The sequence below is a fragment of the Vibrio limimangrovi genome, from assembly GCF_054064025.1.
In genome coordinates this window covers 1-57671 of the sequence record NZ_JBSUGF010000005.1, presented here as the reverse complement: position 1 = coordinate 57671, position 57671 = coordinate 1, and the positions used below count along the sequence as shown (strand labels likewise).

Sequence of the window (57671 nt, the reverse complement as noted above, 5' to 3'; positions counted from 1 at the left end):
TGACCTTCGATTGTTTCGTAGCAAAGGCTTGCAAGTCGCTGAAGCGGTATTAACTGGAGAGTCAATGACAATAGAAAAAAACACTCTCCCTGTCGGTTCCGACAGCGAATTAGCTGACCGTTATTGTATGGCCTATTCGGGAACCATGATTACTCATGGACAGGGATCAGGTGTTGTCGTCGCAACGGGAGTACACACCGAACTAGGAAAAATCAGCTCTCTGGTTTCTCGTGTAAAACCCGCCACCACTCCACTACTTAAACAGATTGCGCAGTTCAGTAGATGGCTAACCACTGGCATATTAATCGTCGCATTCACGACCTTTGCTTACGGCTTATTGATCCAAGGCTACCCCATTACCGAGATGTTTCTTGCTGCGGTCAGCTTAGCCGTCGCTGCCATTCCGGAAGGATTACCCGCAATTATGACCATCACGCTAGCCATTGGCGTGGAGAGAATGGCAAAGCGAAATGCCATCATTCGCCGTCTACCTGCAGTTGAAACTCTGGGGGCCGTCACGGTTATTTGTACCGATAAGACCGGCACCCTAACCCGAAATGAAATGACAGTGCAAAAAATCATTACCTCTCATACTCAGTTTGAGATCGGTGGTACGGGGTTCGATCCTCATGGTGAGGTGACCGTTGATCAAAAATCCATTTATCCAGAGCAGCATCCATTCCTTATCCAGGCAATTCGGGCGGCCGTGTTGTGCAATGATGCTACCATCAGTTTGCGTAATGAAAAATGGCAGATACAAGGTGACCCGATGGAAGGTGCTCTGCTTATCGCCGGTATGAAAACAGGCATTGACGCTGAAACGGAAACAAAAAGCTTTCCCCGAACCGACCTTATCCCATTTGAGTCCGAACACCGCTTTATGGCAACGCTACATCACAATCATGAGGGTGAAGCATTCATATTCATCAAAGGCGCACCAGAACAGGTTCTCGACATCTGCAACCGACAACATGTCGATAAAAATGCCGATAACACAGCCACTGAAATTAACCGAACGTATTGGCACGAACAAATAGAAATGATGGCTAAACAAGGGATGCGGGTTTTAGCCATTGCTTATCGACCAACCAATTATACTCAACTCGAACTCAGCTTTGATGACGTCAGTGACAACCTCATTATGCTGGGACTGTTTGGCCTGATCGATCCACCAAGACAAGAAGCTATCGATGCGATAGATGTATGTAAGAACGCTGGCATACGCGTAAAAATGATGACTGGCGACCATGCATTGACAGCACAAGCCATTGCCGGACAGATTGGCCTGTTCAATCCTCACGAAACGCTTACTGGCCAACAAATTGATGCACTGACGGATGTGGAGCTATTTGCTGTCGCTAAAGAAGTGGATGTCTATGCCCGTGTTAGCCCCGAACATAAAATGCGTCTGGTAAACACACTCCAAAAGCATCAACAAATCGTTGCGATGACCGGAGATGGCGTCAATGACGCACCCGCACTCAAACGTTCAGACATTGGTACTGCGATGGGAATTACTGGCACCGACTCTGCCAAAGAAGCGGCAGAAATGGTCCTCACCGACGATAATTTTGCGTCTATTACCGCTGCGGTTGAAGAAGGCCGAGCCGTCTACGATAACCTGAAAAAAGCGATTCTTTTTATTCTCCCGACTAACGGCGGTGAAGCGCTGGTCATTCTGGCAGCCGTAGTCTGGGGGTTTAAAGACCTGCCCCTCACGCCTATTCAAATCCTTTGGGTCAATATGATCACCGCTGTTACACTCGCGTTAGCTTTAGCATTCGAGCCTAAAGAACCTAACCTAATGCAACGCAAGCCGCGTAATCCGAATACGCCTCTTTTGACTACTCACCTAATTTGGCGCGTGATCTTTGTGTCTCTCATATTAATGTTTGGCACTTTAGGTATGTTTGTTTGGGAGATGGGGCAGCAAGAAAATATCGCCAAAGCCCGTACCATCGCGGTAAACACATTGGTGATGTTTGAAATATTTTATTTGTTTAATACCCGATTTATCCTCGAATCTGTTTTTTGCCGTCAAGGATTAATTGGCAACCTCTATGTGTTAATTGCTATCGCGGTACTCTTTGTCTTTCAAGTCTGCTTCACTTATCTGCCTTTCATGCAGGTATTATTTGGAACAACAGGACTGACATTTGATGTATGGCTACGGATTATCGTGGTCGCATCTTCCGTGCTCTTTTTAGTTGAGCTGGAAAAGTATTACTTAAACAAATCAAGACCAAGAAAAGCCTCAATGTCTAAGTAATCACGAACGTAAATTCCCCGGTCAATTGCCCGTCAACTTCTATTGGCTCAAATTGTAGGTAGTCGCGTGATTTCCCGCCCCACCACTCATTACCCGTCTGGCCTTTTAAGTAGAGCTGTGTGGTTAACAGTTCTCGCTCACCACGCCACAATTTGACATGGATATGGGGAGGACGAGAGCTATACGGCACTGGATACAAAGTCCGGAATAGATAGCGCCCGTCAATTCCCGTAACAGCGGCGCCAAAGCCAGCAAAATTAGGGTCAAACCTGTCATTGCTTGATTGATTCGGATGATCATAGATTCCCTGCCCATCACACTGCCAGATCTCCACTTTGACACCAGAAACAGGGTTCCCTTGCGTATCGACAACTCTACCATGCAGTATAATTGGCTCACCTACCAGCCCCTCCGTGTGCAAAATTAAGTTGTCACGAAGTGGTATATCCACGACCGGATAAAACGGTCCTTCCGTTTGTGCAGGCGTTGGATTTTTCGGATTAGCTGCTTTTAACGAAGGTGCAAACAGCAACATCCACAAAGCTAAAAAGTGTCGTCTTTCCATGATGTCACCCAATTTATTGACTGCTTTAATTGTGGTGAACACTGAGAGATTTTCCACTTTATCGCGGTTGTATTGGTATCAGTTCGGTATTCATACACAACAACTGGACGATTAGTCAGCATTTGATATTGCCGTTTTAGTTTTAAATGTCACCGTTTCAATTTAGGATTAGACATAGTAGACAGAATCTAAGCATTTGTTGGCAAACGCTCTCCATGAATTCGCGTTTAACAAATAAGCTGAAGTTACGAGAGTAGAAACATCAAGAAAAATAAGGAAATACAATGAAATTTGCAGTGTTAGGTGCAGGAGGCATCGGTTGTTATTTTGCAGCTCGACTTATTGATGCCGGTCATGAATGCGTATTAGTCGCAAGGGGTGAGCACTTAAATTCATTACAAAAAGATGGCCTGAAGCTTGATCACCCTGATTTTAACTTTAATGCCCCAGTTGAAGCGACCGACATTGCTGGTTTATGCCGGGAATATGATTGTAATAGTTTTGATTTACTCATCCTTGGCGCAAAGAGCGGAGCAACCGAATCAATACTTGACGAAATGAAGTCTTGGCTAGCGCAAGGAAATGTCCCTGTTCTGTCCATTCAGAATGGTGTAACCAATGAGGAGTTCATTGAGCAATGCGTTGGCCGGGAGCGGACAATCGGTGGTCTGGGCATTTACATCAGCGGTCATATTGTGAATCCGGGACATATTAAAGTACAAGGCGCAGGACAAATTGACTTTGGAGCTTGGCCCAATACGAAAAGCAATCCGACCATGGCTGAACTTTGTAACACATTAGAGGCGGTTTTCACCGATGCAGGCATACATACTCGTCTTTATGATGATGTCCGCTATGCGCTATGGCGTAAACTTGTTTTGAATAATGGTGTTAATCCCCTGACGGCATTGACTGACCAAAAAACCGGGATGATAACCAAAGATCCGATTTTAAGCCGAACCGTCCATACGATGATGAAAGAAACAGCAAGAGCCGCAAATGCCGCTGGTGTAAATCTATCAGACGTTGATGTGGAAGAGATGTTCGAATTGATCAGCAACTTTGGTGATATCAAAACTTCCATGCAGGTGGATATGGAACGAGGCCGTAGCTTGGAAGTAAACGAAATCTGCGGTCCGGTGATAGAGTATTGTCGAAAAATAAATCAACCAGCAGAAACGACTGAATTGATTTGCAGATTACTGGTAAACGCTAACGAACTAAGAAGCGAGCTTTAGACCTATACGCCAATAAAAATTTGTATCCTTTGTTGCAATTGAGCTTTCCGAGCTGATTAGCATCATCGAAATGAAATAGTGGATATAAGAAGCCGGGATTCTGTAAGGGGTTATGATGGGCTGAACTGAGACAGAAGCTGAACTAAACTCAAAGAGTTGAAAATATACTTGCCGATAGTTCATCAACCAAACTGGAATATTTGTGGTTCACATTCGTACATTTAGTGCCGTACTCAATTTACCTTTTACCACGGAGAACGATATGAAACGTAAAATGTTACTTGTCTTGGTGCCCCTATTAGCCACAGCCAACAGCCTGCTAGCTTCTGAAATCCCGGTACAAACCACAGATGGTAGACTGGTCGGTGATAATGGAATGGCACTTTATACTTTCGATAAAGATGCCACCAACAGTGGAAAAAGTATGTGTAACGGTTCCTGCGCAATGAACTGGCCACCGCTCTCAGCTTCTTCTGAAGCCGCAGCTAGCGGGGATTTCAGTATCATCAGTCGTGATGACGGAAGTAAACAATGGGCGTATAAGGGTAAACCTCTTTATTATTGGGTCAAGGATCAAAAGCCCGGTGACAAAACTGGTGATGGTTTAAGCGGTGTTTGGCATCTAGCCTATCCATAGAATATTGAGTGGTAGACAATAATGACTAAGGTTATTGTTTAACTAAATCCATGAGGATGGTGATGAAGATAAGTGCCTGCCTTACTGGCAATATCTTGCGTATTGTTGTTCAGCATCACTCCTCATCCGCAACCCTGCAAGATACGCTGTCACCTTTAAATCTTAACTGTCCGTATCTTATTGGTAACTCTATTGGTTAACGGGGCTTAGTGATTTCTGCACCTCCTTCGCACTACGCACATATCTGAATAATTACTTGTATAGCAGACCAATACATAAGCTCGTACCCAAAAACAAACGAGTCAGCTAAGGGCTAGCTGACGCAATGATACGCTTGTTCAAATTAGAAGTGTTAGCGTACAAATGTAAACACCGCCACACAGCACGATTATTTATTACTTATTAACGTCCGCGAGTTGAGATAAGGATATTTTTACGGAAAAACGTCTCAAAAGTAACATTTTGTAAAGCACTATGGAGCGTTTAAACTTCAAGCTTAATGTAACAACCTGTTTTATTAGATCTTCACAACGGTGATTTAAAACTGGTACGACCAAATTCACAATGAAAAAAAGTACTTCATTTTATATGGTAGTTGGCCAAAAATAAGTCTTCATTAAATAGGTTGTTTTATCTATATTTACATAAATTTCATATGGATATTTATCAAAAGTGAAATAACCATACTAAGCCGTTCATACTCCACATAATAAGGAAATAAGGATGTTAAAACCGTTACGGTTCACTATAGTCGCTTCCACTTTGCTGTTTTCAACTCTTTCGGTTGCCAGTGAGCCAATTTTTGCACAGGCGTCTAAAGGAAGTTTCAACGATGCTGCTATTACCAAACTTTTTGAGCAACAGCCATCGCTAAGTGCGCCAGTGACGTTTGCGGGTACGCCAAGTAATACCTTCAGACAATCTATCGATAACAGTGCCCTTGCCTTCAGTGCGGTCGAGAACAGCACGATTGACGGCCGTCTAGTGCAGGCCACGGTGGAAGCTTTTCAGCAGTACCGACTGGTCGATGCCAAAGCCTTTATCACGACGCCAATAGAAATGTGTGTATTAATGAACCGCCAGGATGTTGCCAATAATACCGCCATCACCATGATAGCTTCCCATCCTGCTGCCCTGAAACAAATCAACGGCTGGAAGGCTGGTTTCCAGCCAAAAGAGATGGAGATCCCTGAGGGAACAGCGGCGGCGGCAAGACTCGTTGCCGATCGTGAACTACCGATTGGAACGGCAGCTATCGGTGCTTGTGTACTTGATACCGTTTATACCGAGCTGGAAGTCGTTGAGAAAGGTGTTCAGGATAACAAGAACAATAAGACCTCATTTCTGCTGATGAAGGTTGAGCCGCGTGAAGAAAAAATCAGCGAAACACAGGCTCGCGAAGAGCTTACGGCAGCGATTGAGATAGGCAAAAAATTGGCGAAAGTTAGCCAATAAAACGAGATAGCCACCACTTGGGGGACGATTCACAGTGGTGGCTTCAAAAACATTTGCGGTTATCCCGAGCCCAAAATATAACGCCATCGATATTAGCCACCTAAAATAAAACGTGACTTATCAACTCACACCGTTCGTAAAAGTACTTATCAATCCATGAAGTTTATTGTTCCTCAGCGACAAATTCCCGTCAGTCAACGCAATACTCATACGTGCTATATTTCCGCCCTTCAGCAACCATTTGTAACTCACTGTAAAACAGATTACTAGAAGAATAATCAACATCACAAATCATCCATCTTTAGCATTCCTCTGCGAAGTAGCTCTTTTAGAGCACTCTTAGCATTGGAATGAGTCTGATAGGCAATCACGCTAATCATTACTACCAATATTGCAGAAGCTCTTGAAGCAATTTATTTAAACTCATATTCGTAGTCTAATCCTTTTTAGTGAATGATCGACCTAAAATAGCTATAACCAAAATCAAAAACAGAATGTAAAAACTATAGTTTTGAAATGAGTTAAAAAACAACCAAGCGACAAGAGCAATTATCAAGCCTGAAAGTATCAGTAATATTCCGTTTTTCAATATCATAACCCTTCGTTCGCAAGCGCTTTACTCCAATAACTGGCATGCTTTTTAACCTTTTGCGCTAATATTTCTCGGTTTGCGGCATAAAATTGATGGCTGTTGGGATACGTTAACCCATGCTTTTTTTGAAAGGTGAAAAAGTCACTTTGATTTAGCCCGCACGTCAAACTCTTTGTGCTTGCTACTGCTATACTACCCACAACTGCACCCACATAAAAAGACGCAAGTAAAGCTCCTGCAACTTTTAGTTTTTCTAACCCTGTGGTTGCCTTTATCAATTCGGCAACGGTTGCCTCTCGACCTAACGTCTTCAATACTTCTATCATTATCCCGGCGTTACTTATTGCCGCCGTTGCCGAGTCAAACAGTGTCGTTGGAACCGGAAGCCCCAGAGCTTTCATATTGGCATTAAAATTTTTGAAAAACTCATCAGAGCTAATATCGCACGTTGTCATACACAATCTCCCATACATTCAGAACGTTTGAGAGAATTATAAAAACGTTCGTATATAAAGTTTTGACAGGTTCTCATTCGCTCGAAGGAGTTCACCATGTGCAATTGGTAAATTACATCAGTTTGCAAATTTCGGCCCTCGACATAGATAAACAACCATTTTTTCAAACATAATAACGACGTAAAGATTTAACCATGAGAAGTGTGTGGATTTTTCATGCCAAAATCTGTGGCAATCTAATCGAATTGAGCAAAACACATACAATGGAGTTGTTATGTCTTTTTCTTCAGAGCAAATACTACCCATTACGGCTAATCAGGATAGGTCAAGAGGATGCTTGATAGGATTAGCGGTCGGTGATGCACTGGGTACTACATTAGAATTTCAACCACCAGGAACCTTTAAACCACTGACTGATATTGTTGGTGGAGGACACTTCTGTTTAAAAAAAGGCTACTGGACGGATGATACCTCTATGGCGTTGTGTTTGGGCCATAGTCTGGTTGAATGCGCAGGTTTTGATGCTCGAGACCAAATGAACAAGTACTGTGATTGGATGAATAACGGTTATATGAGCAGTATTGGCGTTTGTTTTGATGTTGGTGTTGGGGTGTCATCGGCATTACGTCGTTTTCAAAAGACAGGTGACCCGTACGCGGGGTCAAAAGCAAGGTGGAGCTCAGGAAATGGTTCTATTATGCGCCTTGCTCCTGTTCCCATTTTTTATCAGCGATCACCCTCTGATGCGATGGAATTTGCAGCAGAAAGCTCCCGCACGACACACGGTTCTGAATTGTGTCTTGATGCCTGCCGTTTGCTGTCTTCCATATTAGTTCATCTTATCAATGGTGGAGAAAAGCACGGTTGTTTTGAGCTTCAGTACCAACCACAAACAGAAGAAGTTCAGCATATAAAATCGGGCGCTTTCGCCAATAAGACGTATTCCAAGCTAACAGGAAGTGGGTATGTCATTGAGAGTTTAGAGTCAGCCTTGTGGTGTTTTATTAATACCGAGTCGTTTGAATCGTGTGTTCTGGCTGCCGCTAACCTTGGCAATGATGCTGATACAACAGCAGCGATCGCCGGGCAGTTAGCCGGTGCGTACTACGGACATAGTGGGATACGCTCTGACTGGTTGGATGTACTTTACATGCATGATGATATTTTTGAATTGGGAGATGAACTTTTCACACTTTCCCAGCAAATTCATAAGGGGAAAACGACGGAGGAACGTGAATGACGGAGTTGGCTATGTTGCAAACTACTCACTATTTATGTTCTCTGGAAGAAAATGAAGTACTCCAGCAAATATGCTTGCCTCTTAATCATTGCAATGTTCCTTCCTGGCTCCTCGCGAGCATCGCCTATCAGGTCAATCCGATTCCTTTGGAAATAGACGGTATTCATATTTGGTATCCCAAATTGTTTAATAACCTTAAAAACATGGATAGTTATGAAACTCGGGCGGAACATTTTAAGAACTTCATGACTCAGCTTTTTCATTTGTCGAAACATGATTACAACGCGCAAGAGAACGCGGATCCACCACCCAGACCAAAGGTGAATTATCGGCGTTTGTTATTGGGGTGGTTGTTTGATTCTGATAATGAGCAAGGAGCGGCATGGCGTAGCTGGGTTGAGTCACGTTTTGGTTTATTAACCTGTTTCCATCGAGAGTCGCTACATGGCCCTGATACCCCTGAATACCTTAGATTCAGGCAGGCTTGTACCCGAGCGACATACAATACTAACGAACTGTATGCACAGTTAGATTTGCTTTATTGCTTTTGTCAGCATGAGTTACGTTTACGATATAAGGGCAGTGAACATGTGACCTTATATCGCGGCTGTACTGAGTTACCCGAACACACTATTGATGGGCAGGCAGTAAAACTGTTCAATAATTTGAGTTCGTTTACAGCTGATGCAGAGAGTGCCCTCCGCTTCGGTTCAAAAGTTTATGCCGTTGAGGTTCCTCTTGCCAAAATCGCGTGTTTTGAATCGCTACTACCCCATAGTTTACAGGGAGAGCAAGAGTTCATGGTTTTGGGGGGGCTATACAAAGTTAAGCGATTAAAACTGTAACGCAAGCACATGAAATGCGAGTCACTGTCGTGAGTAATGCTAAATGACCGAAATGACAAAGAGAAGTAGATAACTTTGTTGTTCGAGAAGGATTGGCTGCAGACGCAGCCACAGGAACGTTGTTGTCTATTGATAGGTAGTTGGCTCAAATGTGTTAGGCTGAAATCGGGCGCTTCCAGACTATTCAACATCCTTTATTGCACTACATTGACTCTAAATTTGAGAGCCTAATCGATTGGTTATGAACAAATAAACGATCAAACAATCCTATATGCTACAAAGCTCAACTTGAAGAACAAAATATAGGAAAAATGTTAATGAAAGTTAGAATTACTATCAGTGGGTTAGGTGCTGGTATACCCAAACTGCCAATCGGTGTAAATTTAATATCTGGCTGCTACATAGAGACAAAACCTAACGATGGCAAAGCTCCCGCGCGTCTGTATGGTATTGTTGACTACTTATCTGTAGGTGGTGAGTCAAGCACTTTACTGTTTGGACACGCACAAACAGAATGGATGACTGTAGAAAATGAATCGGCTCAGAAGCTTTTACAGTATGAAAATTTTATTGGCAGCCAAGTTGATGTGGAAATAAAAGGGACTTCCTTTGGTTCTAGTAAAGGCGATGTGACCTTAAAGATCATCGATAAAATTGGAAACGCCAAATCTGCAATAGATAAGTTTAATATAAAAATCGATGCTTATCAGCTATCTTCAACAAAGATAAGAGGTCAGATCAGAGCAACTAAAACAGAGAGCTCTAAATAGAGACTTTATGATGGTGCAATATTTAAATATAATAAAAAACAAAATGTTAAAACTCACGAATAAGCTGCTGCTATTTACAACTATATTCATTTTCGGGGGTTATTGCTTTTTAATATTATCTCGAGAGCACTTTGAGACGATCAGCCACGAGTTATTTGGCGAAACTACCTACATTATGAATTCGATATTCTTAGATATTGCACTCAGCAAGCCGCTTATATTACTACCAATAATGGCATCTATTGTCGTCATAAGTAACCATAGAAAAAACCAGACCTTGTACAAACAACTACACTACAACCTAGTAAGTACTCTACTTTCAACACTTATAGTAGGTGTAATACTGTACTTTATATATGTTCGGTAGACTATTGCGGCATAAAGAGTAGCGTGGATTCCCTTCCCCAAGATAAATGCATCTAAGATGCATAGTAGCGCAGCGACTTACCAATTAAGCCATTTCAATACAAAAGCATTTTCTTTGCGAATGTACATACGGCGCAGTTCATCACCAAGAATAATCAGTAACGCAAAAGGAACACTTAGTAGTATGTGCCAGGCTTGCAGCGGAGCGGTACCGAAAAACGTATTACAAATAGGGACATAACTGATCAGACCAAGTAGAAGCAACTCGATAGAGATACCAAATATGACTAACCGATTGCTTAGAATTCCCATACTAAACAGACTTTGTCGACGTGTGCGGCAGATTAGAACATTAGCGATCTGGCAAATAATGATAGATGCGAAAAATGCTGTGACGGCAGTTTGATACAAGGGGTCATTGACTGGCAATGTTGAACCCCATTGCCATCCGCCTTCAAACAGCACCATGAAGAAGCAGAAAAAACCAGCGCTGGCTTCAATAATACCAACGACGCCATAGCTTCTGAAAAGCAGGTTCATGGTGAACAACCTTTCCTCTCGGGGACGTGGCGGCTGCTGCATAACATCGGATTCAGGTTTTTCTGAACCCAAACCAAGCGCAGGTAAAATATCGGTCCCCAAGTCGATTGCGAGAATCATCACCACGGTCAGCGGCAATGGTATATCTAATAAGACATAGGCGATAAATGGCAAGATTTCCGGTACGTTACTCGTCAGGATATAAGCAATGAATTTTTTAATATTTTCAAATATCGCACGCCCTTCTTCGACGGCGGCAACGATCGTGGCAAAGTTGTCATCCATTAAGACCATATTACTGGCCTCTTTGGCGACATCGGTTCCCATTACGCCCATAGCGACGCCCATATCTGCATTTTTAAGTGCGGGAGCATCATTAACTCCGTCACCAGTAACAGAGACGACTTCTCCCAGCGATTGTAAGGTACGGACAATTCGTAATTTTTGATCGGGATTGGTTCGTGTAAATATGATCTCCGGCTCTGTTAGTCGGGCTTGTAACTCCGAGTCAGACATACGCGTGAGTTCATCACCCCCAATGACCGTACCCTCCCCCTTGACCAATCCAACCTGGCGAGCAATCGTCTCTGCTGTAATGGCATAATCTCCCGTGATCATAATGACCTTAATCCCCGCCCGACGACAACGACGAAGTGCATCGGGAACCTCAGGCCGAGGGGGATCTTGCATACCGATCAACCCAATCAGAGAAAATCCGTTTTCACTATCCAGTGATGGCTTATTGAGAGGACGAAAAGCTATCGCTAAAACTCGTTGCCCTCGTTTAGCTAAACGCTGAAAATCATCAAAGAAATGCTGCCGGGCTGCGTCGTTCATTTCTTGTTGCTCACCATCGAGCAGATAAGAATCGCATTTGTGTAATACCACTTCCGGAGCGCCTTTTAACCACGCGACGTAACTGCCGTTATCAATGGCATCACTACTATTAATAGTGATCATCCGCCGGGTCATAGAATCAAATGGGAACTCATGAAATCTCTGTTTTGTATTATCGACATCGCTCAACCCATTCGCGTAAACCAATAAAGCCCCCTCAGTCGGATCACCAGTAAAACTTTCCTGACGCAAATAAGCGTTGTTGCAAAGCACCATGGCATCCAGTAGCTTATCCACCCCCTGTTGTTGCATGATAGAACGGTCCCACACCACAAATTCCCTTTGGTTCAGAATCACTGTTCTGACACTGATGAGATTCTGCGTTAGCGTGCCTGTCTTATCGGTGCAAATGACCGTTGTGCTGCCCAGAGTTTCGATACTTTCCAGATTTTTGACTAAGGCTTTTCTCTTCGCCATTCGTCTATTTGCCATCGTTAAAGCAAGCGTTACGGTTGGCAACAAACCTTCTGGTACATTCGCGACAATAATACCAATGGCAAAAATAAGGCTGTCGATTTGTCCTTTACCGATAGCAACACTAATGGCAAAAAAGAGCACGCCTAATACAATGGCAATAAATCCAATTATGCGGGTAAAGCGTCGTAGCTCCTTGCGTATAGGCGTTTCAACTTCGTCGGTTTCTTTGGTAAGTTTTACCACATGGCCAAACTGAGTATTCATCCCCGTACTGTAAACAATGGCCTTACCATCACCGCTTTGAACCAGTGTTCCGGAAAACACCATATTGCGGCTTTCAAGTAGGTTCGGACTGGTTGATTCGAGATGACGTAATTGTGGTTCACTTTCTCCGGTCAAACTGCTGAGATCGATTTTTAACTGGGCGTGCTCGAGCAGTCGTCCATCAGCACAGATGCGATCGCCTTCAGATAACAGCATGACATCGCCCGGCACGACGGTATCTGCTCGTATGCTTGTTGCCTGACCATCACGTAACACCGTCACCATTTGTGGTAACAGCTTACCGAAGCTTTCCATGATCCGCTCCGTCTGATGCTCTTGAATATAAGTAAAAATAACGTTGAGCAGCACGACCGCAAATAGCGCATAGGCAATGTACAAGTTACCCTGACCGGGCTCAAGACGTTCAGCAACCAGGGCCAACAGGCCACCCATTATTAACAACACAGCAAAGTAATTAAGAAATAAGCGCAAGAACTTAATAAGCTCGGACGTTTTTTCCTTAGCTTGTAAATTATTGGCACCGTAGATTTCAAGGCGTTTTATCGCTTCAGAGGAAGGTAGTCCTTCTTCACTTGAAGAAAGATCATCTAACAATACATTGATATCAACCTGATGAGCATCCTGTAAATGGAGCTTCTCGGTTTGGCTAGAATTGGTATCCACGGACAGTTTCTCCATATAGGGAAAACAACCGAAAGTAGGAGCCTGAGTAAAGCCCCTTCCCTAAATAACTTGGCTGTAGCTCAAGTGAATAAGAAAAGGAGCTATTATTTAGATACCTCAGTTATTTTTTAGGTAACCAAGCAGTACGGTCAATATCCAAATCCGGGAACTCATCTGGGTTAAATTCCGGATGTTCCGCACCGGCAGCAAGCTTTGTCCTGTAATCTTTCAACAAGCGCATCGCTGTTGGGAACAACATAATTAATGCCAGCAAGTTGACAATGGCAAGAATCCCCATCATTGGATCGGAGAAGAAGAATACCGAAGTCGCTCCCGGTGCAACTGCGCCGATAAATACGATAGCAATCACAGCGATGCGTAAAATGTGCAATGACATCTTACTCTGAGACATAAACGTGAGTGCGTTCTCGCCCAAATAGTAGTTGTAGATAACAGAGCTGAACGAGAACAACAAAATGGCACCAGTTAAATAGTACTGTGACCATTGACCAAGGTGGGAAACCAAAGATTGTTGCGTCAGAACAACACCGTCCACCCCCTCTGCCCCAGGAACATATACGTCACCGAGTAAAATGACAAAAGCCGTACAGCTACATACAACGATGGTATCGATAAACACAGAAAGGGACTGTGTAATACCCTGACTGATTGGGTGCGAGACATCCGCTGTTGCTGCAACGTTTGGCGCAGAACCCAAGCCTGCCTCGTTGGAGAACAGACCACGACGGAGACCATTCGCTAACGCAGCCCCCATACCACCACTGACTACTTCCTCAATACCAAAAGCGCTTTTAACAATAGTTGCTATAACGCCAGGAATCTCAGTGATGTTCATTACGATAACCAAAAGCGCTAAGGCAACATAGGCAACCGCCATAATCGGAACGACGACATCGGCAGTTTTTGCGATACGGTGAATACCACCATAAATGATAAAACCGACAACCACAGAGAGAAATACTCCGGTGTACAAACGGTCAATTCCCAGGCTGTCGGCCGCAGCGCCTGCCACTGTGTTGCCCTGAAACGCGTTAAATCCAATCGCGAAAGAGGCAATCAAACATACGGCATAAACATAGGCTAACCAGCGGTAATCTTCACCAAGACCATGAATAATGGTTCGGGCAGCACCACCACGGAAATCATTCCCTTCTTTTCGTTTGTACAGCTGTGCAAGAGAACATTCAACAAGACTGGTTGCCATACCAACGAGAGCTATAGCCCACATCCAGAATACCGCCCCCGGACCGCCTAATGTAATAGCAACAGCCACACCAGCGATGTTACCACCACCGACACGGCCACCAATGGAGAGTAAAAGCGCTTCACGGCCAGAGATTGCTTTTGCATCAGCCGTCTGGTTTTTTGTCAGCAATACGCTGAACATGCGTTTGAAGAATCTGAATTGAACAAAATCAGTTACGATTGTGAAGAAAACCCCGAAGATCACTAGGAAAGGCACAAGTGCCCAGCCCCATGTGAGGTCTCCAATTACGCCGAAAAAGGATTCAAGAATTTGCATCATTCCTCCTAAATATAACGATAGGCTATCGATTTAAAACTTATTTAGCTGATAAATAAGATCACTTTTGAATTATTGTTACTATTCATGATAATCGGAATGGAGCTTTTATTTTTCGATAAAACATCATGTATCTACAATGATAGTCACGGAATCTGAGTAGAGGAATAAAGATTATCCTCATAGAACATGATGACGAAGGTTGTGTCATCTCTGTCTAACCAACAATGATTCATCAGAGCAACTTGTAGCTCAGTTTAAAAAGGTTTTGTAACTGGTCATCTAAACCAACGCCAAACATTTAAAGACAGTTAGAACGTATCTATATCTTAGGTCTGTAAATCCAGAAAATCGCAGCTTTACGAATAAAAATGCCTCTACTCAAAAATCTTGAATAGAGGCATTTTTGTGTTCTGATTGTCTTGGTTTTATGCGGCTTCGAATGCTAGAGCTTTCTTCTCAACCTGACGGAAAATAAGCGTAAGAATACCGTTTACCGTTAGGTAGAAAGCACCTGCAACACCAAACACGGTGAGGGTATCGTATGTTTGCGCGTTAATTCGCTGCGCGTAGCCCATGAGGTCCATAATGGTGATCGTACTTGCCAGAGATGTCCCTTTGAATACCAAGATCACCTCATTTGAATAGGCCGGAATTGCGCGGCGGATGGCATACGGAAGCAAGACTTTCAACGTTGACGATTTGTCCATCCCCAGTGCACGGCAAGCCTGCCACTGGCCTGAAGGAATGGCGTTGAATGCGCCTTTAAATAGCTGAGTACTGTACGACGCGGTATTGAAAGCCAGTGCGACCATGGCACAGAACCAAGGTTGGCTCAACCAGGTCCATAAGAAGCTTTCTCTAATGGCGTCAAACTGCCCCGGACCATAGTAGACCAAGAAAATCTGAACCAATAATGGCGTACCAGTGAATAGAGTGATGATGCTACGACTCAACCAATGCAGACCCGGTGTCCGCAGTATTAGGGTTAAAGTCATCAACAAAGCCAGAATACAACCGACAACCAAAGAAGCGACGGTCAGTTGAATACTGGTACCAAGACCTTCAACCAATTGCCAAACCTGTTGTTCGTTCATGCGGTTGCCTCCTGTCCCATGCTCATTCCTTGAACAGAAAACTTCTTATCGATCACTTTCACCGCTCGTTGTGTTACCAGGGTAATCACCAAATAAACAGCGGCGGCTGTCGCGTACCAAGTAAAGGCTTCATGCGTTGCGGCTGACGTAAGCTGCGCCTGTTTGAGAAGATCAGTCACGCCAATCAGAGAAACCAACGCAGTATCTTTCAGCAAAACTAACCATTGGTTAGTGAGGCCCGGAAGTGCGTGCCTTACTGCTTGAGGCAAGACAATACGCACGAATGTATGGGCTTGACCAATTCCTAATGCACTTGCTGCTTCTCTCTGCCCTTTACCAACCGCTTTCAACGCACCACGAAGAGTCTGAGAAGCGTAAGAGGCAAAAATCAGTGAAAGTGCAATCACACCAGACAAAAACGGGCTAACCTCAATAAAGTCTCCGGTGATCAAAAACAGAACCTGCGTTGAACCAAAATAAATGAACAGTACAACAAGCAGTTCTGGCAAGCCGCGTATCACTGTTACGATGGCTGTCGTTGGCCATTTAACAAATACTCGACGAGACATTTCACCACTGGCGAAGACCACTGCCAGAATCAAACCGACTAATAAGCTGGCAAAAGCTAGCTGAACGGTCATCCAGCTCGCTTGTACAAGTGATAGAGAGTAACCCGTTAACGCCATATTAGTTACCGAAGTACTTATTGAAGATTACGTCGTATTCGCCGTTCGCTTTTACTGTATTGAGCGCGGCGTTTAGCTTCTCTGTCAGTGCTTGGTTATCTTTGTTTACTGCAATACCAAAGCCGTTACCAAAGTATTTTGCGTTAGTCACACGCTCACCTACGTACGTTAGGTTGTCTTCTTTCTTAAACCATTCAGCCACAACCGCTGTATCACCGAAAACTGAGTCAATACGGCCATTTTTCATGTCAATGAAGGCATCTTGGTAGCTTGAGTATGGTACTGCAGTCACGCCAGGAAGTTGCTCAAGAAGGTAAGTTTGGTGAGTTGAACCATTTTGAACACCAACACGCTTGCCTTCCAGCTGAGTTTTATCTGCAACTTTGCCTTTCACAGAAACAAACGCCGCTGAGTTGTCATAGTAAGAATCAGAAAAGTTTACTTGCTCCAAACGTGCATCAGTAATGTCCATAGCAGAGATAGCCGCATCGTAACGTTTGAACTTCAATGCTGGGATCAGGCTGTCAAAAGCTTGGTTATGGAAGCTACATTTTGCTGCCATTTCTTTACAAAGTGCGTTAGCAAGATCCACATCGAACCCTTGAATTTGGTTATTCTCATCAATGTATTCGAAAGGGGCGTAAGTGGCTTCCATCGCAAATTTAATTTCTTCTTGCGCTGCTACGTTCGCAGAAATAAGGCCAATTAGTGAAGCTAGTAAAATCTTTTTCATTGCAATACTCCGTGTGTACGTCTTTGGCTGACACTCGCAATGACAGCCGATCATCTGTGATTGTTTATTACTGTTTTGTTTTAGTGCTTTAAGTAATCCGCAAACTGAGTCGTTTGAGGATTAATAAATGCGTCGTTTGTACCATGCTCAACAATATGTCCTTTCTCAAGGTACAAAACATGGCTTGCGATCTTCTTGGCAAAATCCACTTCGTGTGTCACCACAACCTGAGTAATGCCAGTTTCACTCAAATCCTTAATGATCTTAACCACTTGGTTTGTGATCTCAGGATCAAGTGCTGCGGTAGGTTCATCAAAAAGAAGCACTTCAGGTTTCATCATCAATGCACGAGCGATGGCTACACGCTGTTGCTGACCACCAGACAATTGCATTGGCCAAGCGTCTGCTTTATCCGCTAAATGCAACGTCGCCAAAACGTGCATCGCCTGCTGTTTTGCTTCGTCTTTCGCCATACCAGAGATTTTGACTGGAGCTTCAATCAAGTTCTCCATAACGGTCATATGTGGCCAAAGATTGTACTGCTGAAACACCATACCCACTTTACGGCGAAGTGCTAAACCTTGCTTCTCTTTGATTTCAGTTGAAAAGTCGAAAGCGTCATTTGCGATGTTTAACTTGCCATTATCTGCACCTTCTAAAAGGTTTAGAACACGAAGCAGAGAGCTTTTCCCTGCCCCACTTGGACCTAATAACACCAGCGTTTCACCGCTTTCACAATTAAAACTGACATCGTGAAGAACTTGTGTGTCACCGTAGGATTTGTTGATCCCGCGAACCTGAATACTCATGCTGTCATACCGCATTAATTGTTACTGGGCATTAATTTTACCAACAAGTCTTTTTTATGCAATATATATGTATAAAAATATGCCTTGTTAAATTATTGTATGAGAAACTGGCATCATAACAGAGTATATGACTGGTTTGATGAGTAATAGTTTTAACTAAATTTGTTGAGAGAGGCAGAGAGATAAAACGAAGCCATCATTCATATAATGATGGGACAAACAGAGTAAAATTGAGGCAATTAGCGAACACAAATAGCTCACCCACTGTGTAAAAACCTGAACTGGATGAATGCCCCCACAACTCCACGATATTGATTAGAGCTGTGGGGAAAACTATCGCTATCCAACGTGTTAACATCGACAAAACAAATCGACGTCATCTTTATTCAAAACTCATCACTCTGGTGTGATGTTTTGATTCATTCTGAATAGGTTGGTTGGATCATATTTCTTCTTAATCGATTGTAAACGTGCATACGTCGGTCCATAGGCCGATTCTGTACGTTCGGCTTCATCCTGTGTTAAAAAGTTAATGTACGCGCCGCCACTGGCAAACGGCTTGGTTTTATCAAAGAACTCTCTCGCCCACGCAATACATTGTTGGTCTTCAGATTCGGATTCCCAACGACCATGAACATTAAGAACGTAAGCTGCGTCGCGGCTAGAATAAGCCATGGCATCCGGTTCAGGGCGCGAAGTGGCACAGCCAAGTGAGGCAATAAAAATTTCGCAGTGTGGTGATGGTAACTGACCTGCGTATTCGATAGCAGCATCAATCACGCCCTCGCTAAGATCCGTAAAGTTATGAGATTTCCAGTAATTACGCGCACCTGACGTTAACAGAGGATCAAATGCTTGCTGCCAAGCCGCAAACGGTTGCACGCCAATATGCTCCCCATGTGCATCACCAAAGGATCGAAGTGGCATAATCAGTTTTTCACCCTCAGTTGGATCTCCGGCATAACAAATTGCAAGAACGACGACCTCTTTACCATGCACACTTTCTGGTAAGAATGGCAAAGGCGGTGCTTTTCGGGTCACCATCCAGACACTAAGATCTTCTGGTGCTGTTTGGGTAAATTTGGCGAATTGGCTTATGACAGATTGCGCTTGGCTGAATGGGAATACGATCAGGCCGCTCAGAACATCAGGGCCTACTGGGTGAAGCTGAAACTCAAACTGAGTGACGATACCGAAGTTACCACCGCCTCCCCGAAGTGCCCAGAACAGGTCTTCATTCTCTGTTTCACTCGCGAGCAATTGACGACCATCTGCAGTCACAACATGCGCTGAAACCAGATTATCTATCGTCATACCATATTTTCGGCTTAACCAACCAAAGCCACCACCGAGGGTTAAACCGGCAATACCCGTCGTAGAGTTGATACCAACGGGTGTAGCCAGACCATACTTTTGTGTCGCACCATCAACATCAGCAAGTGTACAGCCAGGCCCAACTAGCGCTCTTCTTGAATCCGCATCCACCGCTACTTCTTTCAGCAGAGAGAGATCAATCATCAAGCCGTCATCGCATATGGCGTTACCTGCAATGTTATGCCCCCCACCACGAATGGATACAAGCAATTCATTTTCACGAGCAAAATTTACCGATTGCACAACATCATCAGCAGACTTACAACGCGCGATCATGCCCGGCTTGCGATCTATCATGCCGTTCCAAATCTGTCGAACCTCATTATAAGTAGGATCGTCAGGTAAAATGACATCGCCACCAAAATGTTTTTTAAAATCTTCGACCTTAGAGTTTTCAATATTTTTCATACAAGTTGCCTTTCACGTTTTACATGAGCACTTGCGAACATTTGAATAATGAAATTTAAAACTACGTCCAAGCCCCTCATAGTTAAACGTTTGTTTAGAGTAGCTGTGAAGCTGTTACAATAATCTGCTTCTTACATCTCAATATTTTGTTAAAAGTAGATCGTCCGTTATATAACGTAGGCAAGATAAACAGGTCAGATCTTCCAGTGTTATTCGTTCACTATTTCTGGAGTTAATATTCTAATTCACTCGTCTACATTCAGACCTGAGTTCCAACAGAAAATTCAGGCCAACCAATTTTAAAACGCCTAAAGTATAGAAGAATCCCGCGTTATGGTGATGAAAAATCGTCTCACTATTGATAAGTAAATCATTTAAAATTATATACACTATAATTACAATAACTTACACAAGCCAAATGTTTAGATATTTAGTTGACCTGCTACTATTAACCCGCATTAACCGATTCCACAGAAAGAGCCAGAACGCTGTTAAAGATTGGTGACAATCCTCCCATAAATAAAATTAAACACACGATGATAATTTATAAACATTAATATTTAATTGTTTCATTATTCGGCACTTAACGTAATTTATATTATCCAACTGGAGGATTAAACAGCATGTGAATTAGGGCAGTAATTCTAATTTATATTAATAAAAAATAGTGAATGGATTTTAGTTCTCAGTATTAATTCGGTAATTGATAAATTTAATACTTGAATTTTATAGGATATATCACATGAAAATTAACCCCATTTCTTCAAAGCTAGCCACCAGTACGCTATTGCTAACATTGCCTGGAATGTCTTATGCGTTTGAATGTCCGATAGGAGCACCCAATATATGTGCACCTGCAACTGTCATTGAAGCGGCGGTGCCAAAACTGCTATCCACGGTATCTCCAGGCGATGCTCCGCTGATATTAAGAACCACCACACTGATTACGGCGGCTTGGTTTGATGCTATTGCACCTTACAGTGAAACTGCAGTTGGCGTGTATTCCGACTTAGGCCGGCTTGACCCAGGCAGTGGTGATTCAGCAAGAAACATTGCGATTATGTACGCGAGTTACAAAGTTCTTAATAGCTTAATGCCCCAGTTTGCTTCAGACTGGGATCAGATGCTCGCAAATGCAGGGCTTGTTCCTGATGAAAGCCTTGATGAAAACACGCCAGTGGGCATCGGTAATCTAGCTGGGAATGCCGTTGTCGCAGCTCGAGAATATGACGGTATGAATCAGTTAGGTACCGACTGTAACCAGTACTATCCAAAACCCTATGCCGATTGTACAGGTTATCGACCAATTAACACCGCAGAAAAATTGACTAATCCTCGACGGTGGCAGCCAGATACACTGACCTCTGGTAGCGGTATATTCTACTCCCAACAATTTGTTACCCCTCAATTAGGAAGCACTCAACCTTTTAGTTACGACAAGCCGACAATAATAGTCCCTAAACCAACGCGATCTTACGCCATAACCCCAAGTGGCAAAGCATTTCCTGAATATATCGAACAGGCCAATGAAGTATTAGATGCTCAGGTAAATTTAACCGATAAAGAGAAACTGTTTGCCGAGTTTTATGACAATAAAATTATAAGCTTGGGTTATTCAACGTTAGCGGCGACGTTTTATCATCACTTATCACTGGAACAATTTGTTCAGCTTGATTATTTGGTTAACGTCGCAGCATTCGATGCTGGCATTACAGTTTGGCATAACAAGCGCAAATATGACGCAGTAAGACCGTTTAGCGCTATTAGGTATCTCTATAAAAACGATGATATCGCAGCATGGGGTGGCCCAGGAATGGGAACAGTAACAGACCTCAAAGGTAGTGAATGGCGTCCATATCTACAATCGGCGAATCATCCGGAATACCCTTCTGCAAGTGCCAGTTTTTGCCGGGCTCATGCCACTTCGACCAAGCGCTATCTACAAGAAGAACTGGGTCTTTCATATGAAGCCGCTAACGACCTGAGTTTCTGGCAACCTGCATTTTTGCCTCCCCAGTTTGAGGTTTTAGATAAACAACCAGGATCGTCTTTAGTAGAACCGCTGGTAACACCACAATCACACACCGTTTTGGGTTGGAGTACTTGGGATGAATTCTCGGAAACCTGCGGATTGAGTCGTTTGTGGGCGGGAGTCCATTTTTACGATTCCATTCCATCTGGACAATCCATCGGGGATCCAATTGGTTCTAATGCCTATGATTGGTTGAAATCATATATAAATGGTACGCCAAACTAACACCATGCTTTAACTGATGATCAAGCATCCATAAATAAGTCACTCGTCTTTTTAAAAGAAACCACAATATTTTTTGACCACCTTAAAAAGACGAGTTTTCTAAATCGGATTATTTAAATTCCTAAACGTAAGTCGTAAATGTTTTAAATGGCCCTCGCTACTCTCCGTTGCATTTCTTTTTTCGTGTAATAAACCAGTCTCTTTCTCCATCAATTTTTTGTTTAGTGCTTTTACTGAAAAAACAACAGCCGTGATTGATAGGATTCTCTTATTAAATTAATCGGTCAAATGAATGTGATAACTATGAAAAACCTTACTATTATCATATTCAAGTTACTGAGATGTATCGACATTAACTTCTCGATGAATGACTTAATGTAAAAAGCATTAAGTTGTCTGTTTAAAGATAAAATAATATTTCACTGCTACAAAGGACACCCTATGAATAACAGCGATAATAGCTCAGCAGGAAAATGCCCGGTAATGCACGGTGGCATGACTTCCACAGGTTCGACCGTGATGGAATGGTGGCCGAACGCTCTAAATTTAGACATTCTTCATCAACACGATAAAAAAACTAACCCTCTTGGTGAAGACTTCAATTACCGTGAAGCACTAAAAACGCTTGATGTAGAAGCGTTAAAAAATGATTTGAAAGCACTGATGACAGACAGTCAGGAATGGTGGCCTGCAGACTGGGGACACTACGGCGGTTTAATGATCCGTCTGGCATGGCACTCTGCGGGTAGTTACCGAACTGCGGATGGTCGCGGGGGCGGTTCAACAGGTAACCAACGTTTCGCTCCACTTAACTCTTGGCCGGATAACGGCAACCTGGACAAAGCTCGCCGCCTGTTGTGGCCAATTAAAAGAAAATACGGCAACAAAATCAGCTGGGCAGATTTGATGATTCTTGCGGGCAACATGGCGTATGAATCAATGGGCTTTAAAACCTTTGGCTTTGCGTTTGGTCGTGAAGATATCTGGCATCCAGAAAAAGACACTTACTGGGGTTCGGAAAAAGAATGGTTGGCTCCGAGTGGTGGTGAAGGTTCCCGCTATTCCGGCGAACGTGACCTTGAAAACCCGCTTGCGGCAGTAATGATGGGCTTGATTTACGTAAACCCAGAAGGTGTAGATGGCAATCCAGATCCACTGAAAACCGCGGCTGACATGCGTGTCACTTTTGCTCGCATGGCAATGAATGATGAAGAAACCGTCGCCCTAACCGCAGGTGGGCACACGGTTGGCAAAGCTCACGGTAATGGTGATGCAGCAAACTTAGGTCCAGATCCAGAAGGCGCTGACGTTGAAGAGCAAGGCCTTGGTTGGATAAACCATAAATCTCGCGGCATTGGTCGTGACACGGTAACAAGTGGAATCGAAGGTGCATGGACAACTCATCCGACTCAGTGGGACAATGGCTATTTCAAAATGCTGCTTGAACATGACTGGCAACTGACCAAGAGTCCAGCAGGCGCATGGCAATACGAGCCTGTCGATATTGCAGAGGAAGACAAGCCAGAGGATGTGGAAAATCCATCAATCCGTTACAACCCAATGATGACGGACGCTGACATGGCACTGAAGGTTGATCCTGAATACCGCAAGATTTCTGAGCGTTTCTATCAAGATCAAGAGTACTTTAACGATGTTTTTGCGCGCGCTTGGTTTAAGCTTACTCACCGTGATTTGGGTCCTAAAACCCGTTACGTTGGCCCAGATGTGCCAGCAGAAGATCTTATCTGGCAAGACCCGATTCCTGCAGGTGTAACCAATTACGATGTGGATGCCGTCAAAGCGAAAATCGCTGCTACCGATTTAAGTGTTTCTGAATTGGTTTCAACCGCTTGGGACAGTGCACGTACATTCCGTAATTCAGATCTTCGTGGCGGTGCAAACGGTGCTCGAATTCGTCTTGATCCTCAAAACGCCTGGGAAGGTAACGAGCCAGAGCGTCTTACAAAAGTGCTTGATGTATTAACTAAGATTGCCGACGAATCAGGCATTAGTGTTGCCGATACCATCGTGCTAGCGGGTAACGTTGGTCTTGAAAAAGCGATTAAGGCTGCTGGTTTTGATGTTACGGTGCCATTTGCGCCTGGCCGAGGTGATGCCAATGCAGAACAAACTGATGTGGAGTCATTCGAAGTGCTTGAGCCTTTGGCTGACGGGTTCCGTAACTGGCAGAAACAGCATTACGCTGTGAAACCAGAAGAGATGCTCCTCGATCGCGCTCACCTTCTTGGTCTGACTGGCCCGGAAATGACCGTATTACTCGGTGGTATGCGTGTACTGGGAACCAACCATGGCGCTAGTCAGCATGGCGTATTTACTGACCGCGTCGGTGCACTGACCAATGACTTCTTTGTTAACTTAACAGACATGTCATACACCTGGAAACCAACCGGCCGCAACTCTTACGATATCTGTGACCGTAAGACAGGTGAAGCGAAGTGGGCAGCAACACGCGTTGATTTAGTCTTTGGTTCAAACTCTATCTTGCGCTCGTACGCTGAAGTGTACGCTCAAGATGACAACCAAGAGAAGTTCGTGAAAGACTTCGTCTCGGCTTGGACAAAAGTGATGAATGCAGATCGATTTGATTTGGTTTAAGTACTGGTTTAATTTTAACTAACACTCACCTTGATGCATATATATTTAAAAGCCGCTTATTGTTAAGCGGCTTTTTGTTTACAGTGTAAATTTTTATAGCTTAACCCATACCTGTGGGAACTGATCACTGTCTGTCTGGACATTGATACTAACCAAAGTGTCATTATCCACTTCAATTGTTGCGATGTTGACATTGCCTGCTTGAATGCATTGCTCATCAAACAATTCCATCGTTACCAAATTTTCTGGGTCAGTAGAAATGGTAAGTGAACCTTCGCTTTGACAGGAAGAACCGGTTAACGACAATGTTCCCGATTGATCGACCGACATCTGATACAGAGCGTCAGAGTATCTGGCCTGATACGTACCCGCGAAACTGCCAAGATCTGCACTTTCCAAGCTCACCGATGATAAAACCGAAGAGCCATTAGCATTGCTGCATGAGAGGCCATTACCATTTATTTCACAACTGACTAAAGCCGCAGCAAAAGTAATTTTCTCATCGTTTTGCGTACCCAGATACGAAACTTGGTGATCTCTTGAATCCCAAAGCGTAAGCAGTGGTTGCACACCATCCTGTAAAGTGATCTGCGCAGCGTCTGGTGAGACATCGCTTCCCCAGATAACGCCTTCATAAACACCATTTTGCACTGGATTGGTCTCATCGCTATCGCTGTCACACCCCCATAGAGCGGAAACCGATAGTAAAGTGACAATCAGAATATTCTGTTGTTTCATTCTTGTTGCTCCTATTCCAGGCCAACAAGACGTTGTTCTACCAGTGCCACTTTGCCACGCGCCGCCTGGATATTTCCGTCAATAGTACTAATGGTGATATAACCTTGGTTTACCGCTACGCCTTCTGAGTTTTCATTGGTGTCACCAGCGTCACCCAAATTGAAAGACAATCCTTTTTGATCCTTTAGTAAAGCCACAGCTTGAACTTGTGCCTCAGTTGAATCCATCCCCTCCTCCATCAGACTACTCATCATGTAGTAGATTGCGGTGCTGTTTTGAGAAAGATCTTCACTAAAGGCGAATTCTGCACCACCACCATTCCAGCCTACATCGGTGAATTTGTAGCCTAAATGGTTCTTCATATCTTCAGGTGTATTGACGTTTAAACCTGTATAGGCAGGTAATAACGGAGCACCCGATGGCTGATTCGCAACAAGTTGAGCCACAATGTCGACGACAACATCAGCAACAAGCTGGGACTGTTCTGCATCGCTCGAAGTATTGTGATGAGCACTGATTGCAAGCGCTGGGATGCCGCGACTTAGCGCCGCCATCGTTGCTCCTAAAGTACCAGAGTTATTGTTCATGAAACCCAAGTTGTTGCCTTCGTTCGGTCCGGAGATAACCAAGTCTGGGTTTTGACCCCACACATTCTTCGCCGCAATGTCGATACCATAAATCGCAGCCATCACAGGCGTGCCTTCGACATAATCTTTAAAAGCAACGCTGGTATCGGTATCACCTACACAGTATTCCTGAGATGCCGCTTGTGATTCATCAATGGACACTGGTCTGAAATGGCTCATCGCCCCACCTTTGCCACTTTGCCCGGTACAAGGCGCTGACATAATGACGTCATGCCCTGCTTCTTCTAACGCCGATTTCAACACATTAATATTGGTCGTTTCCCAGCTGTCGTCGTTGGTTAAAACGATATTTAACGCGAATGCATTTGATGACATTACACATGCAGAGCTCACTGCCATAGCGAGGCAAAGTTTTGATAGTTTGTTCATAATATTTCCGTTTATTTCACTGCTTTTAGTTTCCGTTCAGACGCCTTGTCTTAACGTGTTGGCAGCTACTTTGGCGAAATAAGATGACGCTTTCGTTACAGATTCCACTCTACCGTACTTAGAGATATCTCTAAGTTTTTTATATTTAGAATCATAAACTTAAATTTCTATCCATTTATTAAAATTGCATTTGGAGATATCTTCAAACGGTAAATCGACTGAGCGTTATCACCTTGCTTATCGCTTTCAAAGCCCAGTTGTTCGACAAAGCTTTCTCCTAAGACATTGAACACGGCATCTTTAATTTTATTGCGATTTTGGTCGAGCGTCTTTGCCTTTAACCCATGCAGTTTTAACTCACTGATCGCTCTGCCGTGACCACCGTAATTCTCCATTAAAGTAATTAATTCCGAAGCCAGTTGCTGCGAAGGTCGGTTACTTGGCGGGTTAAGTACCCAGCCTTCTTCACGTTCATTAACGCGCTTTTTCGCATACCACAACCAGTAGATCGCTGGGGTCACTGATACAGGAATCACGACATCGTTAACGGCGACACTCACATTCCCATTGTTAACCGAAAAAGATAAACGGAGTGGCTTCGATGCCTTTTTAAGTAGTGAAACTTTGTCCTCAACAGCGCTCATGTTTTCGACTTGTGCTTTGAGTAACCTGTAAAGGTAGTCTTCATTGATCTTGCCTTCTGGATTCGTTAAGCGAAATTGTTGAATCGCTCGTTTCCACAGTTTCAGATCGGGGCTGGCCTCATCAAATGACTGTAATTGTTTGAGTAATTTCAGGTCTGTACTGTTTAAGGGACGTGGTTGAAATGAAAATAAAAATATCGAGAAGACCGACAGTAAAAGAGAACTCACTAACCAGGTGCCACTTTGCATATAGCACTCTATTTCAAGAAAATCGCCGGATTGAGTGGACGATAAATCGAGAGAGAATTGGTAGGGAAAACCAAACGAAACTTTCTGTTGTGAAGGTTCCGCTATTTGGCACTGATTAAAAATGTGTATCGGGTTGCTCCAGTTGATTTGCTCTAGCGCTCGTTGGCTTTTCAGCTTGAAGATAGTTTGTGTTTGATTCTGCTCCCCTGTTTCAGCCCCATCAAGCCATATTTGACTCCTCGCCTGACTAAGATCGTCGTCTAAATATTTTTGATAGCGGGATTGGGTGAAATACACTCCACCAACTAACGAAACCACCAGATAGAAGAGTGTCAGCCCTGTAAAAACTTTCCATTTCGTAAGCGATATCGATTTCAGACCCATTATAGAATTGCTCCCAACGCCTGCGTTAAATGACGTTGTGAAACCTCATCGGATAAGCGCTCCAGTGAACGAGATATGTACCAGCCACCAGCAGAGACACCACTTGCGATAACTGCCTTGTGAACCTTTTGTTCAGGCTGATTTAAAGCGCTGTAGTTCGTACCAGCAATCACGTCTACCTCACCGTTTGTGAAGCCATCCAGCAGCTCTTTGCGTGTTTGATACATGGAGATCTGAGCGGAAGTTGCATCAACGGCTAACTGCTTTAGATGCTGCATGGGAAGCTGATAACCAGAACGGCTAAATGTGTCGTTCAAAAGTCCGATTCGATGTGTCTTTAGAAATTCGTCATCAATGGCCTGATTCGCAAACCACAACACATCATAGCCAGGAAGATTAAGCAGCTTGTCGTAATACTTAGCGTAATCCGGACTCAATCCTGCAAGTTGATAGTCTCTCGCCCACATCACATCAAACTTTTGGCTGTAGATGGTTTGCGGTGTAACGTGCTGCCTGGGAAGCCAATGAACCGCGATATCCGAATACTGCTGAGATAATCGACCGTTTTCACAGAGCTTGGACAACAATGGCAAAGCCATCGTATGCGCTGGAATTAGAATATCTAAGCGGGTTTTGTCCGCTGACGATTGCTTATTCTGGCTGAGTTCAGTGCAAGATAGCTGGTTGAATGAGGAAACCGGCGGCAACGCTGCAAGAGGAAATTGGATAGCGAGCAAAGTTGTAGTGATCAATAACACACAAAATGCCCTAAATACTCCGGGAGAATGGCTGTGATTCCACATTCTTGTAGTCAAGTGGTTCATAACAATGGCGTTCCTTCATTTTTGTGAAGAATTTACTTAATTGTTATGACGCCAATATGACAATTTTATCGCTTGGACTGAACTGCTGCTCAATTCCCAATCACTTTGTACATCAAAAGCGCATTCACTGACTGAACGACAATTAACAGTTGAACTTGGTAACGTTCTCATTTAGATTTAGCCATCTAAACGGCTGGAAATCCAAAAGGTATTAAATGAAAAATAAACCAATGTCGATCCTGGTTAGTGGCATCGGGCCTGAACACATTGCTAAATTAAGTCACTATTTCAAGGATTAAGTACCCGTTATGATTCGAAGTAAAAAAATCAGCTTAGCCGGATTAACCGCGTTAGTATTCAGTTCAATGGTTGGCGCTGGTATCTTTAGTTTGCCGCAAAACATGGCAGAGGTGGCTGGGCTTAACGCTATGATTGTCGGTTGGACGATCACTGGTGTGGGTATTTTGCTACTGGCTGGCTGCTTTCTTCATCTATCACGCCTTAAACCAGATTTAGACGGTGGTATTTATGCCTATGCGAGAGAAGGGTTTGGTGATCTGGCTGGTTTCCTTTCTGCATGGGGATATTGGTTGTGCGCGACTATTGGCGTCGTAGGCTATCTCGTCGTGGCGTTTGCTGCTCTTGGCGCATTCGTAGATACGACTGAATTCACATTATTTGGTGACGGTACCACCATCTATGCTTTCATCTGCGAATCCCTTGTATTGTGGGCCGTTCATAGCTTAATTCTAAGAGGCGTCACGCAAGCTGCGTTCATTAATTTACTGGCTACGTTGGCAAAGAGCGTACCGTTAATCGTCTTTGTGTTCGCCGCATACCACTTTTTTGATGTAGATACCTTTCATATCGATGCACAAGGAACGTCACTCCAGCAACCTTTTATCGAACAAGTGAAAGGCACCATGCTGATTACGCTATGGGTATTTACCGGGATTGAAGGTGCGGTGATTTTATCCAGCCGAGCAAAAAACCGCAAAGATATTGGCCGCGCTACCTACCTTGGCGTCATTGCTGCATTAATTTTGTACGTATTGATTTCCCTTATGTCGCTTGGCATCGCTTCACGTACTGAGATCGCCACGATAACCAATCCATCCATGGCTGGGCTGATGGCAATGATGACTGGCACATGGGGTAAAGCCGTGATCAGTATTGGTTTAATTGTGTCGGTTTTGGCTTCTTACTTAAGTTGGATTTTGTATTCTGCGGAAGTACCTTACACAGCAGCTAAGTACGGTGCGTTTCCGAAATTTTTTGCCAAATTGAATGGCAATGACACCCCAAAAAACTCGCTGCTACTGACCAGTTTAACCGTACAATTCTGTTTACTACTCGTTATGTTCACTGGCGAGGGTTATAACTCACTGGTGTTGATTTCGACGTCAATGATTTTGATACCCTACTTCCTGGTTGGTGCATATCTGCTTAAGTTATCCATACAAACCAAAGCCAAATTTCACTTAAAATTCATTGGTTTTGGAGCAAGTATTTATGGTCTTTGGCTGGTCTATGCGGCAGGCGTCGATACATTATTGCTGTCAGCGATTCTATATATCCCAGGCATTGCGCTATATCTCTACAGTCGACGTCAACATCGCCAACTCGCAACTGCGTAAACGTACTTAAAAGCGCAATTAAAAAGGATGGCTACCCTGCCATCCTTTCACGTATGTGGGTTCGCAGTGCTTATCCAATTACGCCATCCTCAACGCAACTATTCTTCAAGCTATGCATGATTTTGTCTACGAGCTGCGCCAGACGCGCTTCAGATGGTTTTGTACTGGCAAACGAACGCAAGCCATAAATATTCATAACCAGATAGTCACTCAATAACTCGCAATCAGTACGGGAATCAATCTCAAGGTTGGCTTTTGCCTGCTCCAGTTTCAATTGGATATTACGTTTCCACTGATCGAGCATATTACGGATAATTTGCTCAACCTCTTCATCTTGCTGGTCAAGTTCGCTTAAAGACTTTTGTAACAGACAACCTTTACCGTTTTCACATTCACTGAATTCGATAATGTCATGAAGATAGCACTCAAAGCCGGATAAGATATGTTTAGGATCATCAAAGAACTGTTCAAAAGACATGGACTTTGTCGTCGCATAATGATCCAGCGCAGCGAGCAATAGACCTCTTTTGTTCTCAAAAGCACAGTAAATGGAACCCGGATGGAGCCCAGTCGCACGCTTTAAATCCTGCATGCTGGTTTTATTGTAGCCTTTGGCGATGAACTCATTCATCGCTGAACTTAAAACATATTCTCGGTCGAATTCGGCATTTCTCATCTGGCATTTCTCAACTAGCTGGGCTCTGTCACTTTCAAACACCCCAAGTTTACTGAGGTTAACACGGTTCTACAAGCAATTTGAATGAACGTTCAAAAAACATCTTGAATGAGCATTCAAAAAAGAGTTAGCATATGACCCTAGCGTTCATTAGGAGCATGCTCATGACAACAACATTATTCGAAGCGTATAAACTCAACGACAAAATTACACTAAAAAACAAAATTGCGATGGCGCCACTAACCCGCTGTATGGCAGATGCTGATTTGGTTCCTACGGACGCGATGGTGGAATACTACGCGAAACGTGCTGACGCAGGTTTGATCATCTCTGAGGCAACGATTATTCGCCCGGATGGTCAGGGTTACCCGAATACTCCGGGGCTATTTACTCAGGCACAGATTACAGGTTGGAAAAAAGTTACCGATGCAGTGCACGCGAACGGCGGGAAGATCTTTGCCCAACTTTGGCATACAGGCCGTGTTGCCCATCCTACTTTCTTCGGTGGAGAGTACGTATTAGCACCATCTGCAGTTGCATTTGATGGCACTGTTCCTCGTATGCGAGAGCTCGTTTACACCGTACCAAAAGCCGCAACTCACGAAGAGATTACTCAGCTGGTTGAAGACTACGCACAGGCGGCACAAAACGCCATCGACGCTGGATTTGATGGCGTAGAAATCCATGCAGCAAATGGTTACCTGATCGATCAGTTCTTACATCACGATACAAACCGTCGTACTGACGAATACGGTGAAACGCCAGAAAACATGTCTCGCTTCCCACTCGAAGTGATTGATGCGGTAGTTGAACGTATCGGTGCAGACCTTACCGGTTTACGTGTATCCCCTGCTGGTTATGCTCACATGGAAACCGATGTTCGTGATCGTCAGGTGTTCGACTATTTCCTCCCTGAAGTTGAAAAGCGCAATCTTGCTTACCTTCATGAAGGCATGTTTGATGACAGCATGGAGTTTGATTTCCTTGGTGGTCGCGTATCGCAATACATGCGAGAGACTTATTCAAAGACATTGATGGGTGTGGGTGGTTATACCGCCGAAACAGGAGCAGAAGCGATTAAGGAGAATAAATTCGATTTGATTGCAATTGGTCGTCCATTTATCGCGAACCCAGACTACATCAGCCGAGTTCAGCAAAATCAAGAACTTGTTGAATATGACGCAGCAATGTTGGAAACACTGGTTTAGTACCCTTTGCTAATTTAAGTGAGTAGTGCCGCTCGTATGACAGCGAACGGCATATTCAGAACATTCACGCTATCCAGTCTTCCTGAACAGCGACGAAGGAGCGTGATTCAGGATCTACTAACCGAAAGTCTTTGTGTTAAAAGTGTTAGCTTGAACTACGAGTTTGCAGTGATTAGATTCCTGATGTCGCTTAGGCTCCTCGGAATGACACACCAGCATGAACATCGTGCACATTAATAAATATATCCGGTGGTTCAGCGATTAACATTCGTCGTTAGTCGCTGTTTTATAGCAGTTATATCGCTAACGGAAGTAGCTCTACTCCCAGCACACCACTAATGCCCATTACCACCAGCAAAGAGACTTTAAACACCGACTTCGACCATGCGACATAGTTATCCTCGTCGATGCTTTTGAAAGTGACTTTTGTCCACATAAAGCAAACAGCGGCTGCGACAGCCAGATATTCATACCCCGCTTCGCCGAGCAAAAATAATCCCAGTGACACTGCGCCAAAGGCGACCACGTAAGCTTTCATATGACGATGCGCTTTATGGATGCCCGCTGTCACAGGCAGAACCGGAATACCTGCTTCACGGTAGTCTTGCATGCGGAACATAGCAATCGCGTACGAATGCGGCATTTGCCACAGGCAGAACATGGTGAACAGTAAAATAGCTTCTAAGCTAATGAAGTTTGTCACTGCCAGATAGCCAACTAATGGTGGAACAGCGCCAGAAATACTGCCGACTAAGGTTCCATATACCGAATTACGCTTGTACCACATGGTGTAAAAGAAAACGTAGTACACATAACCAAGCAGAACAACCACCGCAGAAAGCGGATTAACAAGTTGAAACAGTAACCCCGTTCCAACCAAAAGCAGAACCAAAGCATAGACAAACGCGACATCAATATTGATGTTACCTTTAGCCAACTCTCGGTTCTGAGTACGCGCCATCTTTTGATCGATATCGCGGTCAAAAATATTGTTCACCACACAACCTGAAGCAATAACTAGCGCCACACCAGCCAACGTTGTCAGAAACAACGTCAGGCTAGCAGGTTCTGTTTTTGCGGCGAGGAAGAACCCCGCCGCAACAGAAATCAGGTTGCCGAAAATAATGCCCGGTTTGGTGATAGACAAATAACTTTTCAGCATACCTTGGCCTACAACTTCATGTTGACGTTCATGTTGTAGATAATCCAGACCGAACCTGCGATCAGAATAAGCACAACAATGGCGGTAAACATCAGTGAAACCAGATTCCAGCGACCATCAGAGGTCTTCGCTTCCATATGCAGGAAGTATTTGAAGTGCACAAAGATCTGAACCAGTGCACAGCCAAACAGAACCGCGTATGTTGTGGTCTCTGGCAAAGTTTGCGCCCAAACAAAGTAGAATGGAATCACTGTTAAGAATAGTGATGCAACAAAGCCTTTAACGTAATCAGACGCACTTGTTTCAATATGTTGTCCCATTACATTACCCCCAGTAAGTAAACGATGGTAAAGACACAGATCCAGACAATATCCAGGAAGTGCCAGAACAGGCTCAAGCAGTTAAAACGCATCGCCATGTTATCGTTCAGACCTTTAGTCGACAGTTGGTGATACGCGATCGCCAACCAAATCAGACCAAATGACACGTGCAAGCCGTGCGTACCTACCAGAGTAAAGAACGCAGAAAGAAACGCACTTGCCTGAGGGCCGTAACCTTTAGCGATCAAATGATGGAACTCGTAAACTTCCATACAGATGAAGCCAAGACCCAGTGCAAAAGTAATTTGCAGCCAGCGTTTAAGGCCAGCAACATCTTTGCGTTTCATCGCGATCATGCCAAAACCAAACGTGATACTACTGAATAGCAGCAGCATGGTTTCAACAAACACGAAAGGCAGTTCGAAAATATCTTTACCTGTTGGACCAGCAATCGAGTTGCTTGAAAGTACCGCGTATGTCGCAAACAGAGTCGCGAACAGTACACAGTCACTCATCAGGTAAACCCAGAAACCAAACAGCTTATTGCCGTTAGTATCATGGTGGTGATCATGGTCATGATGAGCAGCGACATTAGTTTGCATACGTCACCTCCAGATCATCTTTGTTTTCGTTGTCTTTCACTGAACCTTTTTTCGCTTCTTCAAGCTGAGCACGTCGTGCTGCTTCAATGGCTTTGATTTCTTCAACTTCAACGTAGTAATCCACGTCGTCGTTGTAACTGTGTTTGATACAAGTCACGATGATGGCAACAAAACTCAAACCAGCCAGCCACCAGATGTACCAAATCATGCCAAAGCCGAATAGCAGTGACCATGCTGATACGTAGATACCAGTTGCAGTGTTCTTAGGCATGTGAATACGCTCGTATTCCACTTCCTTAGTCGGATCAAACTCACCACTTTGTTTTTGGTACCAGAATGCATCCAGCACATCACCTTTTGGAAGGTGTGCAAAGTTGTAGAACGGTGGTGGTGAAGACGTTGCCCACTCAAGAGTACGGCCGCCCCACGGGTCACCAGTCAGATCGCGGTTTTGCTCGCGGTCACGGATACTTACGTAGATCTGGATAAATTGTGACAATACGCCCAGTGCAATCACACCCGTACCAGCAGCAGCAACCGCTAATAGTGGGAAGAATTCTGGGTTGATTTCCTGGCTCAGACGACGGGTCATACCCATAAAGCCCAACGCGTAAAGCGGTAGGAATGCCATCAAGAAGCCAATAATCCAAAGATAGAATGCACGTTTGCCCCAAGTTTCGTTCATGGTGAAACCTGTAGCTTTCGGGAACCAGTAAGTGATTGCAGCGAAACAACCGAATACCACACCACCGATAATTACGTTGTGGAAGTGTGCGATCAGGAATACTGAGTTATGCAGAACGAAGTCCGCACCCGGTACCGCCATCAATACACCTGTCATACCACCAACGGTAAAGGTGATCAGGAAGCCAACTGTCCATAGCATCGGAGTGGTAAAACGAATACGGCCTTTGTACATGGTAAACAGCCAGTTGAAGATCTTAACCCCGGTTGGGATAGAAATGATCATCGTGGCGATACCAAAGAAGGCGTTTACGTTCGCACCAGAACCCATTGTGAAGAAGTGATGTAGCCAAACAACAAACGCCAGAACCGTAATTACAACCGTTGCCCATACAAGCGAGGTGTAACCAAACAGCTTCTTGCGAGAGAAAGTCGCGGTTACTTCTGAGAACACACCGAAAATCGGCAGGATCAGAATGTAAACTTCCGGGTGACCCCATGCCCAAATCAGGTTGACGTACATCATTACGTTGCCGCCAAGATCATTGGTAAAGAAGTGCATACCCAGGTATCGATCCAGCGTCAATAGCGCGATGGTTACCGTCAGAATTGGGAAAGAAATAATGATCAAGATGTTTGCACACAGAGATGCCCAAGTGAAAACAGGCATTTTCATCATTGGCATTGAAGGCGTACGCATGCGCAGGATAGTTGCGAAGAAGTTCACACCTGTTAGCGTTGTACCCACACCCGATATCTGTAGCGCCCAAATCCAGTAGTCAACACCAACGCCAGGACTTGCGTCGATACCTGACAATGGTGGATAAGCCAACCAACCAGTACGGCCAAACTCACCAAGACCAAGCGACATGTTCGTCAGGATAACACCAACGATAAACAGCCAGAAGCTTAGGTTGTTCAGGTACGGGAATGCCACGTCACGCGCGCCGATTTGTAGCGGAACGATGATGTTCATCAGACCAATAACCAATGGCATCGCAACGAAGAAAATCATGATCACGCCGTGAGCCGTAAAGATTTGGTCATAGTGTTCAGGTGGCAGGTAACCCGCTTCACCCGCAGATGATAGCAGTTGCTGACTACGCATCATAACCGCATCAGCGAAACCACGAATTAGCATTACCATCGCAACTGCGATGTACATAAAGCCAAGTTTTTTGTGGTCTACCGAAGTAAACCATTCATTCCACAAATACTGCCACTTACCCGCTTTCGTTACCGCGTAAGCCACACCTAACCCAGCTAAAGCCACGACCGCTAAGGTGATGACGATAATGGGTTCGTGGAATGGAATTGAATCCAGAGTTAATCTTCCAAACATTGCGATTATCCTTGGTTTTCAGGCATACAGTTCATAGAACCAGGATGCTGAGTCACGACATTACTGAACAGGAACGGAGGCACACTTGAGAACAAAGTCACCGGCTCAGAAATACTAGGTTCAGCTAACGTGCTGTACTGTACCCAATCTTCGATACGGTCTGGACTTGCTTTTACTTTCTGCACCCAATTCAGGAATGCAGCGCGGTCAGGCATCGCTGACGCAGTAAACTTCATTTGTGAGAAACCTTCTCCGCTGAAGTTCGAAGCAAAGCCCTTGTAATCCCCTTCGTGGTTAGCAATCAGATTCAGCTTGGTTACCATTCCTGGCATTGCGTAAATCTGAGTACCCAGACGAGGGATAAAGAACGCGTTCATGATGTTGTCGGACGTTAGCTTGAACTGGACAGGAACATCTTTGGGAAATGCTACGTAGTTAACCGTCGCAATGTTTTCTTCCGGATAGATGAACAGCCATTTCCAATCTAGCGCAACCACCTCTATCGTCATTGGTTTCACGTCACTTACCAGAGGCTTAGACGGCTCCAGTTCGTGAGTAGAACGCCAAGTGATAGCGGCTAGAATCGCAACGATGATGATTGGAATAGTCCATACCACCACTTCGATTTTGGTCGAGTGCGACCATTCAGGGGCGTACTCTTCATGAGTGTTGCTTGCTCTGTAGCGGTAGGCGAAGTAAATCGTCATTAGAATCACGGGGATTACAACGATTAACATCAGCAAAAGAGCAGTAATGATCAACTCTTTTTCCTGAACACCAATAGCACCTTTTGGGTCAAGCAAAGCTGAGTTACATCCTGAGAGCAAAAGTATGACGGACGCCAGACTCCCCCTCGATAAGATGCGTTTATATCTTGAGGCTTCCATTAACTTTCTCGATGGTTGTCTGGTTGCAGAGCAAACGCTTAGAACCAGTTGTTATAGTCATTAGAATGTTTATGTGTTGAGCGTATGCGACATTGGACGTCAAAACGCAATTAAAACCACACTAACAGTGTGAGTTTGTTGTTACACTTTGAAATACAATGTTACATTCGGCCGCATTATGAGGATTTAGAAGTGAAAGCTCACGAGCCATATCTGCAAACTAACATTTCATTTATATTTAACTAAAATAAAAAATGACACGATATGTTGACGTTTTCAGACAGCCATAAAAAGCTCTTAAACCAGAGATAACAGGGGTTAAAGGGGAAAAGTGAAGCGTGACTATTGACGATTTACTCATTCAAAACGAACCAGCAATCTGGATAAAACTCGAACCAATAAAATGTGATCTATATCAATTTAACGATTTCACACATTTTTTACATGGTATTTAGATGAAAACCAGCAATAAGCTGAGATATTCACAATATAAATAGCTAATTTGAAACTCACTCAAAGCAGAAAGATCTTTGATAAAAACATCATGAAATTAATAATTTATAATCAAAACATTGCAATTTAATGACTTACATCCTCAAACCTCCATCCACTTCTAACACTCTACCGGTAAAGTATTCATTTTCAAGGATGTATTTTACTGCGTGTGCGATTTCATTCGCCTGCGCCATTCTTCCAATCGGAATCATTTTTTCCAGACGTTCAATCACTTCAGGTTTCATGTTCTCGGCCATCGGTGTATGGACAACGCCCGGTGCAATGGCAGCAGCGCGTATCCCATATTTCGCTAACTCGCGAGCCCAAGTGGTTGCCATGGTCGCAACGGCTGCTTTTGAAGCGGAATAGTTGGTTTGTCCTATGTTCCCAGCGCGCGCAACGCTGGATATGTTGATGATCGCCCCCCGCGAACCATTTTCGATCATTTTCACTGCCGCCTCACGACCACACAAAAAGGTGCCAGTCACGTTTACATTCATCACCATATTAAACTGTTCCAGCGGCATCTTACTGACCACCCCCTCTTTTACTTTAACCAGCAAACCATCTCTTAACAGCCCTGCGTTGTTAATGAGCCCGTTTAGCTGACCAAAGTCTTGAATGATGGCGTCAAAAGTCATTTCCACTTGCTTTTCGTCGGTGATATCCAGTGGGTAGATGAAAGCCTTGGCACTCAGCATCTGGCATTGTTGTTGAGTCTCCCGCAAACCGTTTTCGTTGATATCAAGCAAAGCTAAGTCAGCCCCAGCTTGAGCGAGGGTAATGGCCATCATCTGCCCAAGTCCCTGACCTGCTCCCGTGATTGCAATGACGCTATCTTTTATTACCATACCTACACTCCAACGCTTGATATCGACACGTGCGGACGTGAGGAACGAATGTGACAGGGAATCACTTTCATTCCTCATCTCCACCTCATTTTTGGTTCTTATAAAACTCAAACAAGCTTGTAAAGTCGAGCTCGCCGTAACCACTTGAGTTATGGAATGCGTAAAGGTTGCGCGCTAGCGATCCCATCGGAACAGAAGAATGGGTTTGCAATGCTGCATCCAGACCTAAACCTAGGTCTTTCAGCATTAACTTACTCATAAAGCCTGCCTGATATTGATGACTTGCCGGAGAGCTGTCCATCACACCCGGACACGGGTTATAAAGTTCCAGCGCCCAATTTCGTCCCGAGCTTTGCAGCATGATATTCGACAGAACTTTAGGGTCGAGACCATGATCAATACCAAGATTGAGTGCTTCACACGTCCCAGACATCAAAATGCCGAGCATCAGGTTATTGCAGATCTTCGCCATCTGACCATCACCAGCTTTGCCCGCATGGAACACATTTTTACCCATGTATTGCAAAATCGCATTGGCTTTGGAAAATGCCTCGTCCGAGCCACCAACGATAAACGTCAATGTTGCCGCTATCGCCCCAGTTACCCCGCCAGAGACAGGAGCATCGACAAATAACAATTTCTTATTTGCGGCTTCATTGGCGACTAATCGTGCCGAATCCGGATCGACGGTGGAACAATCAATCAATAACGTATTCGGAGCAACAAGATTGAGTACCCCGACCTTCCCATACAAGTCACCGAGGTAAGTGCTTCTCACCTGTGAAGCAGTTTGCAGCATGGTGATGACAGTACCAGCTCCATCAACCACTTCTTCCAATGAACTTGCGACAACCGCGCCAAATGGCTCGAGCTTTCTGGCTGCCTCGGTGTCCAAATCAAACACTTGCACATTAAATCCCGACGCCAGTAAATTCTGCGCCATCGGGGTTCCCATTTTGCCTAATCCGATAAAAGCGATGGTACTCATAGTGATTCTCCTTCATTTCCTAACTCAGCAAGTGGATGCTCATCTTTTGCCCAAAGTGAGGTAAATAGCGTATCAATCAAATCTTCATCAACCTCCGAGACACTTTTAAACATCCAATTTGGTTCGCCATCTCGGTCGATCAGTCTCGCTCGGACGCCTTCTTTAAACTCGCCTAGTAACGCACCGCGAACTGATAGGGTAAGCTCTAACCGAAAGCAATCTGCCAGCGGTAAGCTGTGGAACTCTTTGACTTGCCTGAAGCAGATATGGGCCGTAATTGGACTTCCGGCAGCAAAGGACTGTTTAGCATTCTCTAGCCACTGATTGGTGCTCTCCATCGCCATGATTCTCTGCCCAATCAGGTTTAAATCGAGGCCTTTGCACGCTTCTCTGATTTGTTCCAGACACGGACAAATTTGTGTCGTGGGTTTGTTATCGATGATCTCGTCCTCCAACAATGCCAACAACGCATCCACGAGCACTTGCGCACTCTCAGTTCCCCAAGGAAGACGTTGCAGTTCATTGAGCAGTGTCGGGTAATGCTCTTCTAACAGCAGCCAGTCGGCAAAGCCAATTGTGACAGCGTCACTCGAATTAACTGTCGCACCAGTCAAGCCAAGGAACAGTCCCACATCAGGATCAATCTGGCTCAAAAACCACGTCCCACCAACATCGGGATAAAGACCAATATTGACTTCGGGCATGGCCAGTCGTGATTTGGGGGTAACCACTTTATGGCTCGTTCCCATAAACAGTCCCATACCACCGCCCATGACAATTCCCTCACCCCAGCCGATGATTGGTTTGTTATAGGTATGGATGAGATAGTCGCACTCATACTCTAATGTGAAATAGCGCGTACAAAACTCGGCAATCGCGTCTTTATTTTCGTTGTGCATGACATGATAAATAGACCTGACGTCCCCACCCGCACAAAACGCTTTTTCACCAGCACCAGATAACACCACGCAGACCAAATGAGGATCGTATTTCCATTTCAGTAACTGATCATGGAGTTGGGCCAACATGTCATAGGTCAGTGCATTCAGAGATGGCACATTATCTAAGGTCGCAACTCCTATACGATGTATACCGTCTAAACACTCCAATTCAGTGATCGTTACCATCCCAGCCATTTGGCCTCCTATTGGTTTTTCCAGTTCGGTTGACGCTTTTCCAGAAAGGCACGAACGCCTTCCCTCTGGTCTTCGGTATCAAAGAGATTGAGGAATAACTCCCGCTCTTTGATTAATCCATGCTTTCGAGGAGCTGAACGCATGTTCTGAATCAGGATTTTGCAAGCAGCGACAGAAGACGGAGACTGGTTTGATACTGACTCTGCCATTTCCATTGCTTTACTCAACGATTGCCCTTTTGGCACAAGCTCCTCTGCTAAGCCTAGTTCTTTTGCCTGATGTGCGCTGAGTTGTTCACCACAAAGAATCATGCGTTTAGCCCAACCTTCCCCAATTATCGCGGTAAGATTTTGTGTGCCACCAGCACAAGGGAGTAAACCTACCTTAGCTTCTGGTAATGCCAGTACGGCTTGTTCTTCGACCACGCGAATATCACACGCCAAAGCGACTTCTAATCCACCACCCATGGCATAGCCGTTAATCGCGGCAATTGAAACTCCCCTAAAATCGGAGAGTGTTTCAAAAGCTTCGCCAAACGATCGTGCCATCTCTAATGCAACCGCTTTGTCTCCATCCGCAAACAGTTTAAGATCCGCTCCCGCCGAGAAGAACTTTTCCCCACTTCCCGTGATCACCAGTGCGTAAACCTCTCGATTCTGATTAAGATCCAGTATGAGTGATTTCAGCGAACTAAGACTCTCTGCTGTCCAGGTATTTGCAGGCGGGTTGTTCATCGTAATCACAGCGACATGATTGCTTACGTGGTGTTGAATTGATTGTTGGGTTGATGGCATATCCCGAATCCTTTGCAAATAAACATGTTTGAAAACAGAATTACAGCAATGTCGACGCATCCGAGAGCAAACGACGTGCAATAATCAACCGCATGATTTCATTGGTGCCTTCCAGTATTTGGTGTACCCGAACGTCACGAAAATAGCGCTCCATCGGGTATTCTCTGATGTAGCCGTAACCGCCATATAGCTGCAGCGCCTGGTCACAGACTTGAAACCCGACATCGGTAGCAAACCGTTTTGCCATCGCACAATACGCGGTTGCATCAGAGTCACCTTTATCGAGCTTACTCGCGGCGTAACGTACCAATTGCCTTGCTGCAACCAGCTCTGTTGCCATATCGGCTAATTTAAATTGCAGCGCCTGAAACTGAGCTAATGATTTGCCGAACTGTTTGCGTTCCTGCATGTACTGAGTAGCATGATTGAGTGCCTGTTGCGCGGTTCCGACTGAACAAGTTGCGATGTTAATGCGTCCACCGTCGAGCCCTTTCATTGCAAAGATGAAACCTTGCCCTTCTTCGCCCAATAAATGATGAGCAGGGACGGCAACGTTTTCGAAAGTGACGGCACGCGTCGGCTGGCTGTTCCAGCCCATTTTGGGCTCCTTACGTCCGTAGCTTATACCTTTCGCATTTGCCTCAACCACAAAGGCTGATACACCTTTGGCACCTGATTCTCCGGTTCGCGCCATCACGACTAATACATCAGTATCCCCAGCGCCAGAAATAAACGTCTTACTGCCGTTGAGAATATACAGGTCACCTTTTTTAGTGGCAGAAGTGGTCAGTGACGCAGCATCAGAACCTGCATTTGGCTCAGTCAGACAGTAAGAGCCCAACCATTCACCAGTGACCAATTTAGGACAAAATTGCGTTTTAATTTCGTCACTGGCAAAACTGGCTATCATCCAGCTCACCATATTGTGAATGGTCATAAACGCCGTTGTCGACGTGCAGCCCATGGATAATTGTTCAAAAATGATTGAGGAATCTAATCGGCTGAGGCCCAATCCACCTTGCTCTTCCGGCGTATAAAGACTTAAAAATCCTAACTCACCCGCTTCTCGCAATACGTCTTTGGGAAAGATCTGTTTTTCATCCCATTCCGCAGCCATTGGCGCTAAACGCTCCTCGGCAAACTGCTGAGCTGTATCGGAAAACGCACGTTGATCTTCATTAAGTTCAAAGTCCATAAAACCTCCCTGTTACCACTCAACGTAGCTGGATTGTGAGATTTGGCCCGCTTGGAATATCATCATCGAACCAACGCGAAGTAACGGTTTTAGTTTCGGTATAGAATCGGACGGCCTGTTTACCATACGCATGAAGATCGCCGTAAAAACTGCCGCGCCAGCCAGTAAATGAGAAAAACGGTAATGGCACTGGAATCGGTACATTAATACCAACCTGACCCACTTGTATCTCGTGCTGGAATTTTCGCGCTGCAGCACCATTGGCGGTAAAAATCGACGTGCCGTTGCCATAAGGATTGCGATTCACCAGTTCAATCGCTTCTTGCAGGGAGTCCACTTCGATACAAACCAATACTGGGCCAAAGATCTCCTGAGTATATATGAACATATCTGTCGAAACGCATCTGAACAACGTCGGTCCTACCCAGTTCCCATCAGGAAATCCTTCTACTTCACATTGGCTGCCATCGAGTACGCACACCGCACCTTGTTGTTTACCCAACTCAATCAAACCTAACACACGTTGTTTGGCCTGTTCGCTGATCAATGGACCATAAGCGGCCTCTTCATCATCCCAAGCTCCCGGATGAATCTTCTCCATCGCCTGTTTGAGATCATGAATCCATGCTCTCGAGTCACCAACAAATACCGCAACTGAGATAGCCATACAGCGCTGACCAGCGGCACCAACCGAAGAGCCGACCAAGTTGTTTATTACGTGCTCTTTGTTGGCATCCGGCATGATCACCATATGATTTTTAGCACCAGCAAAGGCCTGAACACGCTTAAAGTGTTGAGTACCTGTCGTGTAAATATGTTGAGCAACCGGAACAGAACCAACGAAGGAAACCGCTCGAATGTCATGATGTGCGAGCAGAAAATCAACCTGCTCCTTGCGGCCATGAACGATCTGTAACACACCTTTTGGTGCGCCAGCTTGTTCAAATAGCTCCGCAAGGCGAACCGAAGTCAAAGGCACCTGTTCGGAAGGTTTGAGAATAAAAGTGTTGCCGCTGGCAATGGCGATTGGAAACATCCAAAGAGGGATCATCGCCGGAAAATTAAATGGGGTAATGCCGCAGCACACACCCAAAGGTTGAACGAGAGAGTAAGTGTCAATATCGGTCGCGACGTTTTCAACCGTTTCACCCATCAAATTGCTGGCAATATTCGCTGCTTGCTCAACCACCTCAATCCCACGCCACACGTCCCCTTTCGCATCGGCTAAAATCTTACCCGTTTCGTGTGAGAGCAAGACCGCAAGTTCATCATGATGTTCTTTCAGCAAATGTTGATAGCGGAGCATCAATCGTGCACGCTCTGAGACCGCCACATTTTTCCAGGTTTGAAACGTCGATTTCGCGCTGTCGATTGCCGCATGCATCTCTTCATTCGTTGAACACGGAACGTACGCTATCACATCGTTAGTCGCTGGATTGGTGACTTCTATCCAATCTGTGGTTTGAGATTCAAGAAATTCACCGTCAATAAATAAAGGAACCAAACGAGTCATTATCTACTACTCCTTTACTGCCATTGCAGGGGTTAAAGCGGAACTTCGATACCGATAGCTGTCGCTTCTCCACCGCCGATACAAATTGCAGCGATACCTCTTACGACCTTTTTATTGCCTGAATCGCCGTCTACCCCTAGTGCCTGTAACTGACGCAAACTGTGAATCAAGGTAACCAGAATACGTGCACCGCTCGCTCCGATAGGATGTCCTAGCGCACATGCCCCGCCCTTGATATTTACTTTGCCCGGATCGAGACCCAATTCAGCAATGGCAATTTGCGTTACCACAGCAAAGGCTTCATTAATCTCCCAAAGGTCAATTTCATCAATCGGCCAGTCAAGTTGCGACAGCAATTGCTCAATAGCGAAAACGGGCGCAAGGGTAAATTCTGCGGGTTCTCTGGCGTGTGTCGCATGACCTCGTATAACGGCCAAAGGAGAAAGTTGGTGATGGTGAGCAGTTTCTTCATCCATCAGAACAAGTGCGGCTGCACCGTCTGAAATCGCGCTTGAATTTGCGGCAGTCACGGTACCGTGGATATCAAAGGCGGGTTTAAGTTGGGCGATTTTTTCGAAGTCAATCGAACGCGGATGTTCATCATAATCCACAACCATGGAAGACGCTTTAGTGCGAATTTCAACTGGCGACATTTCATCATCAAACAGCCTTTGTTCCTGAGCTTCTATTGCTCGTGTCGCAGACATCGCCGCCCATTCATCCATTTTTTTGCGGCTAAATTTGAGCCTGTCTGCGATTTGCTGAGCATACACCCCCATCAACAAACCTTCGTACGCGTCTTCTAAGCCATCGAGGAACATATGATCATATACGGATTGATGTCCCATCCGCATGCCACTTCGAGCATCTTTCATCAGATACGGGGCGTTGGTCATACTCTCCATCCCCCCTGCGACTGCGGTATGAATGGTGCCCGCTTTAATTAAATCATGCGCCAGCATCACGCTCTTCATTCCCGAGCCACATACCTTGTTGATTGTGGTACAACCTGTAGAAATTGGCAGCTCAGCCTCAAGTGCTGCCTGCCGCGCTGGTGCCTGACCACACCCCGCCGGCAAAACGCAGCCCATAAAGACTTCATCTACTGAAGTGATATCCACTTGTTTGAGTGCGCTCTTAATCGCAATCGCCCCTAATGACGGAGCAGTGAAGGTTTGCAATAGCCCCTGAAAGCGCCCGATCGGTGTTCTTTTCGCACTGACAATCCAGATGTCATTTCCCATGATTCCACATCCTTACAAGGTGTATCACAGCGCACGAATTTGCCCATCACAATCGCTCTCAAAACCCTTTATAACAAGTAAAGTTTCAAATCAAACGATGAATCTTTCGCACTGTGATTTCTTGACGTTTACGTAAGCATAGCACTAGCCTTTACTGTGAGGTAAAGAATCAAATTGATAAAAGCATAAATTTCCTCCGACCTTTCACCACAGAGGTCCGACTTCGAGAAGCTTGTTTCTTGTTTGTTATTTCAAGTAAGTAAGTTGAGATAAGTAATTTGAGGTAAGTGTGTGATGGAAAAATACAAAATTAGCGATCTTGCTAAAGAGTTTGATATTACGACGCGCAGCATCCGGTTTTATGAAGATGTGGGGCTGATTGAGCCTGAACGACAAGGCAATATGCGCGTTTATCAACGCAGAGACAAAATCCGTTTGAAACTCATTCTTCGAGGTAAACGGCTCGGCTTTTCACTCGCAGAAATTCGTGAACTTTTTGACCTGTACGATCTTCAACAAACAGACGAGCAACTGCTTAAAATGCTCACTATCATTGAAGAAAAACAAGCGTTACTCCAACAACAGATGAATGACATCAACGTTGTGATGGGTGAATTAAACGCCGCCAAGGAACGCTGCGTACAGACGTTGCAGAAGCACAATAAAATATCCACGTATCCCTGACTTTAATCCTGTTACAGGGGAAATGTTATGAAATCCGCTTACACCCCACTTAATTTTGGCCTCGGAGAAACCATTGACATGCTCCGGGACCATGTCAATGCCTTTGCTACGGAGCATATCGCGCCGATTGCTGCACATATCGATCATAACAATCAGTTTCCCGACTATTTGTGGCCGCTGTTTGGCGAGATGGGGTTACTGGGTGTCACGGTAGACGAACACTACGGTGGTGCGGGAATGGGTTATCTCGCTCACGTCATCGCCATGGAAGAAGTCAGTCGTGCTTCGGCCTCTGTAGGGCTTAGTTACGGTGCCCATTCCAACCTTTGTGTTAATCAAATCTTTCGAAATGGTACGCAAGCACAACGGGAAAAGTATCTACCTAACTTAATTAATGGCTCTTATATCGGTGCACTGGCGATGAGCGAACCAAACGCGGGTTCTGATGTCGTCAGTATGCAACTTAAGGCAGAAAACAGAGGAGACCATTTTGAGTTAAACGGCAATAAAATGTGGGTCACCAATGGACCTGATGCCGATGTATTGGTGGTTTACGCGAAAACCGATCCCAGCGCGGGTTCTAGAGGGATTACCGCATTTATTATTGAGCGAGGATTTGCAGGTTTTAGTGATGCGCAGAAGCTCGATAAATTGGGTATGCGCGGCTCCAACACTTGTGAGCTAGTTTTTAACAATTGTGTCGTGCCCAAAGCCAATATCCTCGGTGAAATAAACCGTGGGGTGGAAGTGTTAATGAGTGGTCTTGACTATGAACGAGTGATTCTCGCTGGCGGTCCTCTAGGGATAATGCAGGCTTGTATGGATATTGTGGTGCCTTACGTTCACGAGCGTAAGCAGTTTGGCAAGTCAATTGGTGAGTTTCAGTTAGTTCAAGGCAAACTTGCCGATATGTATTCACGAATGAATGCGGCAAAAGCCTATGTCTACACCGTGGCATCTGCCTGTGACCGTGGTGAATGCACACGTAAAGATGCGGCAGGCGTCATCCTATACAGCGCGGAGCTTGCCACACAAATGTCGCTAGACGCCATACAACTTCTGGGAGGTAATGGTTACGTTAATGAGTACGCAACCGGGCGGCTACTGCGCGATGCCAAGCTTTATGAAATTGGGGCGGGAACTTCTGAAATTCGTCGCATGTTAATAGGGCGAGAACTGTTCGAGGAATCACGCTAGTCACAATATCAAATGCCCTGAAAAGGATGTCTCTATGGCAATTATTAAAAGCAAAACCAAGCCAACTGAAGAGCTGTTTCTTTCCAACAAAGCGGCAATGGAAAAACTGGTGAATAAACTCCGCACCGACATTGAAGGAATCAAACAAGGCGGCGGTGAGAAAGCCATTTTGCATCAAAAAAGTAAAGGAAAGCTGCCTGTACGCGAGCGCATAACGAAATTACTCGACGATGAAAGTGAATTTCTTGAAATCAGCCAATTTGCTGCATGGCAAGTGTATGACGAATCCATACCCTGTGCTGGCGTTGTCGCAGGTATTGGAACGATTAAAGGCGTTCAGTGCATGATCATCGCCAATGATCCTTCGGTTAAAGGCGGCACTTACTACCCTCTGACCGTAAAGAAACATCTGCGAGCGCAAGAGATTGCCCAGCGTTGTCGATTACCCTGCGTCTATCTGGTCGATTCTGGTGGTGCCAACCTACCGCATCAGGCCGAGGTTTTCCCCGATAAAGATCATTTTGGGCGTATCTTCTTCAATCAAGCCAGAATGTCAGCCAAAGGCATTCCTCAAATTGCCGTGGTCATGGGGCTTTGCACGGCAGGCGGCGCATACGTACCGGCGATGGCGGATGTCTCCATTATGGTCAAACAACAAGGCACCATATTTCTCGCCGGACCACCTTTAGTAAAAGCCGCGACAGGCGAAATCGTGACAGGTGAAGAGCTTGGTGGCGCAGATGTCCATTGCCGAAAATCTGGCGTCGCTGATTACTATGCCGAAAATGATGAGCACGCTCTGATACTCGCGCGCGAAGCGATTGCCAACGCCAATCAACCCAAAATCAGCAAAAGCGAACACACCATTCTCCCTCCGCGTTACAACGCTGAAGAAATGTACGGTATCGTCAACGCTAACCTGCGATTATCGTTTGATATTCGGGAAATCATTGCGCGTATTGTTGATGATTCGGACTTCGATGAATTCAAGGCACTGTATGGCAAAACACTGGTTTGCGGCTTTGCCCGGATCCACGGTCATTTGATCGGTATTGTCGCGAACAACGGAATCCTTTTCTCTGACTCTTCCCAGAAAGGCGCACACTTTATTGAACTGTGCACCAAACGTAAAACTCCCCTTCTCTTTCTGCAAAACATCACTGGTTTTATGGTCGGTAAAAAAGCCGAAGAAGAAGGCATAGCCAAACACGGTGCGAAGCTTGTCATGGCAGTCGCATGCGCAGAAGTACCTAAGTTTACCGTCATCATTGGCGGTTCCTACGGTGCCGGAAACTACGGCATGTGCGGTCGAGCTTATGATCCGACCATGATGTGGATGTGGCCAAATGCGCGAATTTCCGTCATGGGCGGCGAGCAAGCGGCAGGCGTATTGACGCAAGTTCGTAAAGACATCAAAGAGCGTCAGGGAGAAAGCTGGTCAGAACAAGAAGAACACACATTTCGAAAATCGATCATAGACTTGTATGAGACGCAGGGACATCCGTATTACGCCAGCGCCAGATTATGGGACGACGGCATCATCGACCCCAAAGACACTCGCCAGATATTGGCACAGGCACTCAATGCTGCACTTAATGCGCCCATTCATGACAGCGAATTTGGCGTCTTTAGAATGTAAACAAAGCAGAATGTAAAAAAGCAGTGCGTAAAAAGTAGGATGTAAAAAGCTGATTGTAAGCAACGCTAATCGTTAATAAAGGAAGGCATCATGCAGGAAATACAACCGAGCATTATTCCCAACGCCAAAAGGCAAGATGAGGTGCTTTGGCACGTCGATGACTATGGAGTCGCTACCATTACCATCAATAGGCCCAAGAAGCATAACGCATTTGATGCCTGTATGATTGACCTGCTCATACATCGGCTGGACTATCTTGCATTGAGAAACGATGTACGGTGCCTGATTTTGCGCAGTAATGGCGAGCATTTTTCTTCTGGTGCCGACTTAAACTGGATGAAATCCATGGCAAATAGTACGCGTAAAGAGAATCTTGTTGATGCGCAAAATCTCGCCCGTTTGATGGAAACGCTTGACTCTTTTCCTCAGCCAACGATTGCCGTTGTTCATGGTTCAGCGTTTGGCGGTGCCTTGGGGTTAATTTGCTGCAGCGATATTGCCATCGCGAGCACAAGCGCAAATTTTTGTTTAAGTGAAGTAAAGCTAGGATTGGTTCCGGCGACGATTGCACCCTATGTCATGCGAGCAATGGGGAATCGTCAGGCTCGGCGTTACATATTAAGTGGTGAAGTAATTGCCGCCGATGATGCGCAACGGTTTGGTATCGTTCATGAAGTTAAAGACGCCAGCGAAATTGAATTGACCCTTAGCCAGTTGATCAACTCCCTCCTTCTGAACAGCCCTGATGCTATGCGCAAGGCCAAAATTATGTGTCACCAATGCCACCAAAACCCGATTGATTCACATCTCATTCAATACACCAGCAGGGTCATTGCCGACATCCGTGTTTCACCTCAAGGGCAGGACGGTTTACAGGCATTTCTTGAAAAACGTCCCCCTAGTTGGATACATAGCGTTGAGCCGGAGGAAAAATGACACTGCCTTCGAAGGTGAATATTGTTGAAGTGGGTGCGCGAGACGGATTACAAAACGAGTTACCGGTCTCGACGCAAACCAAAATCAGACTGATTAACTTGCTGTCGGATACTGGGTTAGCTCATATCGAAGCTGGATCTTTTGTTTCGCCGAAATGGGTGCCACAGATGGCCGACTCTAAAGAGGTGATGCAGGCAATTACGCGACGGAGCAATGTCATCTACTCAGCGCTTACTCCAAATTTACGGGGCTTTGAGCAGGCTATGGAATCCGGAGCCAATCAAGTGGCGGTTTTCACTTCAGCTTCGGAAGGATTCTGTCAGCGCAACATTAATTGCTCAATATCAGAAAGCCTGACTCGATTCAAGCCAGTGTTCGCTCTGGCAGCTAAATATGGTGTCCCTGTACGAGGTTATTTGTCGTGCGTTATCGACTGTCCTTATGATGGTTTTACCAAGCCCAAGTTAGTGGCGGATATAGCCGCAAGTCTCGTCAATATGGGCTGTTATGAGGTATCACTCGGTGACACTATTGGCACTGGTACGCCAAACCGTGTCAGAGCGTTGCTGGAAGCTGTGATGACACACGTGCCAAGCCACCAGCTAGCGGTTCACTTTCATGATACCTGGGGTCAAGCGCTCGCCAATATCTATCAGGCATTAACGATGGGCATTAATACCATTGACAGCAGTGTAGCTGGACTTGGCGGTTGCCCTTATGCTCATGGCGCTTCAGGCAACGTCGCAACGGAAGATGTACTTTATCTCTGTCAGGGATTAGGTATCGAAACCGGCGTAGATTTGGAGCTGCTAGCCAAAGCAGGCTGGATGATCAGCGAAGAGTTACATCGCCAACCGACATCTAAAGTGTCACTGGCATTGCGTCATCGTTATGAGTAATAAATAGTCCGCCATTTCAGACTCCGAGCTCAAGCTACACTTCGTATTTGGCTTTAATGCCGATATCAAAATGCAGTGGCATTCTCCACTTAGCGATCGATAGATACCCCATGATCATACCGGCTAACAACATTGCGATAGCAGCGATAATTAACAGGTCGAAACAAAGCGCGAAGGTAGAAATAATAAGGAGCACCGGGACAAGCTTTAAACCTGGAACTTTGAAACAATAAGACTCTTTAAGCGCGATGCCTGAGAACGTGACAAAGATAAGCCCAAGTGACAGCCAAACTCGGCTGAAATCTAAATCACTCAGCATATTCAGTAAGCCAACCCAACTCGACCAACTGATCATTAACCTGACTGATTTGCTATAGATATGAATATTAGCGGCCGAAAAAGCCGCCGATACGCCAATCATGACCAGTACACTGTGGTAGTGCTCATCCAGTCCACTAAACCATCCGAACGCCAACACAGAAAAGCCAATTAACGACAATGCGAATAGGCTGATACCTGCGCGATACAAACAAACACTCAGCTTATCTAAAATATCCAATGTTTCTTTATAATCGGTATCTGCCATGAGAAATTACTATCTTGAATTAGCTCTGTTGTTAAATACGCTTTGGGAAACGGAATCGTCCACCAGTGCGATAAATCACAAGTGAAAGCAGAATAAGCAAACAGCCAATGAATTTGTTAGTGGTCAGCACTTCGCCATACCAAAGAATACTCAGCACAACCGTCCATACCGGCTCTAAAATCATAATCAGCGCAGCATTACCTGCTTGGACAAACTTCTGCCCCATTGTTTGCATCACATAGCGCAGACTGGTTGCCAGTAAGGTACTTAACGCAAACCACCACCAAATCGACGCATCCACTTCGCTTGGAAAAGTTTCCGTAAAATAAGAGACAATTAACCCGAGGCATCCCGCCCAAAACAGCTGAATACAAGTGAGCAATAACACGGGCAGCTTCTGCGAGTACTTGCTGTTTACATTAAAGTGTAACGCCAGCATGAGAGCCGCGATAAGAAACCACAACTGGCTCGCCGATTGTTTCCAGCCATCCGCAAGGGAAAGACACGCCAGACCGATAACCGCAATTGGCAATGATAACCAAAAGACCCGCTGCGGCTTCTGGCGAAACATGCCCCAAGCAACAATAGGGACAAATAGCATCGACAGGCTCATGATAAATGCGCCCTCGCCTAAGGTGTCACTGATTGAGATCGCATAAATCCATGTCATCACCGCACCGCCCAGCAGTAAACCAACAACACTGGCGGATAATACGTCACGCAAATTCGCTTTAAAAAGTGGTCGGTAGCATAGAGGTAACAAACAGAGAGACGCGATAGTGAATCGCGAACCGATAAAACCGAATGGAGGAAGCCCCTGTATGGTTTCTTTTGAAAATATCCAGCCGAGTGCTGCGATCATTGTCGTAATCACGAGAATGATCGTCGCTTTGCGTTCTGAGTTGTGCATAATTACTCACAAATTTCCCGATGAGATGATCATCAGACTGACGTTTAGAATCGAATACATGTATTGAAGTTTTTGTTTTTAAATCGCAGATGCTGACAAGAAATGAATGGTGAAAGGGAAATGTTAGCCTTTGCGAAACCACGGTATTATACATGGACGAGCATTTTTCAGAAGCGATAACCTTGCTTATTTATCTGGTCAGGTGAGTTATCCTTTACGGGAAGAAAGCATACCAAGCATCCCAATAATACTTGGTAATATCCGTTCGATAACTGTTTATAACGTGCGATTAAAGTGTGCAACGGCATCGACAACGCGACTGGCACCATCCTGAATGTCGTTCATAACATTGCCAGCTTGTTCAGAAAGCTCAAGGGTATTAAGTGCGTCTTTCTGGCACTGAGCGATTAATTCAACCGCACTGTTGGTTCGCTTAAGATTTTCTTCCACCATCGAGACAATTTCATGGGTGGTCGTATTGGTGCGAAAAGAAAGCTGTCTTACTTCATCGGCAACCACAGCGAACCCTTTGCCATGCTCGCCCGCTCGTGCCGCTTCAATCGCAGCGTTTAGAGCAAGTAAATTAGTTTGGTCTGCAATACCGCTGATATTCTTCACTAATTCGCTAATTTTGGCAGAATGAGCTTTCAGCTCTTCAATAGCCTCATTGGCTTGTTGCATTTGTTGGGAGAGCTTTTTCATATTTTCGACCGTCGACCCTATAACTTGCTGGCCCAGCACGGTTTGAGTACCGGTTTCTTTAGAGACGTCATTCGCCAAATGCGCCGCTTGTGCCATAGACTGTTCTTGAATTACCTGCTCGGTGATATCCGTGGCAAACTTCACGACTTTATATAACTCTCCCCTATCGTTATGTATCGGGTTGTAAGAGGCTTCAAGCCATACCGTTTCACCATGGCGGTTTAACCTTTTAAAACGTTCGGAAGCAAAACGGCCAGCAGACAATCTGCACCAAAATTCTTTATATGCTTGAGAACTCGCTTCATCTTGCTCACAGAAGATTCGATGATGCTGCCCAATGATTTGATCTAGGGAATAGCCCATAGTGATAAGAAAATTATCGTTGGCTTTTAGAACCTTACCATCGAGGTTAAATTCGATGACCGCCATGGAACGATTCAAAGCGTTGAGCATATCTTCTTGCTCTCGGGAGTTTTTGATCGTACGAGTCAGTTCAACACCAAAAAAGGTAAAACCTGTCAATTTTTTATTAGTATCAAAATTAGGCTGAATGACGGAACGTATCCATGCTTCTTCACCATTACCTTTGATAATTTGCATGGCTCCATTCCAAAATGATTTTGTGGTGATTGACCGTGTCATTTGGCGGAAGTGATCAGTATTTCTGGCTTTTATCGGTACCAACTCAGAAATTTGCTTTGCTAAAATGTCTTTATCTGCAAATCCCAGCTGCTGTGCGAACTTATCATTTACCGATGTGATTTTTCCATTGGGGTCAAGCATTAGCCTAAGCATTTCTTTATCCCAACTTTTCTGCAGCTGCTCAAGACGGAGTAACTCCAATCTCAATTGCTGGTTCTCTTTTTGAAGCGACTTATTAAAAAACATGACTTCCCCACCGATCGATATTTTACTAATCAATAACTTATATTTATGTTGTTGCTCGTGCGATGTATTACTTTCCAAACGGCAGTATACTTAACATTTGATGTGTGTCACATTATATTGAATGATTAATGAATTATTTATTATCAATATGTGAAGTTTGATTAACGAACGCATCGCCACGTTTTTAGAAATGGGCTAATGCGTGCTAAACACATAAAAAAACCCTTTCCAAACTGGAAAGGGTTTTTGAATGAGTTCCCAAAATTTACCGCTTTACAGCAGTTCTACCGATTGCTGAGCTATCACCCATTCTTCATTGGTAGGAATTACCAGTACTTTCGCACCAAGTAGCTCTGATTTACCAATCTCCCCAGAGTGACCAAATCTTGCCGCTTCGTTGCCTTTAACATCTTCAACAAAGCCCAGTAGACTTAGGTTCTTCAGTACTTCACGGCGAATATCCAAAGAGTTTTCACCGATGCCACCAGTAAAGATAATCGCGTCTAAGTGGTCTAAAGGAATCAGGTAAGAACCAATGTATTTCGCCACGCGGTAAGTAAATACCTCGAACGCTAATTTAGCGCCTTCATGACCTTCTTCCATCGCTTGCAGAATGCCACGAGCGTCCGATGTCACACCAGATACACCTAAGAAGCCAGATTTCTTGTTTAGCGTTTCGAAGACTTGCTCTTGAGTCCAACCTTTCTTCATCAGGAATTCGATGATACCTGGGTCCAAATCACCAGAACGTGTACCCATCATCAAACCCGCTAGCGGAGTAAAGCCCATTGAGGTATCAACTGACTGGCCATCTTTAATCGCACAAACCGACGCACCGTTACCAAGGTGAACGGTAATAAAGCTTGATTCTTCTACTGGCTTGTTAAGCATTTTTGCGGCTTCACGGCTGACAAAGTAATGACTTGTACCGTGGAAGCCGTAACGACGAATACCATATTGCTCGTACAGCTCATGAGAAATAGCGCCAGTGAAGGCTTTTTGAGGCATGGTTTGGTGGAAAGCAGTGTCAAAAACAGCGAATTGAGGAAGGCTCGGGAATGCTTCAATTGCGGCTCGAATGCCGATTGCCCCTGCTGGGTTGTGTAGTGGCGCTAAGTCTGAAAGTTGTTCTATTTCTTGGGTTACTTCGTCTGTAATACGAACGGTTTTCGTGAATTTTTCACCACCGTGAACGATACGGTGACCAACCGCTACGATATCTTTAGCCAGGCCCAACTCTTCTGTTAACCCAACCAGTTTTCCGATGGCGATTTTATGATGACTCTCTTCACCTTCGATAGAAACTTCGCTTTTCTCGCCGTTGAATTTCCAGCTCATACGAGAGTCAGGAAGGCCAAAGCATTCGCCCAGACCACTGAGTACTGCGTCACCTGAAGCCGAGTCGATGACCGCGAATTTTAGTGATGAGCTACCTGAGTTGATCACCAGTACAAACGAATTAGACATGAAATAGTTATCCTGTTGTGGAGCAGAGAGTGTATTGCGCTTCCGCGCTGCGAACTTGTACATCTTGTTTGTGTTTCTATTATTCAATAATTTTTGAATCTTTCAACTATCTTTTAGTTCTTATCTTCTGATTGAACAATTTTTGTTGATCTATGACAGTTTTCAAATTTATTTAATGCGTAAAAAAAATGAGAAAATAAGAAAAAACTGTGACGGCACTGACTTGTCTATTTTACAATCAATGAGCTAAGTTATTTATTAGATAAATAAAACTAGAAACATATAAACAAACTATATATATAGGTCGGTGGTTATCGTGCCCAAAATAGCGCTTTTACTTGTCAGTGTAGGCTTACTTTTGCTTTGCTTTGGTTGGCTAATGGCAAAAAACATCCGCTCGAAAACAGACGTCGCTGGGTGGACTTGGTTGTTGGTGTTGATAAGCTACTTCATCGTTGCCTATGCGGCGTTCCTGTACACCGTTGCACAAAATCCCACTGTATCGACGCTCGAAACGAGTATCTCTGTACTCTTATTCACGGGTAGCCTCTTTGTCGTATTCGTGATCAAATTCAGTAACGACTCCATCATCGAGTTGCACACTGCCGCTAAACGAGAAAAACGCAATGCTTTTCACGATGCTCTGACTGGTCTACCCAACCGAAAATACTGCTTTGAGATGATTAACGAGCGCATTGAATCTGGCCTGCCTTTTTCCGTTATTCTTTTTGATGTGGTGAATTTCAAACAAGTTAACGATGCCATGGGACATTTTTGTGGCGACCAATTACTGATTCAGATTGGTCAAAGACTGCAAAATACGCTTGATGAAGGGGACAAAATATTCCGGGTCGGTGGTGATGAATTTGTAATTCTGACGTCGTCGGCGACCAAACCATCCGGAATGAAACTGATAGAAAAATTGAATACGGCTTTGTCTGAACGCTTCCATCTTGATGAATTTCAGGTTTCTTCGGGGGTGGTGTTTGGCATCAGTACGTATCCCCAAGACGCAGAATCCAACGAGTTGTTAATCAAACACGCTGATGTCGCAATGTATCACGCGAAAAGCAACGGCTACCTTTTTGCATTCTATAACGACAGTATGAACGTCGGCGCTAAGTACCAGTTAGAAATTTCTTCCCGTATACAATCTGCGCTTGAACAAGATGAGTTTCGCCTGTTCTACCAACCATTAATTGATGCGCGTACCAGTTTAGCGGTTGGCTTCGAAGCGGTTATTCGATGGCGAGACAAGGAAGGTAACAATATTTCTCCTAATGATTTCATTCCTATCGCGGAGCGTAGTAATCAGGTGAACAACATCACGATGTGGGTTCTCGGCCAGGTAGAAAAAGATCTGAAGACCTTTATCGACAAAGGCATTAAGCTTCCGATACATGTCAACTTATCCGCGAAAGACCTGTCATCTAACTTGTTGCTGGCTCGCTTAGAAATGTTATTAAAGCAAAATCCGGAATTCTCCTCACTCCTCAGTCTGGAGATCACAGAAACAATGGCGATAGACAGGGTCAAAGAACTAAACCCATTGATCAATGAAATTAAGGGGCTTGGGATAAAAATCAGTCTGGATGACTTTGGTACTGGTTACTCATCTTTATCGTTATTGCGAGACCTTCCGGTTGATCAGATTAAAATCGACCGATCTTTTTTATCAACGGCGAATCGTACTGAGGGATCCCGCTCGATTGTGGAAAACACCATCGCACTCGCCCACGGGTTAGGTTATTCCGTGGTAGCAGAAGGTGTACAAGATATGGATACACTACATTTCTTACGCAATCGCGGTTGTGACATCATCCAGGGCTACTTATTTTGCCCAGCTCTGCCACTTAATGAAGTGATTAACTGGGTGACTGAGCACGACGAAAAGCAGACCCAATACCTGCGCGCTTAACTTTTAATACGGCTTAACTTTCAAACCGAGTTTAGAACTGTCTAAATTAGTCATTCCAGCGAGCCAAAGCGAGACTAGGAATCTACTATCAGCGCGCTGAGCAGTTAATTTATTGCACTGGTGGCCGATCCCGCTTGCCGCAGCGTACGTAATGACTATTGTGCTTAGCTTGAGAAAATTCCTGATGTCGCTACGCTCCTCGGAATGACGATAAAAATAGAATATTAACAGTCGATTAACGACACATTTTTGTGTCATTCCAGCGAGCCAAAGCGAGACTAGGAATCTACTATAAGCGCGCTGTGAGGTAAGAAGTGCTGCGATAGCAATAAAGTGCTTGGTGAGTAAATTCTGAATCACGTGCCTCGCGATCCTGAATGATTGCTATAAACAAAAATGCCACTCGCTGTTATACGAGTGGCATTATACCAATTACATTAATTTTATGATCTAATAGTTCATAGAAAAGGAGCTTCTATGAACCATGATTTTCACCGCT

General features: G+C 44.7%; 47 protein-coding genes (1 of these 47 running past the window's edge). 17 read left to right on the top strand and 30 right to left on the bottom strand.

From position 1 onward, the window contains the following. Window positions 1-2269, top strand: partial view of a cation-transporting P-type ATPase gene (locus ACWYU8_RS04730; RefSeq protein WP_457517591.1) — the 3' portion only. It extends 455 nt beyond the left edge of the window; 2269 of the gene's 2724 nt are visible here — the last part of the coding sequence; its start codon lies beyond the left edge, outside the window; the stop codon is at window positions 2267-2269. Here the strand turns inward: ACWYU8_RS04730 and ACWYU8_RS04725 are convergent. Then, window positions 2262-2834, bottom strand: coding sequence for a dioxygenase family protein (locus ACWYU8_RS04725; RefSeq protein ID WP_457517590.1), 573 nt, complete (start codon window positions 2832-2834; stop codon window positions 2262-2264). The genes ACWYU8_RS04730 and ACWYU8_RS04725 overlap by 8 nt on opposite strands. Before the next feature lie 284 nt (window positions 2835-3118). On the opposite strand from ACWYU8_RS04725, the gene ACWYU8_RS04720 reads away from it, so the two are divergent. The 3 genes from ACWYU8_RS04720 to ACWYU8_RS04710 all read left to right on the top strand — a co-directional run bounded on the left by ACWYU8_RS04720 (window position 3119) and on the right by ACWYU8_RS04710 (window position 6164). After that, on the top strand, window positions 3119-4072 hold the full coding sequence (locus ACWYU8_RS04720; protein ID WP_457517588.1) for a ketopantoate reductase family protein: 954 nt from the start codon (window positions 3119-3121) through the stop codon (window positions 4070-4072). Between the two features lie 262 nt (window positions 4073-4334). Then, on the top strand, window positions 4335-4709 hold the full coding sequence (locus tag ACWYU8_RS04715) for a COG4315 family predicted lipoprotein (RefSeq protein ID WP_457517586.1): 375 nt from the start codon (window positions 4335-4337) through the stop codon (window positions 4707-4709). Window positions 4710-5432: 723 nt separating this feature from the next. Then, a complete protein-coding gene (locus tag ACWYU8_RS04710) occupies window positions 5433-6164 on the top strand; it encodes a prephenate dehydratase domain-containing protein (protein WP_457517585.1) in 732 nt (243 codons plus the stop codon). Window positions 6165-6755: 591 nt separating this feature from the next. On the opposite strand, the gene ACWYU8_RS04705 is transcribed toward ACWYU8_RS04710, so the two are convergent. Next, window positions 6756-7211, bottom strand: a complete 456-nt coding sequence (locus ACWYU8_RS04705; RefSeq protein WP_457517584.1) for a hypothetical protein — start codon at window positions 7209-7211, stop codon at window positions 6756-6758. A gap of 274 nt (window positions 7212-7485) precedes the next feature. Here ACWYU8_RS04705 and ACWYU8_RS04700 point away from each other — a divergent pair, with 274 nt between their 5' ends. From ACWYU8_RS04700 to ACWYU8_RS04690, 3 genes are all read left to right on the top strand, one after another. Continuing rightward, window positions 7486-8451 (top strand): ADP-ribosylglycohydrolase family protein, encoded by a 966-nt coding sequence (locus tag ACWYU8_RS04700; RefSeq protein ID WP_457517582.1) that lies wholly within the window; start codon window positions 7486-7488, stop codon window positions 8449-8451. A gap of 11 nt (window positions 8452-8462) precedes the next feature. Then, window positions 8463-9296, top strand: coding sequence for an NAD(+)--dinitrogen-reductase ADP-D-ribosyltransferase (locus ACWYU8_RS04695; RefSeq protein WP_457517580.1), 834 nt, complete (start codon window positions 8463-8465; stop codon window positions 9294-9296). Between the two features lie 317 nt (window positions 9297-9613). Continuing rightward, window positions 9614-10066, top strand: coding sequence for a hypothetical protein (locus ACWYU8_RS04690; RefSeq protein WP_457517579.1), 453 nt, complete (start codon window positions 9614-9616; stop codon window positions 10064-10066). Window positions 10067-10510: 444 nt separating this feature from the next. Here ACWYU8_RS04690 and ACWYU8_RS04685 read toward each other — a convergent pair whose 3' ends face one another. The 7 genes from ACWYU8_RS04685 to ACWYU8_RS04655 form a co-directional block, all read right to left on the bottom strand. Next, window positions 10511-13234 (bottom strand): cation-translocating P-type ATPase, encoded by a 2724-nt coding sequence (locus ACWYU8_RS04685; protein ID WP_457517577.1) that lies wholly within the window; start codon window positions 13232-13234, stop codon window positions 10511-10513. Window positions 13235-13355: 121 nt separating this feature from the next. Then, complete coding sequence (locus ACWYU8_RS04680; protein WP_457517575.1) at window positions 13356-14780, bottom strand: alanine/glycine:cation symporter family protein; 1425 nt, start codon at window positions 14778-14780, stop codon at window positions 13356-13358. Between the two features lie 425 nt (window positions 14781-15205). Then, the gene (artM, locus tag ACWYU8_RS04675; RefSeq protein WP_457517574.1) at window positions 15206-15874 is read right to left on the bottom strand and encodes an arginine ABC transporter permease ArtM; all 669 of its coding nucleotides are present in this window, start codon (window positions 15872-15874) and stop codon (window positions 15206-15208) included. Continuing rightward, window positions 15871-16560, bottom strand: coding sequence for an arginine ABC transporter permease ArtQ (artQ, locus tag ACWYU8_RS04670; protein ID WP_457517573.1), 690 nt, complete (start codon window positions 16558-16560; stop codon window positions 15871-15873). Before artQ ends, artM begins: the two co-directional genes overlap by 4 nt. A gap of 1 nt (window position 16561) precedes the next feature. Continuing rightward, entirely contained in the window at window positions 16562-17293 is a 732-nt protein-coding gene (locus ACWYU8_RS04665; protein ID WP_457517571.1) for an arginine ABC transporter substrate-binding protein, read from the bottom strand. Between the two features lie 80 nt (window positions 17294-17373). Then, window positions 17374-18102, bottom strand: coding sequence for an arginine ABC transporter ATP-binding protein ArtP (gene artP, locus ACWYU8_RS04660; protein WP_457517570.1), 729 nt, complete (start codon window positions 18100-18102; stop codon window positions 17374-17376). A 396-nt stretch (window positions 18103-18498) separates the two neighbouring features. After that, window positions 18499-19884, bottom strand: a complete 1386-nt coding sequence (locus tag ACWYU8_RS04655) for an FAD-binding oxidoreductase (RefSeq protein WP_457517569.1) — start codon at window positions 19882-19884, stop codon at window positions 18499-18501. A gap of 742 nt (window positions 19885-20626) precedes the next feature. On the opposite strand from ACWYU8_RS04655, the gene ACWYU8_RS04650 reads away from it, so the two are divergent. Together ACWYU8_RS04650 and katG are read left to right on the top strand one after the other, a co-directional pair. Then, window positions 20627-22141, top strand: coding sequence for a DUF6851 domain-containing protein (locus ACWYU8_RS04650; protein WP_457517567.1), 1515 nt, complete (start codon window positions 20627-20629; stop codon window positions 22139-22141). A 441-nt stretch (window positions 22142-22582) separates the two neighbouring features. After that, complete coding sequence (gene katG, locus ACWYU8_RS04645; RefSeq protein ID WP_457517565.1) at window positions 22583-24757, top strand: catalase/peroxidase HPI; 2175 nt, start codon at window positions 22583-22585, stop codon at window positions 24755-24757. A gap of 93 nt (window positions 24758-24850) precedes the next feature. Here katG and ACWYU8_RS04640 read toward each other — a convergent pair whose 3' ends face one another. The 4 genes from ACWYU8_RS04640 to ACWYU8_RS04625 form a co-directional block, all read right to left on the bottom strand. Then, complete coding sequence (locus ACWYU8_RS04640) at window positions 24851-25495, bottom strand: hypothetical protein (protein WP_457517564.1); 645 nt, start codon at window positions 25493-25495, stop codon at window positions 24851-24853. 11 nt (window positions 25496-25506) lie between these two features. Further along, window positions 25507-26511, bottom strand: coding sequence for a 5'/3'-nucleotidase SurE (locus ACWYU8_RS04635; protein WP_457517562.1), 1005 nt, complete (start codon window positions 26509-26511; stop codon window positions 25507-25509). Between the two features lie 167 nt (window positions 26512-26678). After that, a complete protein-coding gene (locus tag ACWYU8_RS04630; protein ID WP_457517561.1) occupies window positions 26679-27788 on the bottom strand; it encodes a hypothetical protein in 1110 nt (369 codons plus the stop codon). Further along, a complete protein-coding gene (locus tag ACWYU8_RS04625) occupies window positions 27788-28546 on the bottom strand; it encodes a hypothetical protein (protein WP_457517559.1) in 759 nt (252 codons plus the stop codon). Before ACWYU8_RS04625 ends, ACWYU8_RS04630 begins: the two co-directional genes overlap by 1 nt. A 374-nt stretch (window positions 28547-28920) precedes the next feature. On the opposite strand from ACWYU8_RS04625, the gene ACWYU8_RS04620 reads away from it, so the two are divergent. Further along, a complete protein-coding gene (locus tag ACWYU8_RS04620; protein ID WP_457517558.1) occupies window positions 28921-30249 on the top strand; it encodes a basic amino acid/polyamine antiporter in 1329 nt (442 codons plus the stop codon). A gap of 70 nt (window positions 30250-30319) precedes the next feature. Here the strand turns inward: ACWYU8_RS04620 and ACWYU8_RS04615 are convergent, their stop codons facing one another. Next, on the bottom strand, window positions 30320-30925 hold the full coding sequence (locus tag ACWYU8_RS04615; protein WP_457517556.1) for a TetR/AcrR family transcriptional regulator: 606 nt from the start codon (window positions 30923-30925) through the stop codon (window positions 30320-30322). 164 nt (window positions 30926-31089) lie between these two features. Here ACWYU8_RS04615 and ACWYU8_RS04610 point away from each other — a divergent pair, with 164 nt between their 5' ends. Further along, window positions 31090-32133 carry an alkene reductase gene (locus ACWYU8_RS04610; protein ID WP_457517554.1) on the top strand — a complete coding sequence of 348 codons (1044 nt, stop codon included), beginning with the start codon at window positions 31090-31092 and terminating at the stop codon, window positions 32131-32133. A gap of 295 nt (window positions 32134-32428) precedes the next feature. Here the strand turns inward: ACWYU8_RS04610 and cyoE are convergent, their stop codons facing one another. From cyoE to ACWYU8_RS04550, 12 genes are all read right to left on the bottom strand, one after another. Beyond that, entirely contained in the window at window positions 32429-33343 is a 915-nt protein-coding gene (cyoE, locus tag ACWYU8_RS04605) for a heme o synthase (protein WP_457517969.1), read from the bottom strand. After that, window positions 33304-33615: a cytochrome o ubiquinol oxidase subunit IV gene (gene cyoD, locus ACWYU8_RS04600; protein WP_457517552.1), complete on the bottom strand. Its 312-nt coding sequence runs from the start codon at window positions 33613-33615 to the stop codon at window positions 33304-33306. The genes cyoE and cyoD overlap by 40 nt, the downstream gene beginning before the upstream one ends. Continuing rightward, window positions 33615-34217 (bottom strand): cytochrome o ubiquinol oxidase subunit III, encoded by a 603-nt coding sequence (gene cyoC / locus ACWYU8_RS04595; protein WP_457517550.1) that lies wholly within the window; start codon window positions 34215-34217, stop codon window positions 33615-33617. The genes cyoD and cyoC overlap by 1 nt, the downstream gene beginning before the upstream one ends. Continuing rightward, window positions 34207-36243, bottom strand: a complete 2037-nt coding sequence (gene cyoB, locus ACWYU8_RS04590; RefSeq protein ID WP_457517548.1) for a cytochrome o ubiquinol oxidase subunit I — start codon at window positions 36241-36243, stop codon at window positions 34207-34209. The genes cyoC and cyoB overlap by 11 nt, the downstream gene beginning before the upstream one ends. Window positions 36244-36248: 5 nt before the next feature. Next, a complete protein-coding gene (gene cyoA, locus ACWYU8_RS04585; protein ID WP_457517546.1) occupies window positions 36249-37130 on the bottom strand; it encodes a ubiquinol oxidase subunit II in 882 nt (293 codons plus the stop codon). Between the two features lie 587 nt (window positions 37131-37717). Further along, window positions 37718-38476, bottom strand: coding sequence for an SDR family oxidoreductase (locus tag ACWYU8_RS04580; RefSeq protein ID WP_457517967.1), 759 nt, complete (start codon window positions 38474-38476; stop codon window positions 37718-37720). Window positions 38477-38561: 85 nt separating this feature from the next. Further along, the gene (gene mmsB / locus ACWYU8_RS04575) at window positions 38562-39464 is read right to left on the bottom strand and encodes a 3-hydroxyisobutyrate dehydrogenase (protein WP_457517544.1); all 903 of its coding nucleotides are present in this window, start codon (window positions 39462-39464) and stop codon (window positions 38562-38564) included. Then, on the bottom strand, window positions 39461-40600 hold the full coding sequence (locus ACWYU8_RS04570) for an enoyl-CoA hydratase/isomerase family protein (protein ID WP_457517542.1): 1140 nt from the start codon (window positions 40598-40600) through the stop codon (window positions 39461-39463). Before ACWYU8_RS04570 ends, mmsB begins: the two co-directional genes overlap by 4 nt. An 8-nt stretch (window positions 40601-40608) precedes the next feature. Beyond that, window positions 40609-41394, bottom strand: coding sequence for an enoyl-CoA hydratase (locus ACWYU8_RS04565; protein WP_457517541.1), 786 nt, complete (start codon window positions 41392-41394; stop codon window positions 40609-40611). A 40-nt stretch (window positions 41395-41434) separates the two neighbouring features. Further along, window positions 41435-42589: an acyl-CoA dehydrogenase family protein gene (locus ACWYU8_RS04560; protein ID WP_457517539.1), complete on the bottom strand. Its 1155-nt coding sequence runs from the start codon at window positions 42587-42589 to the stop codon at window positions 41435-41437. A 19-nt stretch (window positions 42590-42608) separates the two neighbouring features. Then, window positions 42609-44102 carry a CoA-acylating methylmalonate-semialdehyde dehydrogenase gene (locus tag ACWYU8_RS04555; protein WP_457517538.1) on the bottom strand — a complete coding sequence of 498 codons (1494 nt, stop codon included), beginning with the start codon at window positions 44100-44102 and terminating at the stop codon, window positions 42609-42611. Window positions 44103-44134: 32 nt separating this feature from the next. After that, window positions 44135-45346, bottom strand: coding sequence for a thiolase family protein (locus ACWYU8_RS04550; RefSeq protein WP_457517536.1), 1212 nt, complete (start codon window positions 45344-45346; stop codon window positions 44135-44137). Between the two features lie 294 nt (window positions 45347-45640). Here ACWYU8_RS04550 and ACWYU8_RS04545 point away from each other — a divergent pair, with 294 nt between their 5' ends. The 5 genes from ACWYU8_RS04545 (at window position 45641) to ACWYU8_RS04525 (ending at window position 50701) form a co-directional block, all read left to right on the top strand. Beyond that, complete coding sequence (locus tag ACWYU8_RS04545) at window positions 45641-46030, top strand: MerR family transcriptional regulator (protein ID WP_457517534.1); 390 nt, start codon at window positions 45641-45643, stop codon at window positions 46028-46030. 27 nt (window positions 46031-46057) lie between these two features. Beyond that, the gene (locus tag ACWYU8_RS04540; RefSeq protein WP_457517532.1) at window positions 46058-47227 is read left to right on the top strand and encodes an isovaleryl-CoA dehydrogenase; all 1170 of its coding nucleotides are present in this window, start codon (window positions 46058-46060) and stop codon (window positions 47225-47227) included. Window positions 47228-47261: 34 nt separating this feature from the next. Beyond that, window positions 47262-48866, top strand: a complete 1605-nt coding sequence (locus ACWYU8_RS04535) for a carboxyl transferase domain-containing protein (RefSeq protein WP_457517530.1) — start codon at window positions 47262-47264, stop codon at window positions 48864-48866. Between the two features lie 90 nt (window positions 48867-48956). Next, window positions 48957-49802, top strand: a complete 846-nt coding sequence (locus ACWYU8_RS04530; protein WP_457517529.1) for an enoyl-CoA hydratase-related protein — start codon at window positions 48957-48959, stop codon at window positions 49800-49802. Next, window positions 49799-50701 (top strand): hydroxymethylglutaryl-CoA lyase, encoded by a 903-nt coding sequence (locus ACWYU8_RS04525; RefSeq protein ID WP_457517527.1) that lies wholly within the window; start codon window positions 49799-49801, stop codon window positions 50699-50701. Before ACWYU8_RS04530 ends, ACWYU8_RS04525 begins: the two co-directional genes overlap by 4 nt. 34 nt (window positions 50702-50735) lie before the next feature. Here ACWYU8_RS04525 and ACWYU8_RS04520 read toward each other — a convergent pair whose 3' ends face one another. The 4 genes from ACWYU8_RS04520 to ACWYU8_RS04505 form a co-directional block, all read right to left on the bottom strand. Then, a complete protein-coding gene (locus tag ACWYU8_RS04520; protein ID WP_457517526.1) occupies window positions 50736-51287 on the bottom strand; it encodes a DUF2301 domain-containing membrane protein in 552 nt (183 codons plus the stop codon). Window positions 51288-51318: 31 nt separating this feature from the next. Beyond that, window positions 51319-52197 carry a DMT family transporter gene (locus tag ACWYU8_RS04515; RefSeq protein WP_457517524.1) on the bottom strand — a complete coding sequence of 293 codons (879 nt, stop codon included), beginning with the start codon at window positions 52195-52197 and terminating at the stop codon, window positions 51319-51321. Window positions 52198-52473: 276 nt separating this feature from the next. Continuing rightward, window positions 52474-53787: a methyl-accepting chemotaxis protein gene (locus ACWYU8_RS04510; RefSeq protein WP_457517965.1), complete on the bottom strand. Its 1314-nt coding sequence runs from the start codon at window positions 53785-53787 to the stop codon at window positions 52474-52476. A gap of 273 nt (window positions 53788-54060) precedes the next feature. Next, complete coding sequence (locus ACWYU8_RS04505) at window positions 54061-55254, bottom strand: acetate/propionate family kinase (protein WP_457517523.1); 1194 nt, start codon at window positions 55252-55254, stop codon at window positions 54061-54063. Between the two features lie 379 nt (window positions 55255-55633). Here ACWYU8_RS04505 and ACWYU8_RS04500 point away from each other — a divergent pair, with 379 nt between their 5' ends. Further along, complete coding sequence (locus ACWYU8_RS04500; protein ID WP_457517521.1) at window positions 55634-57172, top strand: putative bifunctional diguanylate cyclase/phosphodiesterase; 1539 nt, start codon at window positions 55634-55636, stop codon at window positions 57170-57172. The last annotated feature ends 499 nt before the right edge of the window (window positions 57173-57671 follow it).

Coding starts and splice junctions, on each gene's coding strand:
- ACWYU8_RS04725 (WP_457517590.1), bottom strand. CDS start 2,834: ATGGAAAGACGACACTTTTTAGCTTTGTGGATGTTGCTGTTTGCACCT.
- ACWYU8_RS04720 (WP_457517588.1), top strand. CDS start 3,119: ATGAAATTTGCAGTGTTAGGTGCAGGAGGCATCGGTTGTTATTTTGCA.
- ACWYU8_RS04715 (WP_457517586.1), top strand. CDS start 4,335: ATGAAACGTAAAATGTTACTTGTCTTGGTGCCCCTATTAGCCACAGCC.
- ACWYU8_RS04710 (WP_457517585.1), top strand. CDS start 5,433: ATGTTAAAACCGTTACGGTTCACTATAGTCGCTTCCACTTTGCTGTTT.
- ACWYU8_RS04705 (WP_457517584.1), bottom strand. CDS start 7,211: ATGACAACGTGCGATATTAGCTCTGATGAGTTTTTCAAAAATTTTAAT.
- ACWYU8_RS04700 (WP_457517582.1), top strand. CDS start 7,486: ATGTCTTTTTCTTCAGAGCAAATACTACCCATTACGGCTAATCAGGAT.
- ACWYU8_RS04695 (WP_457517580.1), top strand. CDS start 8,463: ATGTTGCAAACTACTCACTATTTATGTTCTCTGGAAGAAAATGAAGTA.
- ACWYU8_RS04690 (WP_457517579.1), top strand. CDS start 9,614: ATGAAAGTTAGAATTACTATCAGTGGGTTAGGTGCTGGTATACCCAAA.
- ACWYU8_RS04680 (WP_457517575.1), bottom strand. CDS start 14,780: ATGATGCAAATTCTTGAATCCTTTTTCGGCGTAATTGGAGACCTCACA.
- artM (WP_457517574.1), bottom strand. CDS start 15,874: ATGAACGAACAACAGGTTTGGCAATTGGTTGAAGGTCTTGGTACCAGT.
- artQ (WP_457517573.1), bottom strand. CDS start 16,560: ATGGCGTTAACGGGTTACTCTCTATCACTTGTACAAGCGAGCTGGATG.
- ACWYU8_RS04665 (WP_457517571.1), bottom strand. CDS start 17,293: ATGAAAAAGATTTTACTAGCTTCACTAATTGGCCTTATTTCTGCGAAC.
- artP (WP_457517570.1), bottom strand. CDS start 18,102: ATGAGTATTCAGGTTCGCGGGATCAACAAATCCTACGGTGACACACAA.
- ACWYU8_RS04655 (WP_457517569.1), bottom strand. CDS start 19,884: ATGAAAAATATTGAAAACTCTAAGGTCGAAGATTTTAAAAAACATTTT.
- ACWYU8_RS04650 (WP_457517567.1), top strand. CDS start 20,627: ATGAAAATTAACCCCATTTCTTCAAAGCTAGCCACCAGTACGCTATTG.
- katG (WP_457517565.1), top strand. CDS start 22,583: ATGAATAACAGCGATAATAGCTCAGCAGGAAAATGCCCGGTAATGCAC.
- ACWYU8_RS04640 (WP_457517564.1), bottom strand. CDS start 25,495: ATGAAACAACAGAATATTCTGATTGTCACTTTACTATCGGTTTCCGCT.
- ACWYU8_RS04635 (WP_457517562.1), bottom strand. CDS start 26,511: ATGAACAAACTATCAAAACTTTGCCTCGCTATGGCAGTGAGCTCTGCA.
- ACWYU8_RS04630 (WP_457517561.1), bottom strand. CDS start 27,788: ATGGGTCTGAAATCGATATCGCTTACGAAATGGAAAGTTTTTACAGGG.
- ACWYU8_RS04620 (WP_457517558.1), top strand. CDS start 28,921: ATGATTCGAAGTAAAAAAATCAGCTTAGCCGGATTAACCGCGTTAGTA.
- ACWYU8_RS04615 (WP_457517556.1), bottom strand. CDS start 30,925: ATGAGAAATGCCGAATTCGACCGAGAATATGTTTTAAGTTCAGCGATG.
- ACWYU8_RS04610 (WP_457517554.1), top strand. CDS start 31,090: ATGACAACAACATTATTCGAAGCGTATAAACTCAACGACAAAATTACA.
- cyoD (WP_457517552.1), bottom strand. CDS start 33,615: ATGGGACAACATATTGAAACAAGTGCGTCTGATTACGTTAAAGGCTTT.
- cyoC (WP_457517550.1), bottom strand. CDS start 34,217: ATGCAAACTAATGTCGCTGCTCATCATGACCATGATCACCACCATGAT.
- cyoB (WP_457517548.1), bottom strand. CDS start 36,243: ATGTTTGGAAGATTAACTCTGGATTCAATTCCATTCCACGAACCCATT.
- cyoA (WP_457517546.1), bottom strand. CDS start 37,130: ATGGAAGCCTCAAGATATAAACGCATCTTATCGAGGGGGAGTCTGGCG.
- ACWYU8_RS04580 (WP_457517967.1), bottom strand. CDS start 38,476: ATGGTAATAAAAGATAGCGTCATTGCAATCACGGGAGCAGGTCAGGGA.
- mmsB (WP_457517544.1), bottom strand. CDS start 39,464: ATGAGTACCATCGCTTTTATCGGATTAGGCAAAATGGGAACCCCGATG.
- ACWYU8_RS04570 (WP_457517542.1), bottom strand. CDS start 40,600: ATGGCTGGGATGGTAACGATCACTGAATTGGAGTGTTTAGACGGTATA.
- ACWYU8_RS04565 (WP_457517541.1), bottom strand. CDS start 41,394: ATGCCATCAACCCAACAATCAATTCAACACCACGTAAGCAATCATGTC.
- ACWYU8_RS04560 (WP_457517539.1), bottom strand. CDS start 42,589: ATGGACTTTGAACTTAATGAAGATCAACGTGCGTTTTCCGATACAGCT.
- ACWYU8_RS04555 (WP_457517538.1), bottom strand. CDS start 44,102: ATGACTCGTTTGGTTCCTTTATTTATTGACGGTGAATTTCTTGAATCT.
- ACWYU8_RS04550 (WP_457517536.1), bottom strand. CDS start 45,346: ATGGGAAATGACATCTGGATTGTCAGTGCGAAAAGAACACCGATCGGG.
- ACWYU8_RS04545 (WP_457517534.1), top strand. CDS start 45,641: ATGGAAAAATACAAAATTAGCGATCTTGCTAAAGAGTTTGATATTACG.
- ACWYU8_RS04540 (WP_457517532.1), top strand. CDS start 46,058: ATGAAATCCGCTTACACCCCACTTAATTTTGGCCTCGGAGAAACCATT.
- ACWYU8_RS04535 (WP_457517530.1), top strand. CDS start 47,262: ATGGCAATTATTAAAAGCAAAACCAAGCCAACTGAAGAGCTGTTTCTT.
- ACWYU8_RS04530 (WP_457517529.1), top strand. CDS start 48,957: ATGCAGGAAATACAACCGAGCATTATTCCCAACGCCAAAAGGCAAGAT.
- ACWYU8_RS04525 (WP_457517527.1), top strand. CDS start 49,799: ATGACACTGCCTTCGAAGGTGAATATTGTTGAAGTGGGTGCGCGAGAC.
- ACWYU8_RS04520 (WP_457517526.1), bottom strand. CDS start 51,287: ATGGCAGATACCGATTATAAAGAAACATTGGATATTTTAGATAAGCTG.
- ACWYU8_RS04515 (WP_457517524.1), bottom strand. CDS start 52,197: ATGCACAACTCAGAACGCAAAGCGACGATCATTCTCGTGATTACGACA.
- ACWYU8_RS04510 (WP_457517965.1), bottom strand. CDS start 53,787: ATGTTTTTTAATAAGTCGCTTCAAAAAGAGAACCAGCAATTGAGATTG.
- ACWYU8_RS04505 (WP_457517523.1), bottom strand. CDS start 55,254: ATGTCTAATTCGTTTGTACTGGTGATCAACTCAGGTAGCTCATCACTA.
- ACWYU8_RS04500 (WP_457517521.1), top strand. CDS start 55,634: ATGGCAAAAAACATCCGCTCGAAAACAGACGTCGCTGGGTGGACTTGG.